Origin of the sequence: Actinokineospora sp. NBRC 105648 (genome assembly GCF_030269645.1) — a bacterium.
Lineage (GTDB): Bacteria > Actinomycetota > Actinomycetes > Mycobacteriales > Pseudonocardiaceae > Actinokineospora.
The window spans coordinates 114,114-169,792 of sequence record NZ_BSTR01000002.1 but is presented as its reverse complement, the minus strand read 5'-3'; the positions used below and the strand labels follow the sequence as shown (position 1 = coordinate 169,792).

General features: G+C 72.2%; 56 protein-coding genes and 1 riboswitch (1 of these 57 only partly in view). Of the genes, 30 read left to right on the top strand and 26 right to left on the bottom strand.

The features are described 5' to 3' along the window. The first annotated feature begins 170 nt into the window (after positions 1–170). The 6 genes from QSK30_RS02020 (at position 171) to rnhA (ending at position 6,513) form a co-directional block, all read left to right on the top strand. Complete coding sequence (locus QSK30_RS02020) at positions 171–1,502, top strand: hemolysin family protein (RefSeq protein WP_285499021.1); 1,332 nt, start codon at positions 171–173, stop codon at positions 1,500–1,502. Beyond that, entirely contained in the window at positions 1,499–2,545 is a 1,047-nt protein-coding gene (locus tag QSK30_RS02015; protein WP_285499020.1) for a hemolysin family protein, read from the top strand. Before QSK30_RS02020 ends, QSK30_RS02015 begins: the two co-directional genes overlap by 4 nt. 52 nt (positions 2,546–2,597) lie before the next feature. Continuing rightward, the gene (locus tag QSK30_RS02010; protein ID WP_285499355.1) at positions 2,598–3,443 is read left to right on the top strand and encodes a 3-methyladenine DNA glycosylase; all 846 of its coding nucleotides are present in this window, start codon (positions 2,598–2,600) and stop codon (positions 3,441–3,443) included. A gap of 299 nt (positions 3,444–3,742) precedes the next feature. Further along, positions 3,743–5,497 carry a substrate-binding domain-containing protein gene (locus QSK30_RS02005; protein ID WP_285499019.1) on the top strand — a complete coding sequence of 585 codons (1,755 nt, stop codon included), beginning with the start codon at positions 3,743–3,745 and terminating at the stop codon, positions 5,495–5,497. 43 nt (positions 5,498–5,540) lie between these two features. Beyond that, positions 5,541–6,047, top strand: coding sequence for a SecDF P1 head subdomain-containing protein (locus QSK30_RS02000; protein ID WP_285499018.1), 507 nt, complete (start codon positions 5,541–5,543; stop codon positions 6,045–6,047). A 4-nt stretch (positions 6,048–6,051) separates the two neighbouring features. Beyond that, positions 6,052–6,513 (top strand): ribonuclease HI, encoded by a 462-nt coding sequence (rnhA, locus tag QSK30_RS01995; protein ID WP_285499017.1) that lies wholly within the window; start codon positions 6,052–6,054, stop codon positions 6,511–6,513. Between the two features lies 1 nt (position 6,514). Here rnhA and QSK30_RS01990 read toward each other — a convergent pair whose 3' ends face one another. From QSK30_RS01990 to gcvP, 3 genes are all read right to left on the bottom strand, one after another. Beyond that, positions 6,515–6,832: a hypothetical protein gene (locus QSK30_RS01990; protein ID WP_285499015.1), complete on the bottom strand. Its 318-nt coding sequence runs from the start codon at positions 6,830–6,832 to the stop codon at positions 6,515–6,517. A 70-nt stretch (positions 6,833–6,902) separates the two neighbouring features. Next, on the bottom strand, positions 6,903–7,730 hold the full coding sequence (locus tag QSK30_RS01985; RefSeq protein WP_285499014.1) for an aldo/keto reductase: 828 nt from the start codon (positions 7,728–7,730) through the stop codon (positions 6,903–6,905). A gap of 128 nt (positions 7,731–7,858) precedes the next feature. Beyond that, positions 7,859–10,732, bottom strand: coding sequence for an aminomethyl-transferring glycine dehydrogenase (gene gcvP, locus QSK30_RS01980; RefSeq protein ID WP_285499012.1), 2,874 nt, complete (start codon positions 10,730–10,732; stop codon positions 7,859–7,861). Positions 10,733–10,899: 167 nt separating this feature from the next. Further along, a riboswitch (glycine riboswitch) is annotated at positions 10,900–11,000 on the bottom strand. Positions 11,001–11,076: 76 nt separating this feature from the next. Here gcvP and QSK30_RS01975 point away from each other — a divergent pair. Beyond that, positions 11,077–11,835 carry a GNAT family N-acetyltransferase gene (locus QSK30_RS01975; protein WP_285499010.1) on the top strand — a complete coding sequence of 253 codons (759 nt, stop codon included), beginning with the start codon at positions 11,077–11,079 and terminating at the stop codon, positions 11,833–11,835. Positions 11,836–11,848: 13 nt separating this feature from the next. Here the strand turns inward: QSK30_RS01975 and QSK30_RS01970 are convergent, their stop codons facing one another. The 8 genes from QSK30_RS01970 to QSK30_RS01935 form a co-directional block, all read right to left on the bottom strand. Next, complete coding sequence (locus tag QSK30_RS01970; protein ID WP_285499008.1) at positions 11,849–12,409, bottom strand: MerR family transcriptional regulator; 561 nt, start codon at positions 12,407–12,409, stop codon at positions 11,849–11,851. Between the two features lie 227 nt (positions 12,410–12,636). Continuing rightward, positions 12,637–13,110: a bifunctional nuclease family protein gene (locus tag QSK30_RS01965; protein ID WP_285499006.1), complete on the bottom strand. Its 474-nt coding sequence runs from the start codon at positions 13,108–13,110 to the stop codon at positions 12,637–12,639. 151 nt (positions 13,111–13,261) lie between these two features. Then, on the bottom strand, positions 13,262–13,981 hold the full coding sequence (ftsR, locus tag QSK30_RS01960) for a transcriptional regulator FtsR (protein WP_285499004.1): 720 nt from the start codon (positions 13,979–13,981) through the stop codon (positions 13,262–13,264). Positions 13,982–13,989: 8 nt separating this feature from the next. Then, positions 13,990–14,445 (bottom strand): glycogen accumulation regulator GarA, encoded by a 456-nt coding sequence (gene garA / locus QSK30_RS01955; protein ID WP_091447598.1) that lies wholly within the window; start codon positions 14,443–14,445, stop codon positions 13,990–13,992. Positions 14,446–14,577: 132 nt separating this feature from the next. Next, positions 14,578–14,958: a glycine cleavage system protein GcvH gene (gene gcvH, locus QSK30_RS01950; protein ID WP_285499001.1), complete on the bottom strand. Its 381-nt coding sequence runs from the start codon at positions 14,956–14,958 to the stop codon at positions 14,578–14,580. 11 nt (positions 14,959–14,969) lie between these two features. Further along, on the bottom strand, positions 14,970–15,578 hold the full coding sequence (gene clsA / locus QSK30_RS01945) for a cardiolipin synthase ClsA (RefSeq protein WP_285498999.1): 609 nt from the start codon (positions 15,576–15,578) through the stop codon (positions 14,970–14,972). 106 nt (positions 15,579–15,684) lie between these two features. Further along, positions 15,685–15,891 (bottom strand): hypothetical protein, encoded by a 207-nt coding sequence (locus QSK30_RS01940; protein ID WP_285498998.1) that lies wholly within the window; start codon positions 15,889–15,891, stop codon positions 15,685–15,687. 89 nt (positions 15,892–15,980) lie between these two features. Continuing rightward, entirely contained in the window at positions 15,981–16,529 is a 549-nt protein-coding gene (locus tag QSK30_RS01935; protein WP_285498997.1) for a type 1 glutamine amidotransferase domain-containing protein, read from the bottom strand. 85 nt (positions 16,530–16,614) lie between these two features. On the opposite strand from QSK30_RS01935, the gene QSK30_RS01930 reads away from it, so the two are divergent. Further along, positions 16,615–17,967, top strand: a complete 1,353-nt coding sequence (locus QSK30_RS01930; protein WP_285498996.1) for an FAD-binding oxidoreductase — start codon at positions 16,615–16,617, stop codon at positions 17,965–17,967. Positions 17,968–18,048: 81 nt separating this feature from the next. Next, positions 18,049–18,630 carry a hypothetical protein gene (locus QSK30_RS01925; RefSeq protein ID WP_285498994.1) on the top strand — a complete coding sequence of 194 codons (582 nt, stop codon included), beginning with the start codon at positions 18,049–18,051 and terminating at the stop codon, positions 18,628–18,630. Between the two features lie 3 nt (positions 18,631–18,633). On the opposite strand, the gene QSK30_RS01920 is transcribed toward QSK30_RS01925, so the two are convergent. Both QSK30_RS01920 and QSK30_RS01915 read right to left on the bottom strand, forming a co-directional pair. Continuing rightward, on the bottom strand, positions 18,634–20,340 hold the full coding sequence (locus QSK30_RS01920) for an AMP-binding protein (protein WP_285498993.1): 1,707 nt from the start codon (positions 20,338–20,340) through the stop codon (positions 18,634–18,636). Between the two features lie 68 nt (positions 20,341–20,408). Further along, entirely contained in the window at positions 20,409–21,233 is an 825-nt protein-coding gene (locus QSK30_RS01915; RefSeq protein ID WP_285498992.1) for a crotonase/enoyl-CoA hydratase family protein, read from the bottom strand. Between the two features lie 167 nt (positions 21,234–21,400). Between QSK30_RS01915 and QSK30_RS01910 the strand changes: the two genes are divergently transcribed. The 3 genes from QSK30_RS01910 to QSK30_RS01900 all read left to right on the top strand — a co-directional run bounded on the left by QSK30_RS01910 (position 21,401) and on the right by QSK30_RS01900 (position 23,485). Beyond that, positions 21,401–21,562: a hypothetical protein gene (locus QSK30_RS01910; RefSeq protein ID WP_285498990.1), complete on the top strand. Its 162-nt coding sequence runs from the start codon at positions 21,401–21,403 to the stop codon at positions 21,560–21,562. A gap of 175 nt (positions 21,563–21,737) precedes the next feature. After that, the gene (locus QSK30_RS01905; protein ID WP_352231539.1) at positions 21,738–22,259 is read left to right on the top strand and encodes an ArsR/SmtB family transcription factor; all 522 of its coding nucleotides are present in this window, start codon (positions 21,738–21,740) and stop codon (positions 22,257–22,259) included. Between the two features lie 11 nt (positions 22,260–22,270). Continuing rightward, positions 22,271–23,485: an MFS transporter gene (locus QSK30_RS01900; protein ID WP_285499352.1), complete on the top strand. Its 1,215-nt coding sequence runs from the start codon at positions 22,271–22,273 to the stop codon at positions 23,483–23,485. Between the two features lie 171 nt (positions 23,486–23,656). Here the strand turns inward: QSK30_RS01900 and QSK30_RS01895 are convergent, their stop codons facing one another. After that, on the bottom strand, positions 23,657–24,181 hold the full coding sequence (locus QSK30_RS01895) for an RICIN domain-containing protein (protein WP_285498989.1): 525 nt from the start codon (positions 24,179–24,181) through the stop codon (positions 23,657–23,659). Positions 24,182–24,392: 211 nt separating this feature from the next. Between QSK30_RS01895 and QSK30_RS01890 the strand changes: the two genes are divergently transcribed. From QSK30_RS01890 to QSK30_RS01870, 5 genes are all read left to right on the top strand, one after another. Then, the gene (locus QSK30_RS01890) at positions 24,393–25,982 is read left to right on the top strand and encodes a MoxR family ATPase (RefSeq protein ID WP_285498987.1); all 1,590 of its coding nucleotides are present in this window, start codon (positions 24,393–24,395) and stop codon (positions 25,980–25,982) included. Continuing rightward, positions 25,970–26,914 (top strand): hypothetical protein, encoded by a 945-nt coding sequence (locus QSK30_RS01885; RefSeq protein ID WP_285498986.1) that lies wholly within the window; start codon positions 25,970–25,972, stop codon positions 26,912–26,914. Before QSK30_RS01890 ends, QSK30_RS01885 begins: the two co-directional genes overlap by 13 nt. Then, entirely contained in the window at positions 26,911–28,602 is a 1,692-nt protein-coding gene (locus QSK30_RS01880) for a vWA domain-containing protein (protein ID WP_285498980.1), read from the top strand. Before QSK30_RS01885 ends, QSK30_RS01880 begins: the two co-directional genes overlap by 4 nt. After that, the gene (locus QSK30_RS01875; RefSeq protein ID WP_285498979.1) at positions 28,599–29,117 is read left to right on the top strand and encodes a hypothetical protein; all 519 of its coding nucleotides are present in this window, start codon (positions 28,599–28,601) and stop codon (positions 29,115–29,117) included. Before QSK30_RS01880 ends, QSK30_RS01875 begins: the two co-directional genes overlap by 4 nt. Positions 29,118–29,266: 149 nt before the next feature. Beyond that, positions 29,267–30,688 (top strand): AMP-binding protein, encoded by a 1,422-nt coding sequence (locus QSK30_RS01870; RefSeq protein ID WP_285498978.1) that lies wholly within the window; start codon positions 29,267–29,269, stop codon positions 30,686–30,688. 80 nt (positions 30,689–30,768) lie between these two features. Here the strand turns inward: QSK30_RS01870 and QSK30_RS01865 are convergent, their stop codons facing one another. After that, positions 30,769–31,254, bottom strand: coding sequence for a MarR family winged helix-turn-helix transcriptional regulator (locus QSK30_RS01865; protein WP_285498977.1), 486 nt, complete (start codon positions 31,252–31,254; stop codon positions 30,769–30,771). Between the two features lie 100 nt (positions 31,255–31,354). On the opposite strand from QSK30_RS01865, the gene QSK30_RS01860 reads away from it, so the two are divergent. Continuing rightward, positions 31,355–32,005, top strand: a complete 651-nt coding sequence (locus QSK30_RS01860; protein ID WP_285498976.1) for an FMN-dependent NADH-azoreductase — start codon at positions 31,355–31,357, stop codon at positions 32,003–32,005. A 985-nt stretch (positions 32,006–32,990) separates the two neighbouring features. On the opposite strand, the gene uvrB is transcribed toward QSK30_RS01860, so the two are convergent. Both uvrB and QSK30_RS01850 read right to left on the bottom strand, forming a co-directional pair. Then, positions 32,991–35,150 carry an excinuclease ABC subunit UvrB gene (gene uvrB, locus QSK30_RS01855; RefSeq protein ID WP_285498975.1) on the bottom strand — a complete coding sequence of 720 codons (2,160 nt, stop codon included), beginning with the start codon at positions 35,148–35,150 and terminating at the stop codon, positions 32,991–32,993. A 52-nt stretch (positions 35,151–35,202) separates the two neighbouring features. Further along, positions 35,203–36,381 carry a DUF5685 family protein gene (locus tag QSK30_RS01850; protein WP_285498974.1) on the bottom strand — a complete coding sequence of 393 codons (1,179 nt, stop codon included), beginning with the start codon at positions 36,379–36,381 and terminating at the stop codon, positions 35,203–35,205. A gap of 127 nt (positions 36,382–36,508) precedes the next feature. Here QSK30_RS01850 and QSK30_RS01845 point away from each other — a divergent pair, with 127 nt between their 5' ends. Together QSK30_RS01845 and QSK30_RS01840 are read left to right on the top strand one after the other, a co-directional pair. Next, positions 36,509–37,072 (top strand): ribonuclease FAU-1 family protein, encoded by a 564-nt coding sequence (locus QSK30_RS01845; RefSeq protein WP_285498973.1) that lies wholly within the window; start codon positions 36,509–36,511, stop codon positions 37,070–37,072. 143 nt (positions 37,073–37,215) lie between these two features. After that, positions 37,216–37,734, top strand: a complete 519-nt coding sequence (locus QSK30_RS01840; protein ID WP_285498972.1) for a ribonuclease FAU-1 family protein — start codon at positions 37,216–37,218, stop codon at positions 37,732–37,734. Here the strand turns inward: QSK30_RS01840 and coaE are convergent. Next, positions 37,731–38,909 (bottom strand): dephospho-CoA kinase, encoded by a 1,179-nt coding sequence (gene coaE, locus QSK30_RS01835; RefSeq protein ID WP_285498971.1) that lies wholly within the window; start codon positions 38,907–38,909, stop codon positions 37,731–37,733. The genes QSK30_RS01840 and coaE overlap by 4 nt on opposite strands. 130 nt (positions 38,910–39,039) lie before the next feature. Here coaE and QSK30_RS01830 point away from each other — a divergent pair, with 130 nt between their 5' ends. Then, positions 39,040–39,258 (top strand): hypothetical protein, encoded by a 219-nt coding sequence (locus QSK30_RS01830; protein WP_285498970.1) that lies wholly within the window; start codon positions 39,040–39,042, stop codon positions 39,256–39,258. Positions 39,259–39,915: 657 nt separating this feature from the next. Here QSK30_RS01830 and rpsA read toward each other — a convergent pair. Beyond that, positions 39,916–41,430 (bottom strand): 30S ribosomal protein S1, encoded by a 1,515-nt coding sequence (gene rpsA / locus QSK30_RS01825; protein WP_285498969.1) that lies wholly within the window; start codon positions 41,428–41,430, stop codon positions 39,916–39,918. Between the two features lie 267 nt (positions 41,431–41,697). On the opposite strand from rpsA, the gene QSK30_RS01820 reads away from it, so the two are divergent. Further along, entirely contained in the window at positions 41,698–42,522 is an 825-nt protein-coding gene (locus QSK30_RS01820) for a class I SAM-dependent methyltransferase (RefSeq protein WP_285498968.1), read from the top strand. Beyond that, positions 42,519–43,439, top strand: a complete 921-nt coding sequence (locus QSK30_RS01815) for a GNAT family N-acetyltransferase (RefSeq protein WP_285498967.1) — start codon at positions 42,519–42,521, stop codon at positions 43,437–43,439. The genes QSK30_RS01820 and QSK30_RS01815 overlap by 4 nt, the downstream gene beginning before the upstream one ends. 19 nt (positions 43,440–43,458) lie before the next feature. Here the strand turns inward: QSK30_RS01815 and QSK30_RS01810 are convergent, their stop codons facing one another. Beyond that, entirely contained in the window at positions 43,459–43,749 is a 291-nt protein-coding gene (locus tag QSK30_RS01810) for a hypothetical protein (protein ID WP_285498966.1), read from the bottom strand. Positions 43,750–43,928: 179 nt separating this feature from the next. On the opposite strand from QSK30_RS01810, the gene QSK30_RS01805 reads away from it, so the two are divergent. The 5 genes from QSK30_RS01805 to QSK30_RS01785 are packed head-to-tail and all read left to right on the top strand — an operon-like array spanning position 43,929 to position 48,857. Next, on the top strand, positions 43,929–44,555 hold the full coding sequence (locus tag QSK30_RS01805) for an ABC transporter ATP-binding protein (RefSeq protein ID WP_285498965.1): 627 nt from the start codon (positions 43,929–43,931) through the stop codon (positions 44,553–44,555). Continuing rightward, positions 44,552–46,531 (top strand): YhgE/Pip domain-containing protein, encoded by a 1,980-nt coding sequence (locus QSK30_RS01800; RefSeq protein WP_285498964.1) that lies wholly within the window; start codon positions 44,552–44,554, stop codon positions 46,529–46,531. The genes QSK30_RS01805 and QSK30_RS01800 overlap by 4 nt, the downstream gene beginning before the upstream one ends. Next, positions 46,528–47,130, top strand: coding sequence for a TetR/AcrR family transcriptional regulator (locus QSK30_RS01795; protein ID WP_285498963.1), 603 nt, complete (start codon positions 46,528–46,530; stop codon positions 47,128–47,130). Before QSK30_RS01800 ends, QSK30_RS01795 begins: the two co-directional genes overlap by 4 nt. 58 nt (positions 47,131–47,188) lie before the next feature. Continuing rightward, complete coding sequence (locus tag QSK30_RS01790; RefSeq protein ID WP_285498962.1) at positions 47,189–47,683, top strand: sigma-70 family RNA polymerase sigma factor; 495 nt, start codon at positions 47,189–47,191, stop codon at positions 47,681–47,683. Continuing rightward, the gene (locus QSK30_RS01785) at positions 47,676–48,857 is read left to right on the top strand and encodes a WD40/YVTN/BNR-like repeat-containing protein (protein ID WP_285498961.1); all 1,182 of its coding nucleotides are present in this window, start codon (positions 47,676–47,678) and stop codon (positions 48,855–48,857) included. The genes QSK30_RS01790 and QSK30_RS01785 overlap by 8 nt, the downstream gene beginning before the upstream one ends. A 67-nt stretch (positions 48,858–48,924) precedes the next feature. Here the strand turns inward: QSK30_RS01785 and QSK30_RS01780 are convergent, their stop codons facing one another. The 4 genes from QSK30_RS01780 to QSK30_RS01765 are packed head-to-tail and all read right to left on the bottom strand — an operon-like array spanning position 48,925 to position 51,176. After that, positions 48,925–49,452, bottom strand: a complete 528-nt coding sequence (locus QSK30_RS01780; RefSeq protein WP_285498960.1) for a Rossmann-fold NAD(P)-binding domain-containing protein — start codon at positions 49,450–49,452, stop codon at positions 48,925–48,927. Between the two features lie 45 nt (positions 49,453–49,497). Beyond that, on the bottom strand, positions 49,498–50,127 hold the full coding sequence (bluB, locus tag QSK30_RS01775; RefSeq protein ID WP_285498959.1) for a 5,6-dimethylbenzimidazole synthase: 630 nt from the start codon (positions 50,125–50,127) through the stop codon (positions 49,498–49,500). A 16-nt stretch (positions 50,128–50,143) separates the two neighbouring features. Continuing rightward, positions 50,144–50,587, bottom strand: a complete 444-nt coding sequence (locus QSK30_RS01770) for a VOC family protein (protein WP_285498958.1) — start codon at positions 50,585–50,587, stop codon at positions 50,144–50,146. A 46-nt stretch (positions 50,588–50,633) separates the two neighbouring features. Then, positions 50,634–51,176: a helix-turn-helix domain-containing protein gene (locus tag QSK30_RS01765; RefSeq protein WP_352231538.1), complete on the bottom strand. Its 543-nt coding sequence runs from the start codon at positions 51,174–51,176 to the stop codon at positions 50,634–50,636. Between QSK30_RS01765 and QSK30_RS01760 the strand changes: the two genes are divergently transcribed. Further along, positions 51,157–51,513: a VOC family protein gene (locus tag QSK30_RS01760; RefSeq protein WP_285498957.1), complete on the top strand. Its 357-nt coding sequence runs from the start codon at positions 51,157–51,159 to the stop codon at positions 51,511–51,513. The genes QSK30_RS01765 and QSK30_RS01760 overlap by 20 nt on opposite strands. Before the next feature lie 545 nt (positions 51,514–52,058). Here the strand turns inward: QSK30_RS01760 and polA are convergent. Next, entirely contained in the window at positions 52,059–54,785 is a 2,727-nt protein-coding gene (polA, locus tag QSK30_RS01755; protein WP_285498956.1) for a DNA polymerase I, read from the bottom strand. Positions 54,786–54,828: 43 nt separating this feature from the next. On the opposite strand from polA, the gene QSK30_RS01750 reads away from it, so the two are divergent. After that, complete coding sequence (locus QSK30_RS01750) at positions 54,829–55,263, top strand: hotdog fold thioesterase (protein WP_285498955.1); 435 nt, start codon at positions 54,829–54,831, stop codon at positions 55,261–55,263. Positions 55,264–55,465: 202 nt separating this feature from the next. Here QSK30_RS01750 and QSK30_RS01745 read toward each other — a convergent pair whose 3' ends face one another. Then, a protein-coding gene (locus QSK30_RS01745) for an ABC transporter ATP-binding protein (RefSeq protein WP_285498954.1) crosses the window boundary here: on the bottom strand, positions 55,466–55,679 show its final stretch. Its footprint extends 500 nt past the window's final position; 214 of the gene's 714 nt are visible here — the last part of the coding sequence; its start codon lies beyond the right edge, outside the window; its stop codon occupies positions 55,466–55,468.

Below are 55,679 nucleotides of genomic sequence, written 5' to 3'. Positions count from 1 at the left end.
GCGGACGGACCAGGGGTGAATGGCTCTAGAATGGGCCGGTTCATCGAGGACGTCCGCCAGTAGCCGAGGAGTACCGCTTCCGTGCGCAATGCGCAGTCCCCGGGCCGCAGTAGCGGGCCGGGAGAGAGTCCCGGCGACCATATCGACCCGGTGACCGAGCGGGGTGCTCGGTGACCGGGCCCCTGCTCAGCGTCCTGGGCCTGCTGGCCGTGTGCGCGCTCACCCTCGGCACGGCGCTGTTCGTGGCCGCCGAGTTCGCCCTGACCACGCTGGAGCGCAGCCAGGTCGACCACCACGCCGAGGTGGTCGGCGACCGGCGGGCGCTGGCGATCCAGAAGGCGCACCGGTCGCTGTCGTTCCAGCTCTCCGGCGCCCAGCTCGGGATCACCATCACCACGCTGATCACCGGCTACATCGCCGAGCCCGCGCTGGCCAACCTGATCGAGCCGCTGCTCGGCGCGGTCGGCCTGCCCGAGGGCGCGGCGACCGCGATCGGCATCGTGGTCGCGCTGCTGGTGGCGACCTCGCTGTCGATGGTGTTCGGCGAGCTGGTGCCGAAGAACCTGGCCATCGCCCGCCCGCTGCCGACCGCGCGGGCGGTCGCGGGGGCCCAGGCGGTGTTCTCCTCGATCTTCCGCTGGCTGATCAAGGGCCTCAACGGCTCGGCGAACTGGGTGGTGCGCCGCCTCGGTGTCGAGCCGCAGGAGGAGCTGCGCTCGGCCCGCACGGCGCAGGAGCTGGGCGGCCTGGTCCGCTCGAGCGCCGCCTCCGGCACCCTCGACACCGGCACCGCGACGCTGCTGAGCCGGTCGCTGCGGTTCGGCGACCGCACCGCCGACGAGTTGATGACCCCGCGCGTGCAGGTGCAGGCGCTGCCCGCCGATGCCACCGTGCTCGACCTGATCGCCTTGGCCCGCACCAGCGGGTTCTCCCGCTTCCCGGTGCACGGCGGCGACCTCGACGACGTGCGCGGGGTGGTGCACGTCAAGCAGGTCTTCAGCGTCCCGGCGGCGGCGCGGGCCACGACCCCGGTGCTCTCCCTGGCCCGGCCGGTCCCGACGGTCCCGGAGTCGCTGGAGGGCGACGTGCTGCTGGAGCGCCTGCGCGGGTCCGGCCTGCAGGTCGCGCTGGTCGTCGACGAGTACGGCGGCACGGCCGGCCTGGTCACCCTCGAGGACCTGATCGAGGAGATCGTCGGCGACGTGCGCGACGAGCACGACCGCGGCGAGGTCAGCCCGGTCCGGCCGCTGGGCCGGGGCAGCTGGCTGGTCTCCGGTCTGCTGCGCGACGACGAGCTGGCCGAGGCGACCGGGTTCCGGATGCCGGCCGGGGAGTACGAGACGGTGGCGGGCCTGGTGCTCACCCGGCTCGGCCGGATCCCCGAGGTCAACGACGAGATCCGGGTCGACGGCTGGCGGATCACGGTGCTGCGGATGGACCGGCACCGGGTGGCCGAGCTGCGCGTGGCCAAGGTCGCGGCGCGGGTGGAGGCGGGCGCGTGAGCGACTTCTGGGCGTTGGCCCTGACCCTGGTGCTGCTGCTGGGCAACGCGTTCTTCGTCGGCGCCGAGTTCGCGATCATCACCGCCCGCCGCGACCGGCTGGAGACCCTCGCCCGCGAGGGGCAGCGCCGGGCCGCGGTGGCGGTCGAGGCGGGCAGGCAGCTGCCGCTGCTCATCGCGGGCGCGCAGCTGGGCGTGACGGTGTGCTCGCTGGGGCTGGGCGCGCTGGCCGAGCCCGCGATCGCGAACCTGCTGGAGGGCCCGTTCGGCGCGGTGGGGCTGCCGGAGGCGGTGGTGCACGGCGCGGGCTTCGCGATCGCGTTGGGCATCGTGGTCACCCTGCATACGGTGCTCGGCGAGATGGTGCCGAAGAACCTGGCCATCGCGGGCCCGGAGCGGGCGGCGATGGCGCTGGTCCCGGTGCACCTGGCGTTCTGCAAGCTGGTGCGGCCGCTGCTGGCGATGTTCACCGCGGTGTCCACGGCGGTGCTGCGGATCTTCCACGTGGTCCCGAAGGACGAGCTGGAGACGGCCTACACCCCCGACGAGCTGGCGAACATGATCGCCGAGTCGCGCCGGGAGGGCCTGCTCGACGACTCCGAGCACCGGCGGTTGACCAATACGCTGTCCTCGGCGGAGCGCACGGTCGCGGAGGTGTTGGTGCCGCTCGCGGAGCTGAAGACGGTGCCCCACCCGCCGACGGTGGGCGCGGTGGAGGCGGCGGTCGCCGAGACGGGCTTCTCGCGCTTCCCGGTCCGCATGCCGGACGGCTCGCTGAACGGGTACGTGCACGTCAAGGACATCCTGGACCAGGTGGACGCCGATCCCTCGGCCCGGGTGCCGTGGTCGCGGGTGCGCGGTCTGCCGGAGCTGCCCGCGGACTCGCGGTTGGACGAGGCCCTGGCCGCGCTGCGGCGCGCGCAGAGCCACCTGGCCAAGGCGGTCTCGGCCGACCGCGAGGTGTTGGGCGTGGTCGCCCTGGAGGACCTGGTGGAGGAGTACGTGGGCACGGTGCGCGACGGGACGCACATCGGCGATGCCTGAGCCGCTGACCGGGGCGCCGGTCGACGCCGCGCCGGTGACCACCCTGAGGCCGATGATCACCCTCACCGAATCGGAGTGGCGCGCCCGGCGGGACGCGCACGTCCAGCGGGTCCGCCGGTGGACCGTTCCGCACCAGGAGCGCCGCTCGCGCGGCGAGAAGCACCCCGTGCTGGACTTCCTGTTCACCTACTACTCGCACCGCCCGGCCCACCTGGAGCGCTGGCACCCCGGCGCGGGCGTCGCGCTGGTGGGCGGCGAGGAGTACCTGCGCTGGCCCGCCTACCGCTCGACACCGCGCGGCGTCGCGCTCGGGGCGCTGCCGGACGGGCGGCGCTCGACAGTCGAGTTCGTCCGGGACCTGTTGTCCGCCACGGCTTCCCGGCCGCCGCGGCTCGGGTGCTTCGGGCTGCACGAGTGGGCCATGGTCTACCGGGCCCGGGAGGTCCGGCACGGGAGCTGGCCGCTGCGGCTCGGCCCGGCGGGCACCGACCGGGTGGTCGAGTCCTCGACGATCAAGTGCAGCCACTTCGACGCCTACCGGTTCTTCACCGAGCCCGCGCGGCCGCTGAACACGCTGCGGCCCAGTCGGGAGGGGCAGGTCGAGCTGGAGCAGCCGGGCTGCCTGCACGCGACCATGGACCTGTTCAAGTGGTCCTACAAGCTCGACCCGTTCGTGCCCTCCGAGGTGGTCGCGGACTGCTTCGAGCTGGCGGTGGACGTGCGCGAGATGGACATGCGCGCCAGCCCGTACGACCTCGCCGCGCTCGGCTACGAGCCGGTGCGGGTGGAGACCGAGCGCGGCCGCGCGGAGTACGTCCGCGCCCAGTCCGAGTTCGTCCGGCGCGCCGAACCGTTGCGCGCCACGCTGATCACGCTGTGCGAGGGATTGCTGGCCTGAGCCGGTCGCGTCGGAATGCCGTGCGGGCAAGGACTGCGGCCCGTTTCGGTGCAAGAACCACTTTTCTGTTGCACCGGTGATAACCGTGTAAAGGCCGTGCCCATTGACACTTGCCACTTTGTCTTGCGGGACAGCGGGTTTCCGCAGGTAGGCGCACTGCCGCCGGACCCACCCGGCGGGACCGCGCGGCGATCGCCGTGCGCGCGCTGAAAGTCCTTGACGCTATCGCCCGCGGGAATAGGCTGCGTTTCGCCATGCGATCTTGACCCGGCACTGTCGAGATCGCGGGAAGGAACGTGATGCCTCGACACAGCAGTCGACGCCGGGTGCGCTGGTCACTGGTCGCGCTCGGACTGGTGGCGCTCCTCGTGCTGGGCTGGTCCGGCTGGTCGTGGTTGCGCGACCGGATGGGCGAGCGGCCGGGGCGGGCCGAGTGCGCCCAGGGCGAGACGAACCTCAAGGTCGCCGTGACCCCGTCGGTCGAGCAGCCGGTGCGCGAGGCGGCCAACCGGTGGAACACCAACCGGACCGTGGTGGCCGAGCACTGCGTGCAGGTCGACGTCAGCTCGGTGGAGTCGCCCGCCGCGCTGGCCGGGCTGGCGGGCCAGTGGCCGACCCGCGAGCTGGGCGACCGGCCCGACGCCTGGTTGGCCGAGTCCACCCTGTGGACCGACCGGCTCTCCGCGACTGACGACGCGCTGCTCGCCTCGGCACCGGAGTCGATCGCCACCAGCCCGGTGGTGCTCGCCGCGCCGGAACCCGCCGCGCGGCTGTTCGGCGGGCCGGTCGGGTTCCGGTGGGGGGCGCTGCCGGAGCTGACCGGCGACACCACCGGCTGGACCCGGTTCGGGCAGCCGACCTGGGGGCGGCTCACCGTCGCCATCCCCTCCCCCGCGGCCAGCACGGCGAGCGCGCTGGCCGTGCAGACCGCGCTCACCGGGGTCGCCAAGCAGAGCCCGATCTCCCAGCAGTCCCTGGCCAGGCCGCCGGTCGCGGCCGCGCTGAGCGCGCTGGTGGCGGCCCAGCCCGCGGACGTGCCGGACAGCACCCGGTCGGCGCTGGCCAAGCTGGGCGAGACCGCCGACATGATCACCGCCCCGTACAGCGCGGTCCCGGCCCTGGAGGTGGACCTGCACCGCCGCAACCTCGCCGCCGACGGCAGGCCCGCGGCGCGGCGGCCGCTGTTCGAGGTGGTGGCGGCCGGTCCGGGCGCGGTGGCGGACTTCCCCTACGTCACCCTCGGGGGCGGGCAGGCCGACGGCGCGCGCGACGCGGCCGCCGACCAGTTCCGCCGGTACCTGCAGGAACCCGCGCAGCAGCGCGAGTTCGGCCGCGCGGGCCTGCGCGGCACCGAACGCGCCGAAAAGCCGCCGAACTCCCTGGGCATGACCTGGGGCGAGATCGCGCCCGGCTTCGTCCCGGCCGACCGCAACACCGCCCAGAAGATCGCCTCGACCTGGGACAACGCCGCCGAGGGCGGCGGCATCGTGACGATCATGGTCGACGTGTCCCGGACGATGGGCGCCGACGGCGGCGACGGCCGCAGCAGGCTCGACTGGGTCAAGGCGGCCCTCGACGACTACACCGACTACACGGTCTCCGGGTCAGTCGGGCTGTGGCCGTTCTCGCACGGGCTGGACAAGGGGAAGCCGTACGCGGTCGCGGTGCCGACCGGGCCGGTGGCCAACCGACGGGTCCAGCTGCACGCGGCGGTCGCCGCCCTCAAGCCAGCCGGGGCGACCGACTTCTCCGAGTCGGTGGCCGCCGGGTACCGGTCGGCGGTCCAGGGGTACGTGCCCAACCGGCGCAACCAGCTGGTGGTGATCACCGACGGCGGCGCCGACGGGGCCATGTCGTTGGGGCAGCTGAAGAACTCGATCCGGGGCCTGGGCGACAAGGCGAAGCCGATCCGGGTGGACGTGATCGCCATCGGGCGCGACGCCAACCGGGCGGACCTGCGGGACCTGGCGAACTCCAGCGGCGGGACCCTGGCGGTCTTGACCGACGCGCGCGGCGTGGTCGCCGCGTTGGGCCAGGCGGTGACCGCCCGGTAGGCCGCGCGGGCGGTGTGCGTGAACCGCTCTAAGATCGGTGGCCATGCGAACCCCGTTGGCCCGGCTGTTGACCGCGTTGCTGCTGTTCGCCTTGGCCGCCTGCGGTTCTGACACCGTGCCGGGCAAGGCCGCGGCGGAGCCCGGCAGCGGACCCGTGCAGACGCGGGTCCCGGTGGACCTGCGCCCGGTCACCGCCGTCGCGCAGGGCACCGAGCCGACCGGGCCGGACGAGTTCGCGGGCGACGACGGGTCGCTCTACACCGTCGGGCCGTCCATCGCCGACATCTCCCGGCTGGAGGACGTCAAGGCCGAGTCGACCGAGAACGGCACCGGCTGGGTGGTGACCATCAAGCTCTCCGCCGACGCCGCCGCGAAGTTCGGGTCGTGGACCGCCGAGCACGTGGGTGAGCGGCTGGCGATCGTCGTCGACGGCAAGCTCGTCTCCGCACCGCAGATCGCGAGCCCGATCCCCGGCGGCGAGGTGCAGATCTCGGGCAACTTCACCGAGAAGTCCGCCAAGCAGCTCGCCGCCGACATCTCCGGGAAGTGACCGGGTGATCGTCGAGATCTACACCGACGGCGCGTGCGTGCCCAACCCCGGACCGGGCGGCTGGGGCGCGCTGCTGCGGTACGGGACCCACGAACGCGAACTCCGCGGCGGCGAGGTCGAGGAGACCACCAACAACCGCATGGAGCTGATGGCGCCCATCCAGGCGCTGGAGACGCTGACCCGGACCTCGACCGTGCGGATGTACACCGACAGCACCTACGTGCGCAACGGGATCACCCAGTGGGTCGCCAAGTGGCGGGCCAACGGCTGGCTCACCTCGGCCAAGCAGCCGGTGAAGAACGTCGACCTGTGGCAGCGCCTCGACGAGGCGGCGTCCCGGCACGACGTCGAGTGGCACTGGGTCAAGGGCCACAGCGGACACCCGGAGAACGAGCGCGCCGACCGCCTCGCGCTGGCCGGGATGCAGGAGGCGCTGCTGGCGGCGGGGCGGCCGGTGCGCTCGTGAGCTACGGCACCTGGACGTGGACCAGGAAGTAGACCGGTCGCGACGTCGGGAACAGCAGCCGCCCGGCGGCGTCGACCATCTTCCACTCGACCACGCAGGTGGTCGGCGCGTCCGGCGCGGTGACCTCGACGCTGATCTTGACCCGCTGGTTGGCAGCGTGTCGCCGATGGCGATCGCTCGGCCGTGCGGCAGCCCCCTCGGGCGGAGCGATACGTGGGTGCAGGACCCGGGCCAGTACGGGGAGTGCGCGGGCCCGGTGCGCCGAACGGCGCCCGACGTGTGCGTCGAAGGGGCGGGCCGTCGGGAACTCGACGAACACCAAAGTGGCGCACCAACTGCGGCTAGGCCAGGGCACGCCGCGGGCCGAGGGGTCGGCCCGCGGCGGTCGGCTAGCCGTTGAACCTGTCCGGGTCCGGGCCGACGCGCTTGCCGTTCTCCAGGCCCGCGAGGGTCTCCAGGTCGGCGGCGTCGAGCTCGAAGTCGAACACGTCGATGTTGGCCCGGATGCGCTCCGGGGTCACCGACTTCGGGATGACCACGTTGCCCAGCTGCACGTGCCAGCGCAGCAGGACCTGCGCCGGGGACTTGCCGTGCTTGGCCGCCAGGGTCGCCAGCACCGGGTCGGCCAGCAGCTGACCCGAGGCCAGCGGGCTCCACGCCTCGGTGGCGATGCCGTGCGCGGCGTGGAAGGCGCGCAGCTCGCCCTGCGGCAGGTTGGGGTGCAGCTCGATCTGGTTGACCGCGGGCACCACGTCGGTCTCGGCCAGCAGCCGGTCCAGGTGCGGCACGTGGAAGTTGGACACGCCGATCGAGCGGGCCCGACCGTCTGCCTTGATCTTCTCGAAGGCGCGCCAGGTGTCGACGAAGGCGTCCCGGGCGGGCGCGGCCCAGTGGATCAGGTACAGGTCGACGTAGTCCAGGCCGAGCTTGGCCAGGCTCGCGTCGAACGCGCGCAGGGTCGAGTCGTGGCCCTGCTCGGTGTTCCACAGCTTGGTGGTGACGTAGAGCTCCGCGCGCGGCACGCCGGAGCGGGCGATGGCCAGGCCGGTGCCGGTCTCGTTGCCGTAGATGGCCGCGGTGTCGATGCTGCGGTAGCCGGCGTCGATGGCGGTGGTGACGGCGTCGACGACCTCGTCGTCGGGCACCTGCCACACCCCGAAGCCGAGCTGGGGGATGGTGCTGCCGTCGTTGAGCGTGACGTCGGGGACGTTCGGCATTGCGCGTGTTCCTCCGGTGGGATCGGGGTCTTCCACCGGTGCCAACCCCGGGAGCTGCGCCTTTCTTCCCCCTGACGCGAGCGCGGCCCGCCCGGTGCACCCGGGCGAGCCGCGCTCGAGCACCTCGGTCAGCTGCTGTAGGCCTCCAGCGGCGGGCAGGAGCAGACCAGGTTGCGGTCGCCCTTGGCGCCGTCGATCCGGCGGACCGGCGGCCAGATCTTGGGCGAGTGCTGCCCGGTCGGGAACACCGCGACCTCCCGGCTGTACGGGTGGTCCCACTTACCGGCGATCGACGCGGCCGTGTGCGGGGCGTTGGCCAGCGGGTTGTCCGCCAGCGGCCACTCCCCCGCCGCGACCCGGTCGATCTCGCCCTTGATCGCGATCATGGCGGCGCAGAACCGGTCGATCTCGGCCAGGTCCTCGCTCTCGGTCGGCTCCACCATCAGCGTGCCCGCGACCGGGAACGACATGGTCGGCGCGTGCAGGCCGTAGTCGGCGAGCCGCTTGGCCACGTCGTCCACCGTCACGCCGGTGGCCTTGGTGATCGGGCGCAGGTCCAGGATGCACTCGTGGGCGACGAAGCCGCCCTTGCCGGTGTAGAGGACCGGGAAGTGCTCGTCGAGCCGCCGGGCGATGTAGTTCGCCGAGGCCACCGCGGTCAGCGTCGCGCGGCGCAGACCGTCGGCGCCCATCATCCGCACGTACGCCCAGGAGATCGGCAGGATCGACGCGCTGCCCCAGGGCGCCGCGCTGATCGGGCCGACCCCGGTCGCCGGGCCCGCCGCGGGCTGCAGCGGGTGGTTGGGCAGGAACGGCGCCAGGTGCGCGCGCACGCCGATCGGGCCGACGCCGGGGCCGCCGCCGCCGTGCGGGATGCAGAAGGTCTTGTGCAGGTTCAGGTGCGAGACGTCCGAGCCGAACTTGCCGTAGCGGGCCAGGCCGATGAGCGCGTTGAGGTTCGCGCCGTCGACGTAGACCTGGCCGCCCGCCTCGTGCACCAGGCCGCAGACCTCGCGGACGGTGTCCTCGTAGACACCGTGCGTGGACGGGTAGGTGATCATGATCGCGGCGAGGTCGGCGCTGTGCTCGGCGACCACCTTGCGCAGGTGCTCGATGTCGATGTTGCCCGAGTCGTCGCACCGCACGACGACCACGCGCATGCCCGCCATGACCGCGCTGGCGGCGTTGGTGCCGTGCGCGCTGGACGGGATCAGGCAGACGTCGCGCTCGCCGTGGCCCTGCGAGCGGTGGTAGGCCCGGATGGCCAGCAGACCGGCGAACTCGCCCTGGCTGCCCGCGTTGGGCTGCAGGCTGACCGCGTCGTAGCCGGTCAGCTTGGCCAGCCAGTCCTGCAGGTCCTCGACGACCTGGAGGATGCCCGCGGCGTCCTCGACCGGCGCGAACGGGTGCAGGTCGGCGAAGGCGGGCCAGGTGATCGGCTCCATCTCCGCGGTGGCGTTGAGCTTCATCGTGCAGGAGCCCAGCGGGATCATGCTCCGGTCGAGCGCGACGTCCTTGTCCGAGAGGGTGCGCAGGTAGCGCAGCAGCGCGGTCTCGGAGCGGTGCGTGGCGAACACCGGGTGGGTCAGGTACTCGGAGGTGCGCCGCTGCTCGGCGGGGATGGCGTCGGCGGTCTCGGCGTCGAGCGCGTCGACGTCGCCGCTCACGCCGAACGCCTGCCACACAGTGGCCAGGTGCGCGCGGGTGGTGGTCTCGTCGGTGCTGATTCCGACGTGGTCGGCGTCGGCCAGGCGCAGGTTGACGCCCAGCTCACGGGCGGCCGCCACGACCTCGGCTGCCCGGCCGGGCACGTGCGCGTAGACGGTGTCGAAGAACTCGCTGTTGGTGATCTCCACGCCGCCGTGGCGCAGGCCCTCGGCGAGGACCGCGGCCATCCGGTGCACCCGGGTCGCGATCGAGCGCAGGCCGTCGGGGCCGTGGTAGACGGCGTACATCGAGGCGACAACGGCCAGCAGCACCTGCGCGGTGCAGATGTTGGAGGTGGCCTTCTCCCGGCGGATGTGCTGCTCGCGGGTCTGGAGCGCCAGCCGGTAGGCCAGCTTGCCGTCGGCGTCCGTGCTCACCCCAACGAGGCGGCCGGGCAGCTGCCGCTCCAGGCCGCGGCTGACGGCCATGTAGCCCGCGTGCGGCCCGCCGAAGCCCATCGGCACGCCGAAGCGCTGGGTGGTGCCCACGACCGCGTCCGCGCCGATCTCGCCCGGCGCGCGCAGCAGCGTCAGTGCCAGCAGGTCCGCGGTGACGGCCACCTTGGCGTCGCGGCCGTTCGCCTCGCGGATCAGGCCCTCGAAGTCGCGGACCGCGCCGGTGGCGCCCGGGTAGGACAGCAGCACGCCGAAGAAGTCCTCCAGCGGCAGGCCCTCGGCCAGGTCGGCCACCACGACCTCGATGCCCAGCGGCTCGGCCCTGGTCTCGATCACCGCGATGGTCTGCGGGAAGGTGTCGGCGTCGACGACGAACCGGTTCGACTTGGACCGGCCCGCCCGGCGCAGCAGCGTCATCGCCTCGGCCGCGGCGGTGGACTCGTCGAGCATGGACGCGTTCGCCGTCGGCAGGCCCGCCAGGTCGGCCACCATGGTCTGGAAGTTCAGCAGCGCCTCGAGCCTGCCCTGGCTGATCTCCGGCTGGTACGGGGTGTAGGCGGTGTACCAGGCCGGGCTCTCCAGCACGTTGCGGCGGATCACCGGCGGGGTGACCGTGCCGTGGTAGCCCAGCCCGATCATCTGGGTGAGCGTGCGGTTGCGGGCGGCCAGCGCGCGCAGCTCGGCCAGCGCGCCGACCTCGGTGGCGGGCGCGGGCAGATCGATGGCCAGGTCGCCCTCGCGGATCGACTCCGGCACCGCGTGCTGGGCCAGCTCCTCGAGCGACCCGACGCCGATCACGTCGAGGATCTTGGCCAGCTCGGCGGGCCGGGGACCGACGTGGCGGTCGGCGAAGGGGGTGCCGTGCTCAAGGGCGGCGAGCGGGATCCGGTCGGACGTCATGGACGAGCTCCTCGGGCAGTCGGGTGGGGCCACTGGCGGGCGTGCCCGCCGGCCCTCCCCCTCTGTCCGTGCCCCGGGGGGCGCCTGAGAGCTTCATCCGGGGTCCCGGACTTTCACCTTCGGCGGGGTCGCCCGGCACGGCCGGGAAACCCACTTTCCAGAGGCGTCTCGCCCACGCGGTCCGTTTGCCTGAGAGGTTCCGGGGAGGATTTGCTCCTTCGGCGTCGGCTCCGGTCCGGGGACCGGTCGACTCTCCCGCGCGGGTTCAGCGACGCCCGGTGAGTCTAACCCCATCGGCGGGAAACCGGTTGCGGGCGCGGCCGACTTCACGGTCGACTCGTGGGATGGACACCGCAGCCGTGCTCGCCGCGTTCGACCAGCAGCTCCGACGGGACCTCCCGCCCTCGACCGCCACCCTGGACCGGGCACCCCGGCTGACCCGGCACCTGGGCTCCGGCCCGGACGGGTGGTCCGGTGTGGTCTGGTCCGACCTGGACACCGACACCGCCGACGAGGTGGTCGCGGGCGCGGTGGCGTGGCTGCGCACCGTCGAGGGGCACGGCGAGTGGAAGCACTACGAGCACGACCGGCCCGCCGACCTGCCCGAGCGGCTGCGGGCGGCGGGACTGCGCCCGGACGAGCCGGAGTCGGTGATGATCGCCGAGGCCGCGGCCGTGCCGGACTTCCCCGCCCCGGCCGGGACGCGGGTGGTGGACGTCGAGGACGACGACGGCGTCGAGCTGGCGGTGCGCGTGCACGAGCTGGCCTTCGACGCGGACTTCGCCTGGCTGGGCAAGCGGATGCGCGCGGGCCTCGCGGCGGGCGGGATGGACGTGGTGGTGGTCATGGCGGGCGACGAGCCGGTGAGCGCGGCCCGCACCGACTACTACCCGGGGACCGAGTTCGCGGGCCTGTGGGGCGGCGGCACCGTACCGGCGTGGCGCGGTCGGGGCGCCTACCGCGCCCTGGTGAGCCAGCGGGCCCGGCGTGCCCAGGCCCGGGGCATCCGCTACCTGCAGGTGGACGCGGCGCCGACCAGCCGCCCCATCCTTGAGCGGGTGGGCTTCACCAGGCTGACCGGCACCACGCCGTACACGCTCTAGCCGGATAGGTCCGCTAGCCGGCGTTGCGGGCCTTGCGGCGTTGGGTCAGGTCGTCCTCGACCGGCAGCTCCACGCCGTCGGCGCGCTCGGCCGGGAACTCGTGGATGGTGCCGCTGATCTCGCGGATGGCGCCGCTGACGGCGATGCCGAACACGCCCTGGCCGCCTTGCAGCAGGTCGACGACCTCCTCGGGCGAAGTGCACTCGTAGACCGTGGTGCCGTCGCTGAACAGCGTGATCCGGGCAAGGTCGCGCACGCCCCGGCGGCGCAGGTGGTCAACCGCGACGCGGATGTTCTGCAACGACACCCCGGTGTCGAGCAGGCGCTTGACGACCTTGAGGACGAGCACGTCCTTGAACGAGTACAACCGTTGCGAGCCCGAGCCCTGCGCGCTGCGCACGGTCGGGACCACCAGGCTGGTGCGCGCCCAGTAGTCCAGCTGCCGGTAGGTGATACCCGCGATCTGACACGCGGCAGGACCCCGGTAGCCGACGAGCTCGTCCGGCAGTGAGGCATCCGGGAACAGTTCGCCCTGTTCTCCGGCGTCAGCCCCGACGGGACCTTCCTCGAACACGCCTGCCTCCCCTCGTCCGGCCACTGCTGGCCGGCGAACGAGACCGCCCGTTCCGCCTTGGGGAACCGTCGGCCGAGCTGGTCGCGCCCGCGGTCGTTACGCGGGACGCGGCACCCGGGACGACAACGGCGCGATTCGCTCGTCCTTGACGGTAAGACGGGGGCGCGGGCAGGTCAACGCGACGCGCGGGTCGCCGGGCCGAGACCTCACCGGGTCCGGTCCCGCGCTCAGGTGTCGGCGCCGCGGAAGTCCTCGGGGGAGATCGAGTCCAGGAACTCCCGGAACTTCTCGACCTCGTCCTCCTGCTCGTCCGGGATGATCAACCCGGCCTCCTGCAGGACGGAGTCCTCGGCGTGGATCGGCACCCCGATCCGCAGCGCCAGCGCCACCGAGTCGCTGGGGCGGGCGGAGACGCGCACGTCGCCGTCGAACACCAGCTCGGCGAAGAAGGTGCCCTCGCGCAGGTCGGTGATCCGCACCTGTTCCAGCTCGCGGCCCAACGCGCCGATCACGTCCTTGAGCAGGTCGTGGGTCAGCGGCCGGGCGGGCCGCACGCCCTGCTGCTCCAGGGCGATCGCGGTGGCCTCCACCGATCCGATCCAGATCGGCAGATACCGCTCACCCTCGGTCTCGCGCAGCAACAAGATCGGCTGGTTGGCGGGCAACTCCACCCGCACACCCACGACGCGCATCTCGCTCATCGGGCTCGCCTCCCTCCGCTCGCTGGGGCATCGGCGTCCCGTCGTGTCGAGGATCGCTCATCGCCTACATCGACGCTACCCGCCATCTGGTCCCCACGCCGGACTATTCCACGGTGATCAGATCACAAAGAGCAACGCGTCGGGACCGGGACTATTTCCCGGTGACCCGGCGCAGACCGGCTTTCACGAGCAACGAGTGCAGTGCGGCGGCGAGTCCCGCCAGGTCATCGGCGATCTCGTCGGCGCGGCTGCGGCCCGCGGGGTCGCGTTGCCGGTACATCGGCGCGACCACCTGCTCGAGCAGGGCCACCTCGCGGTCGGCCGCGGCGCGGAAGGCGCGCAGGTGCCGGGGTTCGATGCCGTACTCGGCCAGGGCCGCCGCGATCCTGGCCACCGAGACGGTCGGGGGTTCGAACCACCCGTCGTCCTCGGCCCGCACCAGGCCGTACTGCTCCAGGTCGAGCAGCGCCTCGGCGCTCATCCCGGTGTCCTCGAGCAGACCGGCCCGACTCAGCCGGACCGGCGGTGGCGGCGGGTCCTCCGCCGCGGCGGGCACGGCCACCAGGTCGCGGACCGGCCTGGCCACCGCGCCGAGGACCGGTGGCGGGCCACCGGTCCGGTCCAGCTCTTCCTTGATCACCTTGAGCGGCAGGTAGTGGTCGCGCTGCGCCGCCAGCACGAAGCGCAGGCGCGCCACATCGGCCTCGGTGAACCGCCGGTAGCCCGACGGTGTGCGGTCCGGGGTGACCAGCCCCTCCGCCTCCAGGAAGCGGATCTTGGAGATGGTCACGTCCGGGAACTCCGGACGCAGGTGCGTGAGCACCGCGCCGATGCTCAGCCCGGCCCGCCCGGGCCGACCGGCAGCCGTCACCCCTGCCCCTAGGCCCCCGCGCCGGGGCCGGTGAGGAACACCAGGCGGAACTTGCCGATCTGCACCTCGTCACCCCCGGCCAGCACGGCCTGGTCGACCGGCTCGCGGTTGACGTAGGTGCCGTTGAGGCTGCCCACGTCGATCACCACGAACTCCCCGCCCTCGCGGCGGAACTCCGCGTGCCGCCGGGAGACGGTGACGTCGTCGAGGAAGATGTCGCTGTCGGGGTGCCGCCCGGCACTGGTCGTGTCCCGGTCCAGCAGGAAGCGGGAGCCCGCGTTGGGGCCTCGCTTGACCACCAGCAGGGCCGATCCGGCCGGAAGGGCGTCAACGCCGGCGACCGCGGGTTCGGGGGCCGGTGCGGCCTCGCGCCCCTCGGCCTCGGTGAGGAAGTCGGCCCGGAAGACCGAGGTCCGTTCCGGAGACTGCTCCGGCGGGACGCCGGGCCCGTCGTTCGTGCTCACCTGAGCTCTCCTCCTGCTGGTCAATTCACTGAACGGTTGCCAACGTACCGTGCGCGATCAGGCGCCGGGCTATTGGTCCCCCCGAGCGCGGCCTGGGCCGCGCCGGGGCGGGTCAAGATCGTCGCACGCCGCTCACCCGGCGGTGAGCGCCTGGTAGGCGTCGGCGTCGAGCAGGGCCTCGAGCGCGTCCGGGTCGTCGAGCCGGATCTCGAAGAGCCAGCCCTCGCCGTAGGGGTCGGAGTTGAGCAGCTCGGTCTGCTCCAGCAGGGCGTCGTTGACCGCCACGACCTCGCCGGAGAGCGGGGCGAACAGGTCGGACACGCTCTTGGTGGACTCGACCTCGCCGACGCCCGTGCCCGCCTCCACGCGGTCGCCCACCTCGGGCAGCTGCACGTGGACGACGTCGCCGAGCTGCTGCTGGGCGTAGTCGGTGATGCCGACCCGCACCAGGTCCTCGGTCTTCGAGGCCACCCATTCGTGTTCGTCGGTGTAGCGGAGCTCTTCGGGAATCACGCCATCGCCCTTCAGGACTGGTCGGACACGGTGCCGGAGAGCCTAGTGGCGGTGGACGTGAGCGCCGCACGCGTCTGCACCACGTAGAGCACCCCGGACCAGAGGAACAGCAGGCCGCCCCAAATCGCGAAGGCGTAGGCGACCGGGCGGGCCAGGGTCGCCGCCGTCGAGCCGCCCTGTGCCAGCAGGAGCAGCGGGAAGGCGTACATCAGGTTGAACGTCGCGGCCTTGCCGACGTAGGTGACCTCCGGCGGGGCGAACCCGTTGCGGCGCAGCACGAGGATGCACACCGCGACCACGGCGTCCCGGGCGACCAGCAGCGCGGCGACCCACCACGGGACGATGTCGCGCAGCACGAAGGCGACGATGGTGACCAGGGTGTAGAGCCGGTCGGCGGCCGGGTCGAGCAGCGCGCCGAGCCTGCTGGTCTGGTCCAGCCAGCGGGCGATCTTGCCGTCCAGCCAGTCGCTCAGCCCGCTGAACAGCAGCACCACCAGCGCCCAGCCGTCGTACTCGGGGCCCAGCAACAGGTAGAGGAACAGCGGCACGCCCGCCAGGCGCAGCATGCTGAGCACGTTCGGGATCGTCCACACGCGATCCTGGAGCGGGGCCTCGGACATGCGTGGAAGGGTAGGCCAGGCGACCCACCCGACCACGCGGCGGCTCGGCTGGCCCGCGGCTCGATGGGCGCGCGATCGGTCTGACGGTCGCCCGGCGGGCGGTCGGTCAGTCGTCGCGGTGGTGCGACCAGCCCTGGCGGCGCAGCGCGGCCGGACTCATCGCCTTGGGCCTGCCGAAGGCGTCGAAGCCGACCCAGCGGCCAGCGCCGCCCGCGTACTCCAGCACGAACGCGTGGCCGTGGCTCCAGACCACGCTGCACGGGGCCGTGGGCAGGTCGCGCTCGGCGTCGGTGGGGATTGTCTCGGTGCTCATCAGGGTCCTACCTCCGACCTGGACGTCGGTCGGGTCGTTCGGCGTGTTAGCTCCCCCGGGCTCTGAACCGGTCTCTGGACCGATCCACCTCACTTCGCGAAGGTCTCGACCAGCGTCGCGCAGAAGGCGGGCAGGTCGTCCGGGTTCCGGCTGGTGACCAGCGGCGAGCCGGTGTTGTCCACGACCACCTCGCGGTCGACCCAGTCGGCCCCGGCGTTGCCCAGGTCGGTGCGCAGGCTCGGCCAGGAGGTGACTTGGCGGCCGCGCACGACGTCGGCCTCGATCAGCGTCCACGGCGCGTGGCAGATCGCGGCGACCGGCTTGCCCGCGTCGAAGAACGACTTGGCGAACGCCACCGCGTCCGGGTTCGTACGCAGGAAATCCGGGTTGGCCACGCCACCGGGGAGGACCAAGCCGTCGTAGTCGGCGACCGACGCCTGGTCCACGGTCTTGTCCACCGGGAAGGTGTCGGCCTTGTCCAGGTGGTTGTAGGCCTGCACGGTGCCTGGGTCGGTGGAGACCAGCACCGGGGTGCCCCCGGCCTGCTCCACCGCCTTCCACGGTTCGGTCAACTCGACCTGCTCGATCCCCTCCGGGGCGACCAGGAAGGCGATCGTGCGGTCGGACAGCGTTGCCATGTCCCATTCCCTCCACTCGGTTACCGGGGTTGGGTGCCCATCAGGGACGATCCCAATCATCGGGAGCGGCTTTCGGGGAGGCGCGGTGGAACTGGCGGGCGAGCTCGCGGCGGTGGTGGGGCGGGCGCACGTGCTGACCGACCCTGCCGTGGTGGCGGGCTACTCGACCGACTGGACCGGCCGCTACCACGGCCGCGCGCGGCTGGTGGTGCGCCCGGCCGACCGCGACGAGGTGGCCGGTGTGCTGCGCGCGTGTTCCGCCGCGGGCGCGCCAGTGGTGCCGCAGGGCGGGAACACCGGTCTGGTGGGCGGTGGCGTCCCGCACCACGGCGAGGTCGTGCTGAGCCTGGCGCGGTTGGACGCGCTGGGCCCGGTGGACCGCGCGAGCGGCCAGGTCAGCGCGGGCGCCGGGGTGACGCTGTCGACGCTGGCGCGGCACGCTTCCCTTGCGGGGCTTGACTTCGCGATCGACATCGCCTCCCGGGACTCGGCCACCGTCGGCGGGCTGGTGGCCACCAACGCGGGCGGCCTGCGGGTGCTGCGGTGGGGGCAAATGCGTGACCAGGTGGCGGACGTGGAGGCGGTCCTGGCGGACGGGCGGGTGGTGGGTCGACTGTCCGGTTTGGACAAGGACAGCACGGGCTACGACCTGTCGGGCGCACTGGTCGGCAGCGAGGGAACCCTGGCGGTGATCACCGCCGCCCGACTGCGCCTCGTACCCCGGTTCACCGAGCACGCCACCGCGACCCTGGCTTTCGAGTCTACAGAGGACGCTATCCGCGCGGTGACCGCCTTGCGCCCCTTGCCCTCCCTCACCTCAGCCGAGGTGTACTACGACGAGGGCCTTCGACTGGTCCGCGCCCACCGCGACCTGGCGCCACTGTTCAGCGAGTCGCACCCGGTGTACCTGCTGGTGGAGTGCTCGGCCACGACCGACCCCACCGACGACCTGGCCGCGGCGGTAGCGGGCCTCACCGGGGTCCGGGACACCGCACTGGCGCTGGACCCCGCCACCCGCCGTACATTGTGGACATACCGCGAGGCGCACGCGGAGGCCATCAACGCCGTTGGCACACCGCTGAAACTGGATGTGGGCGTCCCTCCCGCGCTTGCCGCTGCTTTCGAGGCGGAGGTGCGCGCGGTCGTGGCACAGCTGGCACCGCCGGCCACGCTGGTGCTGTTCGGCCATCTCGCCGAGGGCAACTTCCACGTCAACATCCTGCACGCGGGCAACGCCGAGGAATCCCTGACCGAGTCGATCCTCACGATCGCTGCAGCCCACGGCGGCACAATCTCCGCCGAACACGGCGTCGGAGTGGCCAAGTCGGCCTGGCTGCACCTCACCCGCACGGCCACGGAACGGGAGCTTTTCGCAGCGATCAAGCACGCCTGGGATCCAGCGGGCCTACTCAACCCGGCGGTGCTGTCCGGGCGGTAGACCTGACAACAGGACCCGGACCCCAATGCGGCGCTGCTCGCCGAGCTCAAGGAGCGCGGGCTTGGACTACGCGTGTAGGACATGCACGCGCGGGTCGGACCGGCGGCCGCCGACGGCGAGTTCCTCGACCAGCGCGTCGACAAGCTCGCCGCGCGCTTGGACCTCGACCCGCCGGTGACGATCGAGCGCAGGCTCATCACGGCTACCGTCGACCGGCTCGACGAGGTCATCACGACCAGCACGACCTCCGGCGGGCCCAGCGCGCACCCGCTGCGCGCGGACGTGCAGTACGGCGGTCGGCTGACCGACCTGACCCGCGTCAGCAAGAGCCACAGCCTGATCACCGTCGGGCTGCCGCGGCCGCTGGCCATTGGCGAGTCGCACGAGTTCTGCGTCGAGTTGAGTGCGCACCCACGCGCGCTGATGCAGCGTTACCACGTGCTCAACCCGCTCCGCCGCTACGAGGACTTCACCTTGCGCGCCCGGTTCCCCCCGGACCCCGCACCCCGAGGCGTCTGGCGCATCGAGGGGATCCCGCTCGACGCCGTGGACGAGTACGAGCCCGTCGGTGCCGCCTTGGGGCTCGACGGGGTCGGGGAGGTCGAGGTCAGGTTCGCGTACCCGCAAGTGGGCTTGGCCTACGGCGTGCAGTGGCAGTGGTGACCGTCAACCCCGCAGGTCTGGGAAGTCCTCCTCCGAGTACTCCCCGCTGACCGGGCCCGTGCCCGAGTGCAGGTCGTTCTCCCGTCCCCGCAGCTCCACCCGACGGATCTTGCCGGAGATCGTCTTCGGTAGTTCGGCGAACTCCAGGCGGCGGATTCGCTTGTACGGCGCCAAGTGCTCCCGGGCGAACGCCAGGATCGCCCGCGCCGTGTCGGCCGTGGGCTCGTGGCCCGCGGCCAGCACGACGTAGGCCTTGGGGACCGCCAGCCGGATCGGGTCCGGGGACGGGACGACGGCGGCCTCGGCGACGGCCGGGTGCTCGATGAGCACGCTCTCCAGCTCGAACGGGGAGATGCGGTAGTCCGAGGCCTTGAACACGTCGTCGGCGCGGCCGATGTAGGTGATGTAGCCGTCGGTGTCGCGGGAGCCGACGTCGCCGGTGTGGTAGTGGCCCTCGCGCATCGCTTCGGCGGTGCGGGTGGCGTCGTCGGCGTAGCCGGTCATCAGGCCGACCGGGTGGTCGGACAGGTCGACGCAGATCTCGCCCTCGTCGGCCCGCTCACCGGTGGCCGGGTCGACCAGGGCGATGGTGAAACCGGGCAGCGGCCTGCCCATCGAACCCGGCTTCACCGGCTGGCCGGGCGTGTTGGCCACCTGCACGCTGGTCTCGGTCTGCCCGAAGCCGTCCCGGATCGTCACGCCCCAGGCGCGCGAGACCTGCTCGATGACCTCCGGGTTCAGCGGTTCCCCGGCGCCCACCACCTTCGTCGGCGGGGTGCGCAGCTGGGTCAGGTCGGCCTGGATGAGCATCCGCCACACCGTGGGCGGCGCGCAGAAGCTGGTCACCCCGCAGCGGTCCATCTGCGACATCAGCGCGATCGGGTCGAACCGCGTGTAGTTGTACAGGAACACCGTCGCCTCGGCGTTCCACGGCGCGAAGACGTTGCTCCAGGCGTGCTTCGCCCACCCCGGCGAGGAGATGTTGAGGTGCACGTCGCCCGGTCGCAGCCCGATCCAGTACATTGTGGACAGATGACCCACCGGGTAGGACACGTGCGTGTGCTCCACCAGCTTGGGCCGCGCCGTCGTCCCCGAGGTGAAGTAGAGCAGCAGCGGGTCACCCGCGCCGGTCGGCCCGTCCGGGGTGAACCCCGCGGGCGCCGCCGATGAGTCCGAATAGGACTCCCAACCCTCGACCGCCGGGCCGACCGCGATCCGGGTGTAGCGCCCGGGCACGTCGTCGAACTTGGCCGCGTCCACCGACCGCGCGACCACGTGCTTGGCCAGCCCGCGGTCCACCCGGTCGCGCAGGTCCCCCGCGGCCAGCAGGGTCGACGCCGGGATGAGCACCGCGCCCAGCTTCACCGCGGCCAGGATCACCTCCCACAGCTCACCCTGGTTGCCCAGCATCAGGATCAACCGGTCGCCGCGGCCGACCCCCAGCCCGCGCAGCCAGTTCGCCACCTGGTCGGACCGGCGGGACAGCTCGGCGAAGGTCCACTTCCGCTCGGACCCGTCCTCCTCGACGATCCACAGCGCGGGCCTGCTCGCCGTCGGCTCGCCGGCGGCCACCACGTCGAACCAGTCCAGCGCCCAGTTGAAGCTCGACGGCCGCGGCCACCGGAACTCGGCCCGGGCGCGCTGGTAGTCGTCGCCGTGCGCGATCAGCAGGTCGCGGGCGGCGCGGAACTCGGCGGTGGCCTCCGACAATGGTTCCTCCTCGGCGGTGGGGCAGACCCGCACGAGCCTGCCCCAACGGCGCCGCGCCCGCCAGATGCCTACTCGCCGCGGAACTCCGGCGGTCGCCGTTCCAGGAACGCCTGCACGGCCTCGCCGAGGTCCTTGCTGGGCAGGAACGCCGCGTTCCACGCGGCGACGTAGCGCAGGCCGTCGGCCACGGTGCGCTCGCGGTCGTGGTTGAGCACGTCCTTGGTGCCCTGCACGACCAGCGGCGGGTTCGCCGCGATGTCGGCGGCCAGCTCCCTGGCCGCGGCCAGCGCGGCGGCCTGGTCCGGGTGGACGTCGTTGACCAGGCCGATCCGCTGGGCGCGTTCGGCGTCGATGTCCTTGCCGGTATAGGCGAGCTCGCGCAGGTGGCCCTCGCCGATGATCCCGGCGAGCCGCTGCAGGCTGCCCAGGTCGGCCACGATCGCGACCTTCACCTCGCGCACGCTGAACTTGGCCTCGGCGCTGGCGACCCGGATGTCGGCGGCTGCGATCAGGTCCACTCCCCCGCCGACGCACCACCCGCTGACCGCCGCGACCACCGGCTTGCGGCACGCCGCGACCGCCCCGACCGCACCCTGCAGCGTCCGCACCACGTCGAGGAACCGGCTGCGCGGCGCGGCCAGCGAGTCGGGGCCGAGCAGCTCGCCCCAGGACGGCATCATCGCGGGCAGGTCGAGGCCGTAGGAGAAGTTCGCGCCGCTGCCGGTGAGCACGACCGCGCGGATCTCGGGGTCGGCGTCGAGCTCGCGGAACACGATCGGCAGCTCGCGCCAGAAGTCCGGGCCCATGGCGTTGCCCTTGCCCGGGCCGAGCAGGGTCACCTCCGCCACGCGGTCGGCCACGTCGACGCTCAGGGACACCAGGTTCGCGGTCATGCCCCCAGTATTACCCATCGGTAACTTCACTGTCAGCCCCCGGTGGGTTCTACGCCTGGCGCCACTGGTGCGCCACCAGTTCGCCCGATCGTGTGGCCGCGCGCGGGCCTGGCCGCACCGGCCGCCGGGGTAGGTTCCACGTCGAGCCAGGTAGCGAGGGAGTCCGGATGGCGAACCAGAGCGTGATGTCCACGCCGATCTTCGACGAGTTGCTGCGCGAGATGACCGAGGGCGCCGCGGCCGAGGAGTCGAAGACCGAGGACGAGGACCCGGCCAAGGCCAAGGCGCCCACCCCGGGCGGCGGACGGCGCAGGCACCGCTCGGAGTGACCCGCCCGCGCCGGGCCCGGCGCGACCCGATCCATCCGTTCGGCCACCCCCGCGTGCTCGCGGGCGCGGTGCCGGGAGTCGATCTCCAGCGACGCGGGTCCCGGCCGGACGGCGGTCGGATCCGACCGCACCATAGTCATTTGACACGGTCGGTCCCCATTCAGACACTCGCGGTATGAACATGGGGGATACACGCTCGACCTTGCACGGGATGCGCGCGCTCGCGCACCCACTCCGAATGCGCATCCTGTCCCTGGTGACCGGTCGCGCCATGAGTGCCGCCGAGGCTGCCAGGGAACTCGGTGACAGCCAACCCAATATCTCCTACCACCTGCGCAAGCTCGCCGACGCGGGGCTGGTGGAGATCGTCGAGGAGGTAGCGATCCGCGGTGGGATCGCCAAGCGGTACCGGCACGACCCGCCCGCGGTGGCCGCCCCGCGCGGGCCGGACGAGGACACCATGCTGGCCAAGGCGCTGGCCGCGGGCCTGGGCACGCGGACCGCGCAGCGCAAGCGGGGCACCAGCGAGACGATCACCGACGCCGAGCTGTGGGTCGACCCGGCGGTCTGGCAGGACCTGGTCGAGCACGTGCGCGACCTGAGCCTGAAGCTGCACGACGCGGCCCAGCCGCCGCGCACGCCCGGGACGGTCCGGGTCAGCACGACGATCTCGATGTTCGAGATGGACTGCCGGTGAGCTCGGCCGGGATGTCCGCCCCGTTGCGGGAGCCGATGTTCCGCAGGCTGGCCATCGGGCGGGTGACCACCTACATCGGCAACGCCGTCGCGCCCGTCGCGCTCGCGTTCGCCGTCCTCGACCTCACCGGGTCGGTGGTGGCGCTCGGCCTGGTGGTCGGCGCGCGGTCCATCGCCAACGTGCTCCTGCTGCTCATGGGCGGCGTCCTGGCCGACCGGCTCCCCCGCGGCGTGATCCTGCAGGGCGCCAGCCTCGCCGCCGCCGCCTCCCAGGCGGTGACGGCGCTGTCGGTGCTCCTCGGGTTCGCCTCGGTGCCGTTGCTCGTGGTGCTCAGCGTGGTCAACGGCGCGGTCTCGGCCGCGTCGTTGCCCGCCGCCTCGGCGCTCACCCCGCAGACCGTGCCGCCGGGCCTGATCCGGCAGGCCAACGCGGTGGTCCGGATCGGCATCAACACTGCTCTGATCACCGGGGCGTCGCTGGGCGGCATGGTCGCCGCGCTGGCCGGGCCGGGCTGGGCAATGGCGGGCACCGCGGTGGTGTTCACCGTCGCGGCGTTCTTCTACTCCCGGGTCCGGGCGCCGGAGATCGCCGCGGCCGAGCCGACCCGCCCGCTGGCCGACCTGCGGGCGGGCTGGGCGGAGTTCACCTCGCGCACCTGGGTCTGGTCGATCGTGGTGGCGTTCATGCTGGTCAACGCCGCTGTGGTGGGCGGCCTGCAGGTGCTCGGCCCGGCCATCGCCGACACCACGATCGGCAGGCTGGCGTGGGGGTTCGTGCTTGGCGCGCAAACCCTCGGCGCGCTGGTCGGCGGGGTCCTGGCCAGCCGGTGGCAACCGCGGCGGGCGCTGCTGTTCGGCACCGCGTTGGTGGCGGTGGAGGCGGTGCCGCTGCTGGCCTTGGCGCACGCGCCGCAGCTGGTCCCGTTGCTGGTGGCCAACTTCCTGGGCGGTCTCGCGGTGGAGCAGTTCACCATCGCCTGGGACGTCTCGCTGCAGGAGAACGTGCCGCCGGACCGGCTGGCCCGGGTGTACTCCTACGACGCGGTGGGCTCGTTCGTGGCGATCCCGCTCGGCGAGATCGCGGTCGGCCCGCTGGCGGGCTACTTCGGCACGGCGGCGACGCTGTCGATGCTGGCCGGACTCGTGGTGCTCGCGGTGGCGGGCGCCGCGCTGGCGCCCAGCGTCCGCTCGCTGGTCCGCGGGGACACCCCCCTGGCGCCTGCCTGATCCCGGCTGCCCTGGTCCTCGGCACCCCGATCCGCACTGCCCTGATCCACACAGTCCTGATCCGCACTGGCCCGATCCACACTGGCCCGATCCCGGCTGGCCCGCTACCAGCGGACTTGCTCGCGGGTGGTGCGGCCACCGCCGGGGCAGCCGCACCCCCCGGGACCGCCGCTACGCCCGGACGAACTTCCAGCGCTGGTTGTCCGTGCCCGCGCAGGTGTACTGGATCACCCGGGAACCGTCGGCCGACGACCCGCCCTGCACGTCGGCGCACTTGCCGCTGTGCGCGGCCTGCAGTTCGAAGCTGCCCGCACCGGCGTACACCAGGTACCAGACCTCGTTCCCACCGCTGGTGTGGCATGACCACTGGATCAGCGGCGCGCCGTCGTCCAGGGAGGCGCCCTCGACGTCCAGGCACCGGCCGCTGTGCACCTCCTGGATCATGAACTTGTCGGCGTCCTCCTGCACCCGCCACTGTTGGTTGGAACCGCCGTGGCAGGTCCACTCGATCACCGGGACCGAGTCGCCGAGCCCGTCGGCCTGGACGTCCAGGCACTTCCCGCTGTGCTGCGCCCGGATCGTGTAGACCGCACCGTCCTCGGGCAGGTCCAGCGCGCTCGCGCCCGCGGGCAGCGCCGCCGCCGTCAGGATCCCCACGCCCACCATCGAACTGAACAACGCCGTGCGCAACCTCATCAGGAACTCCCCGTCATCTCGATTGTCCGAATGGGACAGATCCACCCGGATCCGCCCGGACCACAGCCTGGCCGACCCGGCGCGCGGTGCCGATCCCTCGGACGGCTGGCGCCCGCCCCCGAACAGGGGAATCGGTGAGCACGCCGTCGGGCCGGAGTCCGATGTGGCGGATCGCCGCACCGGGCCTGGCGCGGGTTGGCATGATGTGCTGGTGGAAGGAACCGGGCCGTACCAGCACGTGTCCCAGGCGCCCACGCTGCCCGGGGGCGCGCACCCGGCGGCGGAGGCCGAGGAGTTCGACGTGGCCGCGCTGTACGCGGGCCCGCTGGGCACCGACGGCGCGGGCGCGCGGGCGCTGCCGCTGGACGAGAAGCTGCGCCAGGCGTACTTCTGGATCGTCAACCACGCGATCATCAGCCCGCACTACGACGTGGAGTTCGCCGAGGGGCCCAGCCCCTCGGTCACCCTGGGCGACAGCAAGGCCCGGCTGACGCTGCCGAGCGGGCAGAGCTACTCCAGCTTCGTGCTCATCCCGCTGCTGACCTTCGCGGTGCGCAGGCGGTGCCTGCTCGTCGGCGGCCCGGGCCGGGGCAAGACGGCGAGCGCGATCCTGATGGGGGTGCTGGCGGGCTACCCGCTGCGCGAGGTGCGCCGCGCGATGCAGCACGGCCACCCGCAGCTGACCATCGCCGACCTGCTGGGCACCCCGCTGCCCGCCGACCTGATCAAGGCCGAGCGGATCGGCGACATCGACATCGCCTGGCGCAGCTGGCTGTCCATGCGGGTCAAGATCGTCGACGAGTACAACCGGATCCCCACCCGCACCCAGTCCGCGCTGCTGACCCTGATGTCCGACGGCTACGCCGAGGTGTTCGACCAGATCTACGAGGCCACCGACTCGGCCTGGTACCTCACCGCCAACGACGACGGCGGGGGCGGCACCTACCAGGTGATCGAGGCGCTGCGCGACCGGATCGACGTGGTGGTGCACGCGCTGCAGTTCAACAGCCGCTTCCTCGGCGAGCTGGTCACCCGGATCGAGCAGCGGCTGCGGCCCGAGGAGCTGGTGCCGCCGGAGATCGTGTTCAGCGCGGCCGAGCACGAGCGGGTGTCCGCGGAGATCCTGCGGGTGCCGCTGCCGGTCGGGGTCCGGCGGCGGCTGGAGTTCTTCGCCGCGCAGTTCGAGCTGCTGGAGAGCGCGGGCGAGCAGTTCGAGTACCGCACCAAGGACACCGCCAAGCTCGCCGGGGTCGACCCGCACCTGCTCGCGGCCACCGAGACCGGCCGGGACCGGATCGCCGACCTCGGCGCGCAGTCGCTCAACGGGCTCTCGGTGCGCGCGCTGCAGTCGGTGATCTCCTACGCTAAGGCGCTGGCCTACTTCCGCGACCGCGAGGAGGTCGGGCTCGACGACCTGCGCGCGGTGCTGCCGTTCGTGCTGCACGACAAGCTGGTGCCCGACGACGACTCGCCCGCGTTCGACGAGCCGGGCCACCGTCCCTACCGGACCGACCGGGTGAGCTGGATCCGGCAGCTGTTCGACCGCGCGTGCGCCGAGTACGACCGGCTCGACCTCGACGTCGACGACCCGGTCGGCGCGCTGCTGGCCGAGTTCGACCACGGGCTCGACGGCCTGGGCGAGGCCGAGGTCACCGCGCGGCTGGCCCGGATCGAGGGCCTGCTGGCCGAGTGGGCGCGCGACCGCAAGCTCTACGGGCACGTCTACGACGACGCGCTGGCGCTGAAGTACCTGCACCAGCGGTACGTGAACTACCGGGCCTGGCTGCGGTGGCGACCCTGACCCCGTTCCAGCGGGCGCTCGCCGCCGGGCGCGACCGGTACAACGCCCGCTACCGCCAGGCCCGCCGCCGCGACCCGGCCGCCTTCCTGGCGCACCTGCGCGACCGGGTGGGCCCGGTGGTCGACGCCGCCGGGGTCGAGGCCGACCCGGTGCCGCTGACCGACGTCCTGGTCGAGCTGTCCCTGCAGGTCGGCGAGCTCGACCGCGCCGAGGCGGGTTTCGCCCTGCTGCGGGAGCTCGCGCCGTTCGCGGGGGTCGCGCCGCGCCGGGTCCCGGCCGCGGTGTTGAACGCCCTGCGCCACCTCGCGGACTCCCCCACCGGCGACCCGGTGGCCTGGTCGGCCACGGTGGTGGAGCTGGCCGCGCGGATACCGGCGCGCGACCCGGACACCCTGCTGGCGGCGGGCGGTGTCGCCGCTTGGCGGCACGGGCTGGCCCGGCTGCGGCCGTCCGCCTTGGCCCGGGCCGCGGCGCTGCGCCCGGACCTGTTGGGTATCGCCCTGGGCACGACGTCCACTGTGGACTTGTCGGCACTGGCGGCCGATCCGTGGGCGAGCCCGGCGGCCGCGGGTCGACCCCGGCTCCAGGTGGTCCGCCGGGTGGGCGCCTTCACCGGGTTCGGCGGCGCCTTCCGGCGCCCACCGCTGATCCACGCCGCCGAGGGGCGGTGGTACGCCACCGTCGACGAGCAGACCTGGGAGATCACCACCGACCGCTTCGGCCACGCCCTGCGCCGCGTCGCCGAGGCACCGACCGGCCCCGCCACCGGCGACCTGACCCTGCGCCCGGGTGGCCGGGTCGTCGACGGCCGCGACGCCTTGGACGTCCCGGAACTGGCCACCGCGACGAGCGTGGCCGCGGTCGGTGCGACGCTCGCCGCCACGACCACCTTCTCGCACAGCATCGTGTTCGTGGCCAGGACAACGGGATGACCGCCGACTTGGCCGCCCGGTGGCGGCAGCGCTGGCCCGAGGCGCTGCGGGCGTGGGGCCGCTTCACGAACGTGCACGAGCCGCTGATGTGCACCACCGAGGAGGCCAGGAAGGCGGGCCTGATCGGCAGCTTCGCCATGTTCCGGCTCACCGACCGCACGGTCGTGCTCGACCTGGAGGCCGCGGCGGACCTGGGGCTGGGCGAGCTGGCGGTGGAGGTGATGGCCCACGAGATCGGCCACCACGTGCTGTGCCCGGCCGACCTGTCGGACAACGCGCGGCTGCTCGCCCGCACCCGCCGCGCGCTGCCGAACCTGGAGCAGCACGCCCGGCTGGTGGGCAACCTCTACGCCGACCTGCTGATCAACGACCGGCTGCAGCGCAGCCGCGGCCTGGACATGGCCGGTGTCTACCGGCGACTCGCGACCGGGCCGTCGAATCCACTGTGGACGTTCTACCTACGGCTCTACGAGATCCTCTGGGCGCTGCCCAGCGGCACGCTGACCCCGCCGGTCGACCAGGACACCGACGGCGACGCCCAGCTCGGCGCCCGGCTGGTCCGGGTCTACGCCGCCGACTGGCTCGCGGGCGCGGGCGGCTTCGCGGCGCTGTGCTACCGCTACCTGGCCGAGGTGGACGACGGCGAGGCCACCCGGCTGCTACGCCGCACCTGCCACAGCGCGGTCGCCCCGGACAGCCAGGTGCCCGGCCTGTCCGCCGCCGACGACGGGGACATCCGGCACCCGGCGCTGGACCCGAGGGTCAACGACTTCGCCGACGCGATCGCCCCGCCCGAGGAGGGCGAGCCGGTGGTGTCGGAAGGGCAGTACCGGGAACCGTTCGAGTACGGGCAGATCCTGCGCGCGCTGGGCGTGGAGGTGTCCGAAGAGGACATCGCCGCCCGGTACTACCGCGAACGCGCGACCCCGCACCTGGTCAGGTTCCCGGTTCGGCGGCGGCCGGTGGTGGCGGAGCCGCTGCCCGAGGGGCTCGGGCTCTGGGACGTCGGCGAGCCGCTGGAGCGGGTCGACTGGCTGGCGACGGCGCTGCGGTCGCCGGTCGTGCTGCCCGGGGTCACCACGGTGCAACGCCTCGAGGGCACCATGGACGGCGCGGAGAGCGCGCCGGAGCCGGTCGACCTCGACCTGTACGTCGACTCGTCCGGTTCGATGCCCGACCCCCGGGTGCAGGTGTCGTACCTGACGCTCGCGGGCGCGGTGCTGGCGCTCTCGGCGCTGCGGGTCGGCGCCCGGGTGCAGGCGACGCTGTGGAGCGGCACCACCCAGGTGCTGCGCACCGACGGTTTCGTCCGCGACGAGCAGGCCGTCCTGCGCGTGCTGACCGGTTTCTTCGGCGGCGGCACGGCTTTTCCGCTGCACGTGCTGCGCGACACCTACGCCGAGCGCACCCGCCCGACGCACATCGTCGTGATCTCCGACAACGGCGTGGACACCATGATCGAAGCCGTCGACGAGGAAGGCAGGCCGGGCGCCGACATCGCCGCGCGCGCCCTGGCCGCCGCGGGCGCGGGCGGCACCCTGCTGCTCAACCTGTGGTCGGACGCCGAGCAGTCCCGGATCGCCGGGCTCACCCCGGGGTGGGACCTGCACCGGGTCACCGACTGGCCGCAGCTGGTCGACTTCGCCGCCGCGTTCAGCAAGCGTGCCTACGACAGGAGTGGCCGATGACCTCGGTACCCGCCCTCACCCGTCGGTTGGCGGACACCCCGCCCGACTTCTTGGCCGACGACGTCTCGGTCGCCGCCGTCGTGTCCGACACCCTGGTCGCGCTGGGCGGCCCGCCCTTGGCCCACTGGCCCGAACGCGACGCCAACCTCTCGAGGCTGATCCTGGTCACCTGCTGGCTCGCCCACGGCCAAGACCCGGCACCGGACCGCGCCGAGGCGCTGCACGCCCTGTGCACGGAGCTGGGCACCCTGGCCGACCTGGTGGACGCCGCCAGGTTCACCACCGACCCCGACCGCCGGGAGGAACTGGCCCGCCTGCTCCTGCGGGCTTGGCGGACCACGCCGGCGGGCGAGACCCCGGCCCAGGCCGAGGACAGACTGTCGACTGTGGACAGTGTGCGCAGGCACCGCGTCCTCGCCGAGTCGCGCGCCGCCGAACAGCGCGCCGAGGCGGTGCGGCAGGCCATGGCCGACCGGCGGGCCGAAGAGGCCGCCGCCCGCTACAGCCAGGTCTGACCATGACCGACCACAGCACTCCAGAGCAGCCCGGCGGCGGAAGCCCCACGCCGCACGCGACTACCGCCACCGGCGCGGCACCCGACCGCACCGCTGCCCCCGACCAGCCCGCCGCACCCGACTATCCCGCTACACCCGACTATCTCGATATGCCCGACTACCCGGTGGCCGCCTACGTCCCGATGGCCGCCACCGCGCTGACCGACCAGGAGCGCTGGCCCGCACAGACCCCGGAAGCGGAGGCGAACCTCGCCCGCCTCAGGACCCACCCGAAGGCCCCGCTGTACAACCACACCTGCGGCGACCGCCTCACCGCGCAAGCGGTGAACCGGCTGCGCGACTACGCGAAGTCCACAGTGGACGCCAATCCGATCGGCGCCACCCCGGCCACCCCGGCCACCCCGGCCACCCCGGCCACCCCGGCCACCCCGGCCACCCCGGCCACCCCGGCCACCCCGGCCACCGACTGGATCATGCCCCTGGTCGAGCGGGTCTACGCCACCGTCCCCCGGTATCGGCGGCTGCCCGTGCCCAGCTCGCTCAGCGAGGTCCCCGTCCTCACCCGGCACGACCTGCTGGTCCGCGCCGAGCAGCAGGTCCCCGACGACGCAGACCTGTCCGACCTGATCGTCTACCGCACCTCCGGGTCGCGCGGGCGGGCGGCGACCGTGCCGATGAGCCCGGAGTTCTGCGCGCTCGACCTCCCGCTCATCGAGCACGTGCTCGGGCAGCTCGGCGTCACCGTGGCAGGCGGGCCGTCGCGGGTCTCGCTGGTCAACGTCTACCAGCAGCCGGTCGCCTACCAGTTCGCCTCGGTGTCGTCCTACTGGGACGGTGCCGGGGTGCTCAAGGTCAACCTGCACCCCTCGGGCTGGCGCTCCCCCGGCGACACCGTCGGGTTCCTCGACGACTGCGCGCCCGAGCTGTACACCGGCAACCCGATCTCGCTCGCCGCGCTGGCCGAGTTGGACCTCACCACCCGTCCCAAGGCCGTGCTGTCCGGCGCCATGGCCCTCGACCCGACGACCCGCGAGCGCTTGGCCGCGCGATTCGGCTGTCCGGTGATCGACCTCTACGGCATCACCGAGGCGGGCCTGCTCGCCTGGCGCACCGACGGTCCACACCGGCTGCTCCCACGACGGGTGCACGTCGAGATACTCGATCCAGCAGGACAACCGGTCGCCCCTGGTGACGTCGGCGAGATCACCGTGACCTGCGGGGAGAACCCCCTGCTGCCACTGCTGCGCTACCGCACCGGCGACTTCGCCGCCTTGGAGGGTCGGACGCTGACCCACTTCCAGGGCCGCGAGCCGGTCGTGTTCACCGTTGCTGACGGCAGGGCGGTCAACTCCATCGAGCTGACCCACGTCCTGTCCCCGCTGGGCATCGTCGCCTACCGGCTGCACCAGGGCGCCGACAACGCGGTGTCGATCGAGATCCACCACGTCGGCGCCCCCACACCCGGCGCGGTCACCTCGGCGGTGCGGTCATTGCTGGGCGCGGTGCCGCTGATCGTCACGCCCACTGACCTGAGCCAGGAAGCCAAACCCCAGCGCTACTCCCGCGACTGACTCCCACGGGTCTGTGGCGAGCGGTCCCAGAATCACTTCTTCGCAGGCAACGTCGGGACCAGCGGCAGGGCGGTCGAGCGTCAGCAGGCGCCGCGCTCGATGACCTCGGCGGCGGCGTCGCAGGCGGACACGCAGTCGGCGGCCTCGCGGGTGGCCAGCTTGCGGAGCAGCTCGCGCAACACGTGGCGTTCGTCCTCGGCGAGCGGCGCGAGGATGTGCTCCTCGGCGCTGCGCAGCGCCGCACCGGTCTCGACCAGCCGCTCCCGGCCCGCGTCGGTGGCCACGAGCAGCCGCGCCCGCCGGTCGGCCGGATCCGGGTGGCGCTCGACCAGCCCGGCCCGCTCCAGGTCGTCGATCAGGTAGGTCATGACGGTCTTGTCCACCCCGAGCCGCTGGGCCAGCACGAGCTGGCTGCACCGGTCGTTGCCGATGGCCGAGGTCAGCACCTGGTAGCCGCGCGGACCACCGGGGATGTCGGCCAGCACGGAGTCGGCCGCGCGCAGGTAGTCGCGGAAGACCGCACCCAGCGCCCAGCCCAGATCCGACTCCACGCTGGGTGTGCGCACCGTCGCATCGTACGTCATGGCATGGACAACCAGCACGGTCTGCAGGCAAGATAGTCTGTGTTACAGAACATCTGACCAACCGAACATCCGGGAGAGACCGATGAGCTTGTTCCGCGTCGACAGCAGCATCCGCCAGGAGGGCTCCGTCAGCCGCGCCGTCGCCGACACGGTGACCGCGAACTGGCAGGCGGCCCACCCCACCGGCGAGATCGCCCGACGGGACCTGGCGACCACCCCGGTCCCCACCGACGCCTGGACCGACAGCATCGCGGGCAACTACGCCGGCGACGCCCGCACCCCCGCCCAGCAACAGGCCAAGGACCTGGCCACCGAACTGGCCGACGAACTGGTGGCCGCCGAGTCGATCGTGATCGGCACCTCGCTCTACAACTTCGGCGTCTCACAGCACCTCAAGTCCTGGATCGACCTGCTGCTGACCGACCCCCGCTTCGCCCCCGGCCAGCGCCCGCTGACCGGCAAGACCGTCGCCCTCGTCATCGCCCGTGGCGGCGGTTACGGCCCCGGCACCCCCCGCGATGGTTGGGACCACGCGACCCCGTGGCTGGTCCGCATCTTCCAGGACGTCCTGGGTGCCGAGCTGACGACCGTCGCGGCTGAACTGACGCTGGCGGAGGTCACCCCGGCCATGGCGGAACTGGTCCCCCTGGCCAAGCAGTCCCAGGCCGCCGCACACGAACTCGCGGCCACCACCGGCAAGGCCTTCGCTACCCGCCAGACCGCATCGGTCTAACCACAACACCAGCCCACCCACACCACCAACCGACCCGCACCACCCCGGCCCACCACCCAGCCCGCTCTCCCAGATCCGACCCACTCACCCAGATCACCTCCCCCGCCCCACTCTCGCCCCACGCCCTTCTCTTTCTCTATCTCTAAATGCCGAGCCCGCTGGTACGCAACACCCGTTACGTTTGTGCTCGATTGGGTGGACTGCCTTCGTGTGGGGGGAGAGTGCCGCTAAACTTGCCGTGGGTGGGGATGCCCTTCACCCCACGCTTTTTCCCCACCGCGGTGCTCTAGGGGCCCCACGCGAAGGTAGTCCAGCCAATCGAGCCCCGCTCTTACTCGGGCAGCTCGTGGGGTGTGCCGCACACCGACCTACGGTCGACCGTCTTCGGCGGCTCATCGCTTGGGCTGCCCGAGGAAAAGATAGGGGCTCGATCTAGTGAACTCGCTTCGCGCGGGGCCCCTAGAGCACCGCGGTGGAGAGAAAAGGGCAGGTAAGGGCATCCCCACCCACGGCAAGTTTAGCGGCACTCTCCCCCCACACGAAGCGAGTCCACTAGATCGAGCATCCGTAACGGGACTTGCGTACCAGCGGGGTCGGCCTCACCGCTGCGGTTAGCTGGGGGGCGGGATTCGCTTGGGTGCCAGCGGGGTCGGCCTATCCGCTGCGGGCGGGTGGATGGCGAGGGCGCCTTTCCGCTGCGGCGGGTGGTGGGTGCCAGGGCAGCCTTCCGCTGCGGCTGAGCGGGTGGGGCGGCCTTCAGGTCGCAAGTGGTGGGTCGCAGGTGGTGATTGTGATGCGCGGATCCATGGCGGGGCGGCTGCACCAGCGCGCTTGGGGTCCTGCTGCGGTCTGCTGGCAGGTGGCAGCAATCTCTAGAGGCAGTCGGCTCTCATTGGGACATCCGAGTGCGCTATTGATGCAAGCCTGCAACTGAGACAGGTCGGTCGCCCCTCCTTCTTCGGGCGACCGACCTGTCTTCGTGCCGTTACTTGATGCCTGCGGCGTCCATTCCTCGGAGTTCGCGTTTGAGGTCGTGGATCTCGTCGCGGAGGCGGGCGGCGAGTTCGAACTGGAGGTCGCGTGCGGCGTTCATCATCTGGTCGGTGAGTTGCTGGACCAGGTCTGCCAGGGCGGCGCGGGGCATGGTCTTGACGTCGCGTTCGCCGACGATGCCCGCGCTGCGGGCCTTGCCTGCTTCGCCGGTGGCGCGTTTGCCCCGGGACGTGTTGCGGCCGGAGCCGCCCACGGGGACCGTGTCGTCGTCCTCTGCCTCGGTGAGGACGCGGTCGAGGATGTCGGCGATCTTCTTGCGGAGCGGCTGGGGGTCGAGGCCGCGCTCGGTGTTGTAGGCGACCTGTTTGACGCGCCTGCGGTCGGTCTCGTCGATCGCGTGGCGCATCGAGTCGGTGATCTTGTCGGCGTACATGTGGACCTGGCCGGAGACGTTTCGGGCGGCTCGGCCGATGGTCTGGATCAGGGACGTTCCACTGCGGAGGAAGCCCTCCTTGTCTGCGTCGAGGATGGCGACCAGGGAGACCTCGGGCAAGTCCAGGCCCTCGCGCAGCAGGTTGATGCCGATGAGGACGTCGTAGTCGCCCTGGCGGAGTTGCCGCAGGAGTTCGACGCGGCGGAGGGTGTCCACTTCGGAGTGCAGGTAGCGGACGCGGATACCCAGTTCCAACAGGTAGTCGGTCAGGTCCTCGGACATCTTCTTGGTCAGCGTGGTGACCAGGACGCGCTCGTCGCGTTCCGCGCGGACGCGGATCTCGTGGACCAGGTCGTCGATCTGGCCCTCGGTCGGCTTGATCACGACCTCCGGGTCGACCAGGCCGGTGGGGCGGATGACCTGCTCGACGAACTCGCCGCCCGCCTGGCCCATCTCGTACGGGCCCGGGGTGGCCGACAGGTACACCGTCTGGCCGATCCGCTGGGTGAACTCCTCCCAGGTCAGCGGGCGGTTGTCGACCGCGCTGGGCAGCCGGAAGCCGTGTTCGACCAGGTTGCGCTTGCGGGACATGTCGCCCTCGTACATGCCGCCGATCTGCGGCACCGTCACGTGCGACTCGTCGATCACCAGCAGGAAGTCGTCCGGGAAGTAGTCGATCAGCGTGGCCGGTGCCGTGCCCGCGCCGCGGCCGTCGATGTGGCGGGAGTAGTTCTCGATACCCGAGCAGAAGCCGACCTGGCGCATCATCTCGACGTCGTAGCTGGTGCGCATGCGCAGCCGCTGGGCCTCGAGGAGCTTGCCCTGGCGCTCCAGCGTCGCCAGCCGCTCCTCCAGCTCCTCCTCGATGCCCTTGATCGCCCGCTCCATCCGCTCCGGACCCGCGACGTAGTGCGTGGCCGGGAAGATCCGCAGCTCCGCGCACTCGCGGACGATGTCACCGGTGAGCGGGTGCAGGTAGTACAGCTTGTCGATCTCGTCGCCGAAGAACTCGACCCGGATGGCCAGCTCCTCGTACGCCGGGATGATCTCCACGGTGTCGCCGCGCACCCGGAAGGTGCCGCGGGCGAAGGCGATGTCGTTGCGCGCGTACTGCACGTCGACCAGCGCGCGCAGGAACATGTCCCGGTCCAGCTGGTCGCCGACCTTGAGCCCGACCGAGCGGTCCAGGTAGGACTGCGGGGTGCCCAGGCCGTAGATGCAGGACACCGACGCCACCACGATCACGTCGCGGCGGGAGAGCAGGCTCATCGTCGCCGAGTGCCGCAGCCGCTCGACGTCGTCGTTGATCGACGAGTCCTTCTCGATGTAGGTGTCGGTCTGCGGGATGTAGGCCTCGGGCTGGTAGTAGTCGTAGTAGCTGACGAAGTACTCCACCGCGTTGTCCGGGAAGAACTCGCGCAGCTCGTTGGCCAGCTGCGCCGCGAGCGTCTTGTTCGGCGCCATCACCAACGTGGGCCGCTGCACCCGCTCGATCAGCCAGGCCGTGGTGGCCGACTTGCCGGTGCCCGTGGCGCCGAGCAGCACCACGTCCTCCTCGCCGCCCCGGATGCGCCGCTCCAGCTCGTCGATCGCGACCGGCTGGTCGCCCGCGGGCTGGTAGTCGGCGACCATGCGGAACTTGCCCGTCGCGCGCGGGATGGCGCTGACGGGTCGGTGCTCGGAGTGCGCCAGGACTGGGTGCTCGGTCGGGAAAGCCACGAGTCGAGGCTACGCCCGCCCACCGACAATCCCCGGTGGGCGGGGGCCGACCTCAGCAGCTGCAGTCGCAGCAATCGCAGCAGTCGCAGCTCGAGCAGCAGTCGCACCCGTCGCAGCAGTCGCAGTTCTGGCACCAGCCCTGCTTGGGCTCGCCGGTCCACGGGTCGTGGTACGGGTCGGCGCAGCAGTACTGGCAGGAGCAGCACAGCGCCAGCGCCACACCGCAGCCCGCGAGGGTGCCGCGGCGCTTGCCCCACTGCGGCCCGTCCGGCCCCTTCGGCCCGTGTGGACCGTGCGGTTCGTGAGGTCCGTGCGGGCCGGGGTTGACCGGCGGCTGCCACCCGGGCGGCGGCGGGCCGGGCTGCTGGCGGTGCGCGTCGAGGTGGCCGAAGGTGCGGGTGACCGCGGTCGAGAGCTCGTGCACCAGCAGCGCGTGCACCAGCTTCTGGTCGTCGAACTCGGCCTCGCGCAGGGCGAGCTTGACGCCCAGCACCGCGTCGTCGCACAGCCTGCGCGCCTCGGCGAGCGTCGTACCGGTGGCCGCCAGCGGGTTCCAGGCACCCGCCTCGGCGTCGTCGTCGATGTCCTCCACCGCGTCGAGCAGGTGCGCGACCCGGCCGAACAGCCTGCCCGCCTCGGTCAGCGGGGCGATGTTGCCCGAGCGCCCCGCGAGGACCGCCGTGTGCGCGAACGCGGCCGCCGTGGCGGTCTCGGTCGGCTCGGTGGCCAGCAGCACCGACGAGCCGGTGAGCAGGCTCGACTCCAACTCCCCCTGCCTGCCGACCGCGTCCAGCAGGACCGCGGTGGAGAAGCCGATCCGCTCCCCCGTGACCGCGCCCTGCTTGGCCCACCTGGTCGCCACCCGGCGCGCGACGCCCGCCACCGGCCTGCGGCGGAACGGGCCGTCGCCGTCGTCGACGTGGTCGCGGACCTTCGCCGAGGCGAGCACCAGCGACACCGCGGCGGCGAGCCGGGCGCCCGCACCCTCGGCGACCGGTGCGGGGCGCATCCCGCGCAGCGGGCACGGGCCCGCGACGCGCCGCCCGCCGACGGTGGGTGACTGCGCCTCGACGAGGGCGGAGATCACCAGTCCGTCGTAGTTGGTGACCGTGCGCGCGAGCTGCCCGTGGTCGTCGCGCAGGGCCAGGCACAGCCCGCACAGGTGCGCCATCCACGAGGTGCGCAGCACCGGTGACAACCGGTGGCGGCAAGGCCGAATGATTCCGAACACGATCCGCTGACCTCCGCGAACTCCCACGACCCGACCGGCGCGGAGCTTAACCGGGTTCACCCGTTCAGCGGTGAGAAACCCGCCGAAAAGACTGGGCCTGGACGGGGGCGGCTAGGCAGGATGGGGCATGCGCACGAACTTCCCGGTCCCGGTCCCGCCCGCACGCCGCGACGACGTGCAGCACGAGGTCCACCCGCCGAAGGTCGAGCTGTTCGACCTCGCGGCGATGACGAACACCGACCCGAAGGGGTTCACCCGGAGGGTGCAGGAGTACCGGGAGACCGAGTACGGCCTGTACATGTCCCGCCCGGTCGTCGGGCACCGCCGGATCGCGCACTTCGAGTCGCTGCTGCTGCCCGCGGCGGGCCTGCGGGTGTCGCGGTGGCGGCCCCGGCGCGGCGTGGACCTCGGCCACGACTTCTACATCGACGTGGTGGACGCGACCGACGGCCCGGTGTGGCGCACCGTCGACCTCTACCTCGACGTGCTCGTGCGCACCGGCCGCGACCTGCGGGTGGAGGACTCCGACGAGCTGCTCGCGGCGCTGCGGGCGGGGCTGGTGGACCTCTCGACCGCCCAGCGCGCGATGGAACGGGCGTACGCGGTGGTCGAGGGCGTCTCCCGCGCCGGGTACGACGTGGACTCCTGGCTGGCGGTTCACGGTATCGCCGCGCCGTGGGAGACCCCCTAGTCGCTGGTGTGACGTAGGTCAACTCTCCGTCAGCGTCCACACCAGGAATTAGCTCGAAAGATACCTGAGCGTACATGACTCGTGACATAACGAATTGACCCCGATGATCACGGACCGCATGTCCGCGACTACCCTCTGGCGACGTGGGCACGGCCATCACCCCGCAGCTGGTCGACATCGTCGACACGGTCACCGCGGTACGCAGCTACTCGTCCGGCATGACGCGGACCCTTCGAACCTGCCAGGTCGAGCGGTGGGGTCTCCGGATGGAGTGCCCGACACCGGAGGACCCGTTCTACGACGCCGAGGTGACCTGGCTGCTGCCGCACCTGAACCTGCGGCTGACCCAGCAGAAACCGCGCTCCCGGCACGCCAAGGGCGGCCCGAGCGTGCTCACCGCCGTGCGCGTGCTGCGCGACGGCCGGGTGTGGCGGACCACCGACCTGCTGCTCGGCCTCGCCGCGCCGGGCGGCACCACCGCGCGCATCGTGCGCTCGGAGGAGTTCGCCGCCGCGGTCGCGGGCCGGGTGCTGCGGGTGGGTGACGCTGACCTCGCGCTGTGCACGGTGCACCAGACGCTCGAGGAGCTCAGCCGCTTCCGGCACGACCTGTCCTCGTGGCTGGCCTACAAGCACGTCTTCGAGGTCTGGCCGCCGTACTAGCCCATTGTCGAGGGGGTCCAGCCGGACGCGCGCGCCCAGCCCTCCGCGCGCGGGATCGCCCGGTCGAACCATCCCTCCTTGGCCACCGCGTACTCCGGCGCGTTGTCGAAGTGTCCCGCCAACCCGCGCTTGACCGCCTCGTACTCCGCCCGGGCCACGTCGTCGGCGCGCAGCCAGGCCGGGAACAGCAGGCTGTAGCGGGCGAACGGCGAGCCCTCGACCCGGACGTGCACGTTCGCCCAGCGCACGGGATCGGCGGAGACGTGGGTGCGCTTGGGCGTCTCGGGGCCGCCGGGCGGGTGCGGTGAGTCGAGGTTGAACGCGGGGTCGCGCGGGAAACCCGCCGCGGCCAGCGGCTCGTCGAGCCGGTCGTCGAGCGCGTCGACGGTGATCTGGAAGTCGAGCACGTCCTTCGCGGCCAGGCCGGGCACCGAGGTGGAGCCGATGTGGTCGACCCGGACGGCGCGGTCACCGACCGCGAGGCGCAGCCTGGCCAACACCCGCGCGGCCTGGGCGGGCCAGGTGGGGTCGTAGTCGACGATCACCGGCGCGCCGCGCGGGATGTGCGCGCGGCGGCGGATGCTGTCGCGGAACGGCTCGAGCCGATCAGCCCAGAGGGCGTCGACCTGGGCCTCGACGGCCGCGCGCTCGCCGCTGTTGTCGAGCCAGACGTCGGCGGCGGCGCGGCGGGCCTCGTCGGTGGCCTGCGCGGCGATCCGGGCGCGGGCGTCGGCCTCGGCGACACCGCGGCCGAGCAGCCGCTCGACCCGGCGCTCCACCGGCGCGTCGACCACGACGACCAGGTGGTAGAGCGCGCCCATACCGCCCTCGACCAGCAGCGGGACGTCGTGCACGAGGACCGCGTCGGCGGGCGCCTGGGCGATCAGCTCGGCGGTGCGGTCGCGGATGCGCGGGTGGGTGATCGCGTTGAGCCGCTGCCGCGACGGCTCGTCGGCGAAGGCGATCGCGGCCAGCCGCGCGCGGTCGAGGGCACCGTCGGTGATGATCTCCGGACCGAACGCCCCGACCAGCTCGGCCAGGCCGTCGGTGCCCGGTTCGACCACCTCCCGGGCGACCCGGTCGGCGTCGACGACCACCGCGCCGAGGGTGGCCAACCGACTGGCCACAGTGGACTTCCCGGACCCGATCCCGCCTGTGAGGCCGACGCGCAGCATGATCGGCATTCTTGCAGCCGCGATCGAACAGTTACCTCCGGCGTGGGTGACACGCCGCTCGGGTCCGGAGTTCTCGCACGTCGAGTGGCTACGGTGGCGCCGGAGTCGGTCACCCAGACGGAGGAACGCCATGCTCGACAACAGCCACCCGGGACGGCACCGGCTGGGCACGCCGGGTCTGGTGCACTGCCGCACGCACGACGCGGTCGCCGCGGCGCTCGAGGGTCGGACGCGGACGTGGTGGTCGGCGTTGCTGGTGCCGGCGCGGCACACGCTGGCGGGGTTGCGGCGGCGGGCTGGGGTGGCGGCGGTGGAGCGGGCTTGGGTGGTTCGGGTTCGCCCTGCTTGATCTTGTTTCGCTTGGGGTGCTGCTCTGGGGTCGCTCGTCGTGGGTACGCGAGTGAGTGGTGAGTGCTGGATTGGGTGGAGTGTCTTTGCGCGGGGCCCCTAGGGACCCTGCGTGGGGAACAAAGGGCGGGGTGAACAGATCCCCACGCCCACCGAGAGTTTGCAGGGTCCCCCACCCCACACAAAGACACTCCACCCAATCCAGCACACGCGTCACGCGCGTCGCGTACCAGCGGAAGCGACACCCCCTGAGACGGACAACCCGGGTGGGCGCAGCTCAGGATGCAGCTCTGGTGGGCGTGGGTTGAGGGGTACGGCTGCGCTGGGTGCGGCTTGAGGATGCAGGTCCACTAGGCGTGGCTTGAGGATGCGGCGCACCTGGGGTGATTCGAGGGGTACAGCTCCGGGGAACGCAGTCGCGGGCGTGCGACATAGGAGACGCGACTCGGGCAATGCGGCTTGAGTTGGTGTAGCTCGCACGACAGCTTCGTGGCGCTGTCTGGAGACGTGCCGCTCAAGGTGGCGCAACTCGGCTCTCGTAGGTGGCGGGGCTATCCCGGAAACAGGACGAGGGCCCCGCACCTGGTGGTGCGGGGCCCTCGGGTCCTCGGTCTGGCTACCGCGCTGTCGCTAGTGCGGTGTGGCTACTGCCTGGCGGTCAGACGCCGCCGGACAGCTTCTCGCGGAGGGCGGCGAGCTGCTCGTCGCTGGCGAGGGTGCCGCCACTCTGGGCGGGCTTGTCCGAGCCCGCCGAGGAGTAGCTCTGGTCGCCGGTGCTGGTGCTGCCACCGGTGGCCGCGGCGATGACGCCCTCGGCCTCGGCGGCCGCGTCGGCCTCCGCTGCCTTGACGATCTGCTTCATGTGCTGCTCATAGCGGGTGTGCGCCTCGGCGTACTGGCGCTCCCACTCCTCGCGCTGCTTCTCGAAGCCTTCCTGCCACTCCTGGGTGTCCGGGTCGAAGCCCTCGGGGTAGATGTAGTTGCCCTCGGGGTCGTACTCGGCGGCCATGCCGTACTGCGTCGGGTCGAACTCGGTCTCGGTCGTGAAGCCCTCGTTCGCCTGCTTGAGCGAGAGCGAGATCCGCCTGCGCTCCAGGTCGATGTCGATGACCTTGACCATGACGTCGTTGCCGACCTGCACGACCTGCTCCGGGATCTCCACGTGGCGCTCGGCCAGCTCGGAGATGTGGACCAGGCCCTCGATGCCCTCGTCGACCCGGACGAACGCACCGAACGGGACCAGCTTGGTGACCTTGCCCGGCACGATCTGGCCGATCGCGTGGGTGCGGGCGAACTGGCGCCACGGGTCTTCCTGGGTCGCCTTGAGCGAGAGCGACACGCGCTCGCGCTCCATGTCGACGTCGAGGACCTCGACGGTGACCTCCTGGCCGACCTCGACCACCTCGGAGGGGTGGTCGATGTGCTTCCAGGACAGCTCCGAGACGTGCACCAGGCCGTCGACGCCACCGAGGTCCACGAAGGCACCGAAGTTGACGATCGAGGACACGACGCCCTTGCGGACCTGCCCCTTCTGGAGCTGGTTGAGGAACTCGCTGCGCACCTCGGACTGGGTCTGCTCCAGCCACGCGCGGCGGGACAGGACCACGTTGTTGCGGTTCTTGTCCAGCTCTATGATCTTCGCCTCGAGCTCGCGGCCCACGTACGGCTGCAGGTCGCGCACGCGGCGCATCTCGACCAGCGACGCGGGCAGGAAGCCGCGCAGACCGATGTCCAGGATGAGACCACCCTTGACGACCTCGATGACCGTGCCCTTGACCGGCTCGTCCGACTCCTTGAGCGCCTCGATCGTGCCCCAGGCGCGCTCGTACTGCGCGCGCTTCTTGGACAGGATCAGGCGACCCTCCTTGTCCTCCTTCTGCAGGACGAGGGCCTCGATCTCGTCGCCGACCTTGACCACGTCGGCGGGATCGACATCGTGCTTGATCGACAACTCGCGCGAGGGGATGACGCCCTCGGTCTTGTAGCCGATGTCGAGCAGGACCTCGTCCCGGTCGACCTTGACGATCGTGCCCTCAACGATGTCGCCGTCGTTGAAGTACTTGATCGTCGCGTCGATGGCGGCGAGGAACTCCTCCTCCGTCCCGATGTCGTTGATGGCGACCTGCTGCTTCGGCTTGGACGCAGCCGGGACAATGGTGGTGTCGGTGGACATTAGGTAGGTGGCTCCGGTACGGATTGGGGTCGCTGGGTTCAGTTCAGTGATCGGGCGCGGCGGGACCGATGTCGCCGGCGGACACCCGGATCAACAGGAACCAAGACCGCCAACGCCGCACCGCCTGTGGTGATTCCCGGAGTTCAGAAACCCAGGCAGCGCGATACCACTGCGCGGATGTATCCTACGCGGCCCCGCGAGAACCGGGCAAACCCGGGGGTACCCTCCCGCACCCGCGCCCGCCGCCGGGGCTGAGAGGATGGCCCGGTGTCGAGCAACACCAGCGCCGAGCTCAGTCTGGGGACCACCGGCGTCGCCCGCCGCGCGGTCGGGTCGCGGGAGTCGGTGGCGGCCAACATCGCCTGGTGGGACGCCGACGCCGACGACTACCACCGCGAGCACGGCGACTTCCTCGGCGTCAGCGACTTCGTGTGGTGCCCGGAGTCGCTGCGCGAGTCGGACGCGGGGCTGCTCGGCGACGTCGCCGGGCGCACCATCCTGGAGGTGGGCTGCGGGTCGGCGCCGTGCGCGCGCTGGCTCGCCGACCAGGGGGCCCGCGTGGTCGGGCTGGACCTGTCCTCGGGGATGCTGCGCTACGCCGCGGCGGCGAACCTGGCCACCGGCACGCACGTGCCGCTGGTGCGGGCCAACGCCGAGCGGCTGCCGTTCGCGACCGGGTCGTTCGACCTCGCCTGCTCGGCCTTCGGCGCGGTGCCGTTCGTGGCCGACGTCGGCGCGGTCTTCACCGAGGTGGCCCGGGTGCTGCGCCCGGGCGGCACCTGGACCTTCGCGGTGACCCACCCGATGCGCTGGATCTTCCCCGACGACCCCGGCCCGGACGGGCTGCGGGTGACCGGCTCCTACTTCGACCGGACCCCGTACGTGGAGGTCGACGCCGCGGGCACGCCCACCTACGTCGAGCACCACCGGACCATGGGCGACTACGTGCGCGCCCTGAACGCGGCCGGGTTCGAGCTGTTCGACCTGCTGGAGCCGGAGTGGCCCGAGGGGCACACCCAGCAGTGGGGCCAGTGGAGCCCGCTGCGCGGCGAGCTGTTCCCCGGGACCGCGATCTTCCGCTGTCGCCGATGACCGCTCCGCTGCTGCACGCGCAGTCGGCCCGGTTCGCCGGGCTGGACCCGCTGCTGCCCGCGGCGGTCGAACCACCCCCCGGCGACACGCTGACCGCGGCGCTGCCCGACGGCAGGCGGGTGGCGGGGGTGCTGTGCCGGACCGTGCTCACCCCCGGCACCCCGCAGACGCTCTGGTCGGCGAGCGAGGTCTGGGAGCTGCACCCGCTGCTGGGCGCCGCGGGCGGGTCCGGGATGGCGGCGCTGCTGCGGCGGTGGCCGTCGGTGCTCGCCCGGATGTCCCCCGGCCTCGACTCCGCGTGCGTGGTCAACTGGCCGAGCCGGGACGCGGAGTCGACCGGGGCGTTGCTGGCGCACGGTTTCGTGCCGCTGGCGGTGCTGGCCGTTCGGACGGGCCTGGCCGAGCAGACCGCGCCGGAAACCGGGGTCCGGGTGCGCCGCGCGGTGGCCGGGGACCTCGATGTCCTGGTGGACTCGGCGATGGCCGAGGTGCGCTACTCCTCCCAGGTGGGTGGCGCGGTCCCCCGCCCGGGGGCGGAACGGATCAAACGCGAGACGCTCCGCGCGCACCTGGCCCAGGCCGACCCGATGTGGGTGGCCGAGCGGGACGGGGTGCCGGTGGGGCACGTGGAGGGCTGGCACACCACCTCGACACCGGGTTCCTGGGCCGAGACACGGGTGCCGCACGGGCGCTGGGCGTATGTGAACTGCCTGTCGGTGCTGCCCGAGGCGCGTGGTTCAGGGGTGGGTCGGGCGCTGATGGCCCAGGCGCACCGGGAACTGCTGGTGCCGGGCACGGCGGGCGCGTTCCTCTACTACAACCCGCCGAACCCGCTCTCCCCCGTGTTCTGGGCCCGCCAGGGCTACCGGCCACTGTGGACAGTGTGGGAAGTCCGCCCGGCTGGCGCCCTGCGCTGAGGCGGCCGGGCGCTCGGCGTCAGCCGAGCAGACCGAGGCTGTAGACCACCTGGACAGCGCCCGCGAGTCCGATGACCACCGCGGCGATCCGCCACTTCGGCGCCTTGTCCGCCTCGGTCTCCCACTTCATCGCCATGGACCAGGCGATGGCGATGGCCCCCAGGCCCGCGATGACACCGAGGACGTTCAACTGCTGGTCGACGGTCACCCTGCCGTTGACGGTGACCGTCTGGCTCGCGCCGATGAAGAGGAAGTAGGGCAGGACAGCGCACACGACGCCGCCGATGAGGAGCTTCAGCTGTCTTGGCATGCGGCTCAGATGACCCCCTCCGAGGTCCGGTTCCCCCGGTTTCCACCGGCTTCCACCCGTTGGTCCGCTTCCGTCCGGTCTTCACCCGATCGGGTCACGCGGATCACTCCGGGTCCGCTTGCGGTCCCCGCCGATCGAGCGCACTATTTGAACTGACCAGTCAGTTCAAAGGAGGCGGCATGGACGTCCACGCGGACCGGGTCGCGGTGACCGGGGCCCACGGTCCCCTGCTGGCGGCGACGTCGCTGCGGGTGCGCCCGGGTGAGCTCGCGATCGTCGCGGGCGAGCCCAACGACGGCCACACCGCTTTCGGGCTGGCGATCACCGGCCGCATCACCCCGTCGGCGGGGGCCGTCAGCCCGCCCGCCGCCGACCTGCGCGCGCACGCCGTGCTGGTCGACGCGCCCGCGGTCACCGAGCCCGAGCCGAGCCTGCGGGTGGCCGACGTGGTCGCCGAGGAGCTGGCCCTCGCGGGCGCGCCCGCCGGGCGGTCGGCGGTCAAGGCGGTGCTCGACCGGCACGGGCTGGTCCCGGACACCCGGTTCGAGGCCGTCGCCCCCGCCCAGCGGGTGGCGCTGCTGGTGGGGCTGGCGGCCACCCGGCCCGGCACCGAGCTGCTCGTCCTGGACACCCCCGACCGGCACACCGGCGACCCGGCCGACTGGTGGGACACCGCCCTGGCCCAGGCGCGCGACGGCCACGCGGTCGTCGTCCTGTGCGGCACCGCCACCGCGCTGCGGCTCCCCCTGACCCCGGCCCGGCTCGGCGAGTCGGACCAGCCCGCACCCCTGGAGTCCCTGTCGTGAGCGTCCTGCGCCTGGCCCGCAACGAGTTCCGCCGGATCAGCTCCGGCACCCTGCCCAAGCTCGCCGTGCTGGCCCTGGTGCTGGTGCCGCTGCTCTACGGCTCGCTCTACCTCTACGCCAACGCCGACCCCTACGACCGGCTGGACAAGATCCCGGCCGCGCTCGTCGTGGCCGACACCGGCACCACCCTGGCCGACGGCAGCCGGCTCGACGCGGGCCACAAGGTCGCCGACAACCTGCGCGGCTCGGGCGCGTTCGACTGGCACGAGGTCGACGCCGCGGCCGCGGAGGCGGGTGTGCGCACCGGCCAGTACACCTTCTCGATGACACTGCCCGCGGACTTCTCGCAGGCGCTGGCGTCCTCGGCGGAGTTCGCACCGCGCCAGGGGATGATCACGGTGACCACCAACGACGCCAACAACTACCTCGTGGGCACGATCGCCGACCGGGTGGTCAGCGAGGTGCGCAAGTCGGTGGCGGCCGAGGTCGGCACGGACGCGGCGGAGAAGTTCCTGGTCGGTTTCGGCACCGTCTACGAGCGCACGCGCGAGGCCGCCGACGGCGCGACGAAACTCGCCGACGGCGCGGGCCAGGCGAACTCGGGAGCCGCGCAGCTGGCCGACGGTCAGCGCAAGCTGCTCGACGGTGCCACCCGGCTCGCCGACGGGACCTCGACCGCCGTCTCCGGCGCCAACGAGCTGGCGACCGGCCTGGGCACGTTGAAGGACAAGACGAAGTCCCTTCCGGCGCAGACCGCCCAGCTCGCCGACGGCGCCCGGCAGGTGGCCGACGGGAACGAGCAGGTGGCCAAGACCGGCGAGGTGGTCGCGGGGGCCGCGCAGGACGTGGTCGCCAAGCTCGGCGACATCGACGCGGAGATCTTGGCCAAGCTGCGCCAAACTGGCGTCCCGGAGGAACGGATCACCCAGATCATGGCCGACCTGCGCGCCCTGCGGGCCCCCGTCGACCAGGCCAACACCAAGGTGCAGAACGCTTCCACCCAGCTGCGCACGCTCGCCGACGGTGCCGACAAGGTCGCCGACGGCGCGAGCACGCTGGCCGCGGCCACGCCCGCGCTCACCGACGGCATCGCCAAGGCCGCCGACGGCTCGCGCCAACTGGCGGCCGGTGCCGTGCAGCTGCGCGACGGCGCCGCCCAGTTGCGCGACGGCGAGCGGACAGCGGTGGAGGGGACCGACAAGCTGGCGGCAGGCACCAAGACCCTGGCCGACGGCACGGTGCGGCTCCGCGACGGTCTGGTCTCCGGTCTCGACCAGATCCCGCACCCCGACGACGCCACCCGGGACGCGACCGCGCAGGCCATCGGCGACCCGGTGTCGGTGCGCACCGTCGGGGAGAACAGCGCGGGCAGCTACGGCGCCGGGCTGGCCCCGTTCTTCCTCGGCCTGGCCACCTGGATCGGCGCGTTCGTGCTGTTCCTGCTGGTCCGCCCGCTGTCGGCGCGGGCGTTGGCGGCCGGGCACCCGGCCGTGCGCACCGCGCTGGCGGGCTGGCTGACCCCGGCGGCGCTCGGCGTGGCCCAGGTGGTGATCATGTACGCGGCGGTGACCACGCTGATCGGCATCCACCCGGCCCGACCGCTGGCGACGGTGGCGTTCCTCGCGCTGACCTCGCTGGCGTTCGTCTCGGTGGTGCACGCGCTCAACGCGTTCCTCGGCCCGGTCGGTAAGTTCGTCGCGCTGGTCGTGCTGATCCTGCAGTTGATCAGCGCGGGCGGCACGTTCCCGTGGCAGACGCTGCCGGACGCGCTGATCCCGCTGCACAAGGTCCTGCCGATGGGTTACGTGGTCGACGGTCTGCGGCACCTGCTCTACGGCGGGCCGCTGTCCGGTCTGGGCGTGGACGTCGGGGTGTTGGTCGCCTACCTGATCGGAGGGCTCGTGGTGTCGACGATCGCCGCGCGCAGGCAGCGGGTGTGGACCGCCGCGCGGCTCAAGCCGGAGCTGGTGCTGTGAAACCCGCCAGACCCCAGCAGGCCCGGCGGGGCGCGACCCAGCGGAAGCTGTTCGACGCGACCCTGCGGCTGGCGGGCAGCCGCGGCATGGTCGGGCTGACCGTCGACGAGATCGCCGCCGAGGCCGGGGTCGCCAAGGGCACCGTCTACTACAACTTCGGCAGCAAGGACGGCCTGATCGACGCGCTGCTGCGCTACGGCGTCGACCTGCTCGCCGACCGGCTGCGCGCGGCTGACGGCGCGGTCGAGCCCGCTGACACGCTGTCCCTGCTGGTCGACGGCATGCTGGCGTTCTTCGCCGACTACCCGACCTTCGCCCAGCTGCTGGTCAGCGAGCTGTGGCGGACCCCGGGGCAGTGGCAGCAGACGCTCACGCTGCTGCGCGAGCAGGTCACCGCGATCATCCGCGCGCAGCTGCAGCGGTTGGCCGACGCGGGGCAGCTGCCCGAGGGCGTGCGGGTGAAGACCGCCGCCGCGGCGCTGTTCGGCACGGTGCTGGTGGTCGCGCTCGACTGGCAGGTCTTCGCCCCCGACCAGACCCGCGACGAGGTCAGGGAGTCGGTGCTGGCGCTGGTGCGCGGGCTGCGCGGTACGGCGTAGATCCACCGGGAACCCGCGGCGCCGCTCGTGCCTCTTGGTGGTGGGGAGGTAGCGCCTGGTGTCCGAGCAGGAGTGGTTCGAGCAGCTGTACCGGTCCGGGTACCGGCGGCTGGTGCTGTCCGCTTACGCCGTGCTGGGTGACCTCGGCGAGGCGGAGGAGGTCGCGCAAGAGGCGTTCGCGGTCGGGTACCGCAAGCGGTCGACGCTCGCCGCGGCGGACAGCCCGGAGGCGTGGCTGCGCACGGTCGCGGTGAACGCGGCCCGCAGGCGGGCCAAGCGGCGGGCGATGCTCGACCGGATCATGTTCCGCGAACCGGCGCTCGGCCTGGTGGCCGCCGCGGGCGAGTACGCCGACCTGCACGACGCGATCCGCGGTCTGCCGGTCGACCAGCGGTCGGTGGTGGTGCTGCACTACCTCGCCGACCTGCCGGTGGCCGAGATCGCCGAGCTGCTCGGCATCGCGCCCGGCACGGTCAAGTCCCGGCTCTCCCGCGCTCGGCAGTGCCTGGCCGAGCGGCTCGACATCCGGACCGCGGAGGTGGACCGTGCCTGAGCAGTTGGACCACCGGTTGAGCGGGCTGCGCGAGTGGCTCGGGGCGGCGGTGTCGCAGCCGGACCTGGACGTGGTGCTCGGTCGCGCGCGAGCCCGGCGAACCCGGCGACGGGTGCAGCTCGCGACGGTCCTCGTCGTGGTCGCGGCCACCGCGACGGTCCCGATCCTGCGGGTGCCCGCGGTGGCGCCGGTCGGCGACCGAAGCCCGATGTGGGTCGAGGAGACCTACCAGATCGCGGTCGGCGACGCCCCACGCCTGTACGCGCTGCGCCTGCAGTGCCTGGCACCGCGATGTCAGATGGACTTGCGGGCGGCACCGGACGGGAAGACCTGGGAGGCCAGGCCGACGCCGGTGCGCGATCGGGAGGCCACCACCGACTACCGCCCGGTGGTGACCCCGCTGCGGGGTGATCTCCTGGTGGCGGACAGCATGTCGCTCACGACCCTGCCGAGGCGGTTCTTCAGCACCGACAGCGGCCGCACCTGGTCCGAGGTCGCCGCGCAGATCAAGGGTTCGCAGCCGCGGATCCAGCCGGGCACGGTCCTCGAGGCGCGCTGCGTGGGCCACGAGCTCGAGGCCTGCGTCACGCGGGTGACGGTCACCGACCTCGGTTCGGGCGAGCGCCGGTTCCTGACCGGGCAGCCCAACCTGTACGACATCTCCGCGCAGCGGGTACCGGCGGGCGACGGGAACTGGTGGATCAGCGGCACGCTGCCGGGCAGCACGACCTGGGTGACGTCGGTGACCCGCGACAACGGCGCGACCTGGGAGACCGCGGAGTTGGCCCCGGTCCCGGGGGTGGTCAGCGGGGTCGAGGTGTCCGGCTGGGGTTCCACGATGTACGCGGTGCTGCGGATGCGCACCGGACCGTCCTACGTCCAGCGCTCGAATGACGACGGCCGGAGCTGGACCAGGCTCGGGACGGTCCCGGACACCCCGACCGCGGGGCCGCTGGTGGTCGGGCGGGACGGCTCGCTGCTGGCGGTCACCCACGCGGGCCGGCGGTTCCGGTGGTCCCCGGGGATGCCGGACTTCGCGCCGGACGCCGCCGGGCCGGAGATCGACTCCGTGCGGTGGACCCGGTCGGGGTACCTGGCCACCATCCCGGGCCAGACCAGGCAGGCCCGGCTGTCCGCCGACGGGATCGGGTGGCAGGACGTGCGCGCCGGCTGAGGGTCCGTACCTGTTGGGGTTGCTCGGTTGTTGGGGCTGGGGAAGCCCGGCGGGGCCTCCCCGGCGGTCACGAGGCCCGGGCGCGGCCCTCGCCGAGGTGCTGGACGGCGGGGGTCCGGCCGTTGAGGGCTCTGCGGACACCGTCGAGGACGCCGGTGGTGATCTCCTCGGCGGTGAGCCAACGGGTCCGGCCCGCGTAGCTGACCACACCCAGCACCACGTGCTGGGTCGGGTGGTCGCGCAGCACCGGGGCGGTGCCGTCGGGGGTGCCGTGCACCTCGACGACCGGCGCACCGGGGGCGAGCAGCGGCTCGACCGCGGTGAGCATGGGGACCCGGGCGTCGCCATGCACCCAGGCGATCAGCAGGTCGGCGGGCCCGCCGAGGGCGCGTGCCGCCCGGTCCGCCAGGGCGGCGGGGTCGGACCAGTCGGCCTCGACCCAGAGGGCGCGTCCCGCGCCTGTCGGCAGGTCGGTGGCCAGTGGCGCGTGGCGGCGGCTGGGTAAGACGACGTGCCAGCCGTCGGCCACGAGCCGGGCGGTGCACCCCGCCAACATCCCCGTGCCGCCCAGGACCAACGCCCGCTTCGCCGCCATGCTGCCTCCGTCCGGATCAGCTGGAGCCCCCAGGCTACCGTGCCCTCAAAGATCTCTCGGGGTGTAGCGCTCGTGGTGGACCACGTCCTCCAGCGGCATCCGGCCGCGCCACCCGTGCCGCTCCAGGTCGGGCACCTCCCGAAACCGCCCGACCGGGCCGAGGCACAGCCAGGCGACCGGACGCACCGAGGCCGGGATACCCAGCAGGGACCGCAGGTAGTCCTCCCGGTAGAAGCTGACCCAGCCGACGCCCAGGCCCTCGGCGGTGGCGGCCAGCCAGAGGTTCTGGATGGCCAGGCACACCGAGTAGAGGCCCGCGTCGGCGATGGCGTGCCTGCCCAGCACCGCGGGTGAACCGCGGTCGGGGTCGTAGGTGACCACCACCGACAGGGTGGACTCCAGGATCCCGTCGATCTTGATCCGGTCGAAGGTGGCGGCCCGCTCCCCGCTCAGCCCGGCGGCGAAGCGGGCCCGCTCGCCCAGCACGTGCCCGTGGAAGGCGGCCCGGGTGACCGGGTCGCGCACCAGCACGAAGTCCCACGGCTGCGACATGCCGACGCTGGGCGCGGCGTGCGCGGCGGCCAGCACCCGCCCCAGCGCGGCCTCGTCGACCGGCTCCCCGGTGAACTCGGCCCGCACGTCGCGGCGGCGGCCGATGACCTCGTAGACGTCCACCGGGCCAGCCTATGGCTCACCCGGCCGGGTAGAAGTCCTTGTGCTGTGTGAGGCTGAACCAGTTCCCGGAGTCGTCGCGGAACATCGCCTCGATCCCGTAGGGACGGTCGGCGGGCTCGCTGAGGAACACCACGCCGCGCTCGCTGAGCTCCCGGTAGGACTTGTGGCAGTCCTCAGTGGTCATCACCCCGGGCCCGAGCGCGCCCTTGGCCACCAGCGCGCGGATCTGCTCGGCGGTCTCCGGGTCGTGCCCCATGGCCGGGTGCGCCAGGATCAACTCGGCGCCCGGCACGCCGGCCGGGCCGACCGTGAGCCAGCGGATGCCCTCGGCACCGCCCTCGACGACCTTGCCGATCTCGACGTCCGAGCGCAGCTCGAGGCCCAGGGTCTCGGTGTAGAAGGCCTTGGCGGAGTCCTGGTCGAGGACCCAGACGGTGGTGTGGGTCAAGGCGATGCCCATGGTGTTCCCTTCCGAACGTGTTTGCTCGACTCGTGTCGGCCCGACGCTACGGCGCGCCGGGGTCGGCGGGCTTCTCCTGGATTGCGGGCCTGGTCCACGCGATCACGAAGCAGCCGGGCACCATCGCGGGCTCGGCGCGGCCGCGGTAGTCGGTCGGGGAGCAGCCGACCAGCTCGGTGAAGCGGGTGGAGAACGAGCCGAGGCTGCTGAACCCGACCAGCCCGCAGATCTCGGTGACGGTGAGGTTGGCGTTGGCGAGCAGGTCCTTGGCCCGCTCGACGCGGCGCCTGCTGAGGTAGGCACCGGGCGGTTCGCCGAAGGCGGCCTTGAACTCGCGGGCGAAGTGGTAGCGCGAGAAACCCGCGGCGGCGGCCAGGGTGTCGAGGGTGAGCGGGTCGGCGAAGCGGGCGTCCATCAGGTCGCGGGCCTTGCGGAGGTGGATGAGGACGTCTGTCCGTTGCGCTCGTCGCACGTGGCCGTCCTGGGTGCGGTGTTCGGTCGGTGTCCTGGGGTGCGGCTCCTGCCTACCAGGTGTCCCGGCGACGTGCCGACCTGGCAGGATCGCGGCCATGGAACGTGTGGTCGGCATCGGTGGGTACTTCCTCCGCGCGGCGGATCCGGCGGCGCTGAGCACCTGGTACCGGGAGAACCTCGGCCTCGACATCGACGAGAACGGCCTGTGGCAGCAGGCGGCCGGGCCTACTGTGTTCGCGGCCTTCGAGGCCGACACGGACTACTTCGGATCGCGCTCGCAGGGCACCATGCTCAACTTCCGGGTGCGCGACCTGGACGCCATGTTGGCGCAGCTGCGCGATCTTGGGGCTGAGGTGGCGGCCGAGACCCAGGACTTCGAGGGCGTGGGCCGGTTCGGGTGGGTCACTGATCCGGAGGGCAATCGCGTGGAGCTGTGGCAGCCTGCTGGCTGAGGCTCTGCTTGCTGCTTTTAGGGCTGCTGCTTGAGGTTGCTGCTCTGGGGTTGCTGCTGGGGTCGCTCGTCGTGTGTACGCGAGTGAGTGGTGGGGCTGGATTGGGTGGAGTGTCTTTGCGTGGGGCCCCTAGGGACCCTGCGTGGGGAACAAAGGGCGGGGTGAACAGATCCCCACGCCACAGAGAGTTTGCAGGGTCCCCCACCCCACACAAAGACACTCCACCCAATCCAGCACACGCGTCAGGCGCGTTGCGTACCAGCGGGAACGGCACACCCGGAGACGGACGGCTCGGGTGGGCGCGGCTTGAGGGATCCCGCCTGGGCGGGCGTGGCTTGAGGGACTCTGCTTGGGTGGGCGTGGCTTGAGGGATGCAGCTCCGGTGGATGCAGCTTGAGGGGTGCAGCTTGGGCGGACCCTGCTTGGGTTGGCACGGCTCGACTTGAGGTGGGTGCGGCCTGGGGAATGCCGCTTGAGCCGGTGCGGCGCGCGCGGGCCTCGCCTGGGCACCGCCCACTCCCCCGCTCTCATTCCTCCATGGCCTGTTAGTGGGCGGCGGCGTTCCAGCTGTGTCCGAAGCCGACCGAGATGTCCAGGGGGACTCGGAGGTGGTAGGCGGCGGCCATCTGGGTGCGGACCAGGTTCTCGACCTGGTCGTGTTCGCCGTCGGCGATGTCGAGGACCAGTTCGTCGTGGACCTGCAGGAGCATGCGGCTGCGCAGGGACTGGGCGTTGAGTTCACTGTGGACACCCAGCATGGCCACCTTGATGATGTCGGCGGCGGTGCCCTGGATGGGGGCGTTGAGTGCCATTCGCTCGGCCATCTCGCGGCGTTGGCGGTTGTCGCTGGTCAGGTCCGGCAGGTAGCGCCTGCGGCCGAACAGCGTCTCGGTGTAGCCGTCCTTGCGGGCCTGGGCGACGACCTCGTGCAGGTAGTCCCGTACGCCGCCGAAGCCCTCGAAGTAGTCGTCCATCAGGGCGCGGGCTTCCTCGGTGGTGATCCGGAGCTGCTGGGACAGCCCGTACGCCGAGAGGCCGTAGGCCAGGCCGTAGTTCATCGCCTTGATCTTGGCGCGCTGTTCCTGGGTGACCGCGGTCGGCTCGACGGTGAAGACCCGGGCGGCGGTGGCGGCGTGGAAGTCGAAGCCGGAGTTGAACGCCTCGATCAGGGCCTCGTCGCCGGAGAGGTGCGCCATGATGCGCATCTCGATCTGGCTGTAGTCGGCGGTGAGCAGTTCCGCGTAGTCCTTGCCGACGACGAAGGCCTCGCGGATCGTGCGGCCCGCCTCGGTGCGGATGGGTATGTTCTGCAGGTTCGGCTCGGTGGAGGAGAGCCTGCCGGTGGCCGCGATGGTCTGGTTGAACGTGGTGTGGATGCGGCCGTCCTCGGAGACCGACTTGATCAGGCCCTCGACGGTGACCCGGAGCCGGGTGGCGTCGCGGTGTTCGAGCATGTGCGCCAGGAACGGGTGCTGGGTGACCTCGAACAGCGTGGTGAGGGCCTCGGCGTCGGTGGTGTAGCCGGTCTTGGTGCGCTTGGTCTTGGGCATCTGGAGCTCGTCGAAGAGCACGACCTGCAGCTGCTTGGGCGAGCCGAGGTTGATCTCCTTGCCGATCACGTCGAAGGCGGCGCGCTCGGCGTCGCGGACGCGGGTGGCGAAGTCGGACTCCAGGACCTCCAGCCGCTCGGTGTCCACCGCGATGCCGACGGCCTCCAGGTCGGCGAGCACCCGCAGCAGCGGCAGTTCCATCTCGGTGAGCAGCTTGGCCTGGCCGGTCTCGACCAGGGCCTTGTCCAGCGCGTCGGCCAGCTCGGCGATGGCCCGGGCGCGCAGGATCTCCCCCGCGGCCAGCTTTCGGTCGTCCTCGCCCTCGTCGTCGAGCAGGGACAGCTGCTGCTCGCCGTCGCCGTCCTCGACCCGCAGCTCGCGCTGCAGGTAGCGCAGCACCAGGTCGTCGAGGGTGAAGGTGCGCTGGCCGGGGCGCACCAGGTAGGCCGCGAGCGCGGTGTCGGTGGCCAGGCCGGCGAGCTCCCAGCCGCGGTGGCGCACGGCGTGCAGGGAGCGCTTGACGTCGTGGGCGAGCTTGGGCGAGTCGGCGTCGGCGAGCCAGGCCCGGAACGCCGTCTCGTCCTCCTCGGAGAGGGTGGTGACGTCGACGAACACGCCCTCGCCCTGGGCGGTGGCCAGCGCGACCGAGCGCAGCTCGACGGCCTGGCCGGACACCCCGGTCGGCACCTCGCGGAAGGACAGCCCGATCCGGGTGCCCCTGGGCGCGTGGCGGGTCAGCCAGCCGGGCAGCTCACCCGGGGCGAGCGCGCCGCCGGTGACCTCGAAGCCCTCCTCGGCCTCGGGTTCGGCGGTGGACAGCGTCTGGAACAGCCGGTCGCGCAGGACGCGGAACTCCAGCTCGTCGAAGAGCCGGTGCACCGCGTCGCGGTCCCAGTCGCGCACGACGAGCTCCTCGGGCGCCACGCCCAGCGGCACGTCGCGGACCAGCTCGGTGAGCTGGCGGTTGAGCACCACGGCGGACAGGTGGGTGCGCAGCGACTCGCCGATCTTGCCCTTGACCTCGTCCACCCGGTCGATCAGCTCGCCGAGCGAGCCGAACTGCTGCATCCACTTGGTGATCGTCTTCTCGCCGACCCCGGGGACCTTGGGCAGGTTGTCGCTGGGGTCGCCGCGCAGGGCGGCGAAGTCGGGGTACTGGGTGGGCGTGACGCCGTACTTGGCCAGCACCAGCTCGGGGGTGAACCGGGCCAGCTCGGAGACGCCCTTGACCGGGTAGAGGACGGTGACCTCGTCGGTGACCAGCTGCAGCGCGTCGCGGTCGCCGGTGCAGATCGCGACCTGGTAGCCCTCGGCGGTGGCCTGCGTGGTCAGCGTGGCGATCAGGTCGTCGGCCTCGAAGTTCTCCAGCGCCAGCTTCTGGATGTTCAGCGCGGTGAGGACCTCCTCGATCAGGCTGACCTGGCCCTTGAACTCGTCCGGGCTGGCGCTGCGGTTGGCCTTGTAGTCGGCGAACTGCTCGCTGCGGAAGGTCTTGCGGGAGACGTCGAAGCAGACCGCCAGGTGCGTCGGCGCCTCGTCGCGCAGCAGGTTGATCAGCATCGAGGTGAAGCCGTAGACGGCGTTGGTGTGCTGGCCGGTGCCGGTCTGGAAGTTCTCCTTGGGCAGCGCGAAGAAGGCCCGGTACGCCATCGAGTGCCCGTCGATCAACAGCAGCCGAGGGGTCGGTGTGGGCGTGGCGGGAGTCTCAGTCTTGGCGGGCACGGTGCGAGTCTAGGGTGGGGCACCGACACCCATCGGAGGACCCATGAGCGGCATCGACCCCAGCAGGCTGCCCGGCGTGCGGCCCGAGGTGGCCGACCAGTTCCTGCCGGACAAACTCGGTATCGAGATCACCGACTGGGACCCGAAGCGGCTGGTGGGCACCATGCCAGTGAAGGGCAACCTGCAGCCGTACGGCCTGCTGCACGGCGGCGCGAACGCGGTGCTGGCCGAGACGCTGGGCTCGGTGGCGGCGGGGTTGAACGCGCCCGAGGGCAAGCTGGTGGTCGGCCTGGAACTGTCCTGCACCCACCACCGCGCGGCACGCGCGGGCATCGTGACGGCTGTCTGCACGCCGCTGCACCTGGGCCGGAGCACGTCGACGTTCGAGATCGTGATCACCGACGAGAACGACAAGCGCACCTGCACGGCGCGGTTGACCTGCGTGGCGCTGGACCGAGCTCCCGGGGACAAGCAGTAGGGACTCGCGCGCCGCACACAGTGGACAGTCGGATTCACGCCATCGCCCAAGTCGGGCGGGCAGGTGATCCCCCGGCACGTTCACCCATGACCTGGGACCAGGGCTGTACCGGGTGGCCCCCGGCGGCAAGGTGGGGCAGGGGTGGAACGGCCGTGTGGGCCGCCCCCGAACCCAGGAGCGGCCCACACGATCTAGTGAACTTCTAGTCCTCGCCCAGGTAAGCGGCGCGGACGCGTTCGTCGGCCAGCAGCTCGTGGCCGGGCCCCTCGAGCGTCGTGCGGCCCAGGTCGACCACGTAACCGCGGTCGGACAGCGCCAGCGCGGCCAGCGCGTTCTGCTCCACCAGCAGGATCGTGGTGCCCTGCGACTGGAGCTCGCGGATGGTGTCGAAGATCAGCTGGGTCATGATCGGCGAG

What these genes read in the sequence shown, in the direction of transcription:
- QSK30_RS02010 (WP_285499355.1), top strand. Translation starts at nt 2,598, where the DNA reads ATGATCACCCTCACCGAATCGGAGTGGCGCGCCCGGCGGGACGCGCAC.
- QSK30_RS02005 (WP_285499019.1), top strand. Translation starts at nt 3,743, where the DNA reads ATGCCTCGACACAGCAGTCGACGCCGGGTGCGCTGGTCACTGGTCGCG.
- QSK30_RS02000 (WP_285499018.1), top strand. Translation starts at nt 5,541, where the DNA reads ATGCGAACCCCGTTGGCCCGGCTGTTGACCGCGTTGCTGCTGTTCGCC.
- QSK30_RS01985 (WP_285499014.1), bottom strand. Translation starts at nt 7,730, where the DNA reads ATGCCGAACGTCCCCGACGTCACGCTCAACGACGGCAGCACCATCCCC.
- gcvP (WP_285499012.1), bottom strand. Translation starts at nt 10,732, where the DNA reads ATGACGTCCGACCGGATCCCGCTCGCCGCCCTTGAGCACGGCACCCCC.
- QSK30_RS01975 (WP_285499010.1), top strand. Translation starts at nt 11,077, where the DNA reads ATGGACACCGCAGCCGTGCTCGCCGCGTTCGACCAGCAGCTCCGACGG.
- QSK30_RS01965 (WP_285499006.1), bottom strand. Translation starts at nt 13,110, where the DNA reads ATGAGCGAGATGCGCGTCGTGGGTGTGCGGGTGGAGTTGCCCGCCAAC.
- clsA (WP_285498999.1), bottom strand. Translation starts at nt 15,578, where the DNA reads ATGTCCGAGGCCCCGCTCCAGGATCGCGTGTGGACGATCCCGAACGTG.
- QSK30_RS01940 (WP_285498998.1), bottom strand. Translation starts at nt 15,891, where the DNA reads ATGAGCACCGAGACAATCCCCACCGACGCCGAGCGCGACCTGCCCACG.
- QSK30_RS01935 (WP_285498997.1), bottom strand. Translation starts at nt 16,529, where the DNA reads ATGGCAACGCTGTCCGACCGCACGATCGCCTTCCTGGTCGCCCCGGAG.
- QSK30_RS01925 (WP_285498994.1), top strand. Translation starts at nt 18,049, where the DNA reads ATGCACGCGCGGGTCGGACCGGCGGCCGCCGACGGCGAGTTCCTCGAC.
- QSK30_RS01915 (WP_285498992.1), bottom strand. Translation starts at nt 21,233, where the DNA reads ATGACCGCGAACCTGGTGTCCCTGAGCGTCGACGTGGCCGACCGCGTG.
- QSK30_RS01910 (WP_285498990.1), top strand. Translation starts at nt 21,401, where the DNA reads ATGGCGAACCAGAGCGTGATGTCCACGCCGATCTTCGACGAGTTGCTG.
- QSK30_RS01905 (WP_352231539.1), top strand. Translation starts at nt 21,738, where the DNA reads ATGAACATGGGGGATACACGCTCGACCTTGCACGGGATGCGCGCGCTC.
- QSK30_RS01900 (WP_285499352.1), top strand. Translation starts at nt 22,271, where the DNA reads ATGTCCGCCCCGTTGCGGGAGCCGATGTTCCGCAGGCTGGCCATCGGG.
- QSK30_RS01895 (WP_285498989.1), bottom strand. Translation starts at nt 24,181, where the DNA reads ATGAGGTTGCGCACGGCGTTGTTCAGTTCGATGGTGGGCGTGGGGATC.
- QSK30_RS01880 (WP_285498980.1), top strand. Translation starts at nt 26,911, where the DNA reads ATGACCGCCGACTTGGCCGCCCGGTGGCGGCAGCGCTGGCCCGAGGCG.
- QSK30_RS01875 (WP_285498979.1), top strand. Translation starts at nt 28,599, where the DNA reads ATGACCTCGGTACCCGCCCTCACCCGTCGGTTGGCGGACACCCCGCCC.
- QSK30_RS01870 (WP_285498978.1), top strand. Translation starts at nt 29,267, where the DNA reads ATGCCCGACTACCCGGTGGCCGCCTACGTCCCGATGGCCGCCACCGCG.
- QSK30_RS01860 (WP_285498976.1), top strand. Translation starts at nt 31,355, where the DNA reads ATGAGCTTGTTCCGCGTCGACAGCAGCATCCGCCAGGAGGGCTCCGTC.
- QSK30_RS01845 (WP_285498973.1), top strand. Translation starts at nt 36,509, where the DNA reads ATGCGCACGAACTTCCCGGTCCCGGTCCCGCCCGCACGCCGCGACGAC.
- coaE (WP_285498971.1), bottom strand. Translation starts at nt 38,909, where the DNA reads ATGCTGCGCGTCGGCCTCACAGGCGGGATCGGGTCCGGGAAGTCCACT.
- QSK30_RS01830 (WP_285498970.1), top strand. Translation starts at nt 39,040, where the DNA reads ATGCTCGACAACAGCCACCCGGGACGGCACCGGCTGGGCACGCCGGGT.
- rpsA (WP_285498969.1), bottom strand. Translation starts at nt 41,430, where the DNA reads ATGTCCACCGACACCACCATTGTCCCGGCTGCGTCCAAGCCGAAGCAG.
- QSK30_RS01815 (WP_285498967.1), top strand. Translation starts at nt 42,519, where the DNA reads ATGACCGCTCCGCTGCTGCACGCGCAGTCGGCCCGGTTCGCCGGGCTG.
- QSK30_RS01810 (WP_285498966.1), bottom strand. Translation starts at nt 43,749, where the DNA reads ATGCCAAGACAGCTGAAGCTCCTCATCGGCGGCGTCGTGTGCGCTGTC.
- QSK30_RS01805 (WP_285498965.1), top strand. Translation starts at nt 43,929, where the DNA reads ATGGACGTCCACGCGGACCGGGTCGCGGTGACCGGGGCCCACGGTCCC.
- QSK30_RS01780 (WP_285498960.1), bottom strand. Translation starts at nt 49,452, where the DNA reads ATGGCGGCGAAGCGGGCGTTGGTCCTGGGCGGCACGGGGATGTTGGCG.
- QSK30_RS01770 (WP_285498958.1), bottom strand. Translation starts at nt 50,587, where the DNA reads ATGGGCATCGCCTTGACCCACACCACCGTCTGGGTCCTCGACCAGGAC.
- QSK30_RS01760 (WP_285498957.1), top strand. Translation starts at nt 51,157, where the DNA reads ATGGAACGTGTGGTCGGCATCGGTGGGTACTTCCTCCGCGCGGCGGAT.
- QSK30_RS01765 (WP_352231538.1), bottom strand. Translation starts at nt 51,176, where the DNA reads ATGCCGACCACACGTTCCATGGCCGCGATCCTGCCAGGTCGGCACGTC.
- QSK30_RS01750 (WP_285498955.1), top strand. Translation starts at nt 54,829, where the DNA reads ATGAGCGGCATCGACCCCAGCAGGCTGCCCGGCGTGCGGCCCGAGGTG.